At 76.3% G+C, this 41,143-nt stretch carries 40 protein-coding genes; 12 read left to right on the top strand and 28 right to left on the bottom strand.

Annotation, left to right across the window (positions count from 1 at the left end):
* Positions 1–92: 92 nt before the first annotated feature.
* From ACI8AX_RS20600 to ACI8AX_RS20580, 5 genes are all read right to left on the bottom strand, one after another.
* Positions 93–2,075: an NlpC/P60 family protein gene (locus ACI8AX_RS20600; protein ID WP_456551730.1), complete on the bottom strand. Its 1,983-nt coding sequence runs from the start codon at positions 2,073–2,075 to the stop codon at positions 93–95.
* Positions 2,076–2,186: 111 nt separating this feature from the next.
* Complete coding sequence (locus ACI8AX_RS20595) at positions 2,187–2,459, bottom strand: hypothetical protein (RefSeq protein ID WP_456551729.1); 273 nt, start codon at positions 2,457–2,459, stop codon at positions 2,187–2,189.
* A gap of 11 nt (positions 2,460–2,470) precedes the next feature.
* Positions 2,471–3,787 carry a citrate synthase gene (locus tag ACI8AX_RS20590; RefSeq protein WP_456551728.1) on the bottom strand — a complete coding sequence of 439 codons (1,317 nt, stop codon included), beginning with the start codon at positions 3,785–3,787 and terminating at the stop codon, positions 2,471–2,473.
* A 71-nt stretch (positions 3,788–3,858) separates the two neighbouring features.
* Complete coding sequence (locus ACI8AX_RS20585) at positions 3,859–4,368, bottom strand: sugar 3,4-ketoisomerase (RefSeq protein ID WP_456551727.1); 510 nt, start codon at positions 4,366–4,368, stop codon at positions 3,859–3,861.
* A 98-nt stretch (positions 4,369–4,466) separates the two neighbouring features.
* Complete coding sequence (locus tag ACI8AX_RS20580) at positions 4,467–5,555, bottom strand: DegT/DnrJ/EryC1/StrS family aminotransferase (RefSeq protein ID WP_456551726.1); 1,089 nt, start codon at positions 5,553–5,555, stop codon at positions 4,467–4,469.
* 284 nt (positions 5,556–5,839) lie between these two features.
* Here ACI8AX_RS20580 and ACI8AX_RS20575 point away from each other — a divergent pair, with 284 nt between their 5' ends.
* Positions 5,840–7,690: a hypothetical protein gene (locus tag ACI8AX_RS20575; RefSeq protein ID WP_456551725.1), complete on the top strand. Its 1,851-nt coding sequence runs from the start codon at positions 5,840–5,842 to the stop codon at positions 7,688–7,690.
* Between the two features lie 48 nt (positions 7,691–7,738).
* On the opposite strand, the gene ACI8AX_RS20570 is transcribed toward ACI8AX_RS20575, so the two are convergent.
* Genes ACI8AX_RS20570 through ACI8AX_RS20555 form a run of 4 tightly spaced genes read right to left on the bottom strand, consistent with a single transcriptional unit; the run spans position 7,739 to position 10,964 of the window.
* Positions 7,739–8,326, bottom strand: coding sequence for a GNAT family N-acetyltransferase (locus tag ACI8AX_RS20570; RefSeq protein WP_456551724.1), 588 nt, complete (start codon positions 8,324–8,326; stop codon positions 7,739–7,741).
* Entirely contained in the window at positions 8,316–8,558 is a 243-nt protein-coding gene (locus ACI8AX_RS20565) for an acyl carrier protein (protein ID WP_456551723.1), read from the bottom strand. The genes ACI8AX_RS20570 and ACI8AX_RS20565 overlap by 11 nt, the downstream gene beginning before the upstream one ends.
* The gene (locus ACI8AX_RS20560) at positions 8,555–10,264 is read right to left on the bottom strand and encodes an HAD-IIIC family phosphatase (protein ID WP_456551722.1); all 1,710 of its coding nucleotides are present in this window, start codon (positions 10,262–10,264) and stop codon (positions 8,555–8,557) included. Before ACI8AX_RS20560 ends, ACI8AX_RS20565 begins: the two co-directional genes overlap by 4 nt.
* A complete protein-coding gene (locus ACI8AX_RS20555; protein ID WP_456551721.1) occupies positions 10,245–10,964 on the bottom strand; it encodes a class I SAM-dependent methyltransferase in 720 nt (239 codons plus the stop codon). Before ACI8AX_RS20555 ends, ACI8AX_RS20560 begins: the two co-directional genes overlap by 20 nt.
* A 199-nt stretch (positions 10,965–11,163) precedes the next feature.
* Here ACI8AX_RS20555 and ACI8AX_RS20550 point away from each other — a divergent pair, with 199 nt between their 5' ends.
* A complete protein-coding gene (locus ACI8AX_RS20550) occupies positions 11,164–12,288 on the top strand; it encodes a CatB-related O-acetyltransferase (protein WP_456551720.1) in 1,125 nt (374 codons plus the stop codon).
* A 45-nt stretch (positions 12,289–12,333) separates the two neighbouring features.
* Here ACI8AX_RS20550 and ACI8AX_RS20545 read toward each other — a convergent pair whose 3' ends face one another.
* A complete protein-coding gene (locus ACI8AX_RS20545) occupies positions 12,334–13,752 on the bottom strand; it encodes a class II fumarate hydratase (protein ID WP_456551719.1) in 1,419 nt (472 codons plus the stop codon).
* Positions 13,753–13,907: 155 nt separating this feature from the next.
* Here ACI8AX_RS20545 and ACI8AX_RS20540 point away from each other — a divergent pair, with 155 nt between their 5' ends.
* From ACI8AX_RS20540 to ACI8AX_RS20530, 3 genes are all read left to right on the top strand, one after another.
* Positions 13,908–14,507, top strand: coding sequence for a hypothetical protein (locus tag ACI8AX_RS20540; protein ID WP_456551718.1), 600 nt, complete (start codon positions 13,908–13,910; stop codon positions 14,505–14,507).
* Positions 14,508–14,683: 176 nt separating this feature from the next.
* On the top strand, positions 14,684–15,826 hold the full coding sequence (locus ACI8AX_RS20535; protein WP_456551717.1) for a hypothetical protein: 1,143 nt from the start codon (positions 14,684–14,686) through the stop codon (positions 15,824–15,826).
* 70 nt (positions 15,827–15,896) lie between these two features.
* The gene (locus ACI8AX_RS20530) at positions 15,897–16,559 is read left to right on the top strand and encodes a DUF1707 SHOCT-like domain-containing protein (RefSeq protein WP_456551716.1); all 663 of its coding nucleotides are present in this window, start codon (positions 15,897–15,899) and stop codon (positions 16,557–16,559) included.
* 17 nt (positions 16,560–16,576) lie between these two features.
* Here the strand turns inward: ACI8AX_RS20530 and glpX are convergent, their stop codons facing one another.
* Positions 16,577–17,641, bottom strand: coding sequence for a class II fructose-bisphosphatase (glpX, locus tag ACI8AX_RS20525; protein ID WP_456551715.1), 1,065 nt, complete (start codon positions 17,639–17,641; stop codon positions 16,577–16,579).
* Positions 17,642–17,764: 123 nt separating this feature from the next.
* On the opposite strand from glpX, the gene ACI8AX_RS20520 reads away from it, so the two are divergent.
* Complete coding sequence (locus ACI8AX_RS20520) at positions 17,765–18,373, top strand: DUF4245 domain-containing protein (protein WP_456551714.1); 609 nt, start codon at positions 17,765–17,767, stop codon at positions 18,371–18,373.
* A gap of 141 nt (positions 18,374–18,514) precedes the next feature.
* On the top strand, positions 18,515–18,796 hold the full coding sequence (locus ACI8AX_RS20515) for a hypothetical protein (protein WP_456551713.1): 282 nt from the start codon (positions 18,515–18,517) through the stop codon (positions 18,794–18,796).
* On the opposite strand, the gene ACI8AX_RS20510 is transcribed toward ACI8AX_RS20515, so the two are convergent.
* The 3 genes from ACI8AX_RS20510 to ACI8AX_RS20500 all read right to left on the bottom strand — a co-directional run bounded on the left by ACI8AX_RS20510 (position 18,797) and on the right by ACI8AX_RS20500 (position 21,587).
* A complete protein-coding gene (locus ACI8AX_RS20510; protein ID WP_456551712.1) occupies positions 18,797–19,018 on the bottom strand; it encodes an exodeoxyribonuclease VII small subunit in 222 nt (73 codons plus the stop codon).
* Complete coding sequence (xseA, locus tag ACI8AX_RS20505; RefSeq protein ID WP_456551711.1) at positions 19,015–20,235, bottom strand: exodeoxyribonuclease VII large subunit; 1,221 nt, start codon at positions 20,233–20,235, stop codon at positions 19,015–19,017. The genes ACI8AX_RS20510 and xseA overlap by 4 nt, the downstream gene beginning before the upstream one ends.
* Before the next feature lie 116 nt (positions 20,236–20,351).
* Complete coding sequence (locus ACI8AX_RS20500; protein ID WP_456551710.1) at positions 20,352–21,587, bottom strand: hypothetical protein; 1,236 nt, start codon at positions 21,585–21,587, stop codon at positions 20,352–20,354.
* Between the two features lie 164 nt (positions 21,588–21,751).
* Here ACI8AX_RS20500 and ACI8AX_RS20495 point away from each other — a divergent pair, with 164 nt between their 5' ends.
* Complete coding sequence (locus ACI8AX_RS20495) at positions 21,752–22,708, top strand: 4-hydroxy-3-methylbut-2-enyl diphosphate reductase (RefSeq protein WP_456551709.1); 957 nt, start codon at positions 21,752–21,754, stop codon at positions 22,706–22,708.
* 70 nt (positions 22,709–22,778) lie between these two features.
* Here the strand turns inward: ACI8AX_RS20495 and ACI8AX_RS20490 are convergent, their stop codons facing one another.
* From ACI8AX_RS20490 to ACI8AX_RS20470, 5 genes are all read right to left on the bottom strand, one after another.
* The gene (locus ACI8AX_RS20490) at positions 22,779–23,342 is read right to left on the bottom strand and encodes a DUF6542 domain-containing protein (protein WP_456551708.1); all 564 of its coding nucleotides are present in this window, start codon (positions 23,340–23,342) and stop codon (positions 22,779–22,781) included.
* A gap of 523 nt (positions 23,343–23,865) precedes the next feature.
* A complete protein-coding gene (locus tag ACI8AX_RS20485; RefSeq protein ID WP_456551707.1) occupies positions 23,866–24,948 on the bottom strand; it encodes a DNA recombination protein RmuC in 1,083 nt (360 codons plus the stop codon).
* A gap of 15 nt (positions 24,949–24,963) precedes the next feature.
* The gene (locus ACI8AX_RS20480; protein WP_456551706.1) at positions 24,964–25,599 is read right to left on the bottom strand and encodes a methylated-DNA--[protein]-cysteine S-methyltransferase; all 636 of its coding nucleotides are present in this window, start codon (positions 25,597–25,599) and stop codon (positions 24,964–24,966) included.
* Positions 25,596–27,080 carry an AlkA N-terminal domain-containing protein gene (locus ACI8AX_RS20475; RefSeq protein WP_456551705.1) on the bottom strand — a complete coding sequence of 495 codons (1,485 nt, stop codon included), beginning with the start codon at positions 27,078–27,080 and terminating at the stop codon, positions 25,596–25,598. The genes ACI8AX_RS20480 and ACI8AX_RS20475 overlap by 4 nt, the downstream gene beginning before the upstream one ends.
* A 90-nt stretch (positions 27,081–27,170) precedes the next feature.
* Positions 27,171–27,920 (bottom strand): TetR/AcrR family transcriptional regulator, encoded by a 750-nt coding sequence (locus ACI8AX_RS20470; RefSeq protein ID WP_456551704.1) that lies wholly within the window; start codon positions 27,918–27,920, stop codon positions 27,171–27,173.
* A 90-nt stretch (positions 27,921–28,010) separates the two neighbouring features.
* On the opposite strand from ACI8AX_RS20470, the gene ACI8AX_RS20465 reads away from it, so the two are divergent.
* Both ACI8AX_RS20465 and ACI8AX_RS20460 read left to right on the top strand, forming a co-directional pair.
* Entirely contained in the window at positions 28,011–28,976 is a 966-nt protein-coding gene (locus ACI8AX_RS20465) for an ATP-binding cassette domain-containing protein (protein WP_456551703.1), read from the top strand.
* On the top strand, positions 28,973–29,794 hold the full coding sequence (locus ACI8AX_RS20460) for an ABC transporter permease (RefSeq protein WP_456551702.1): 822 nt from the start codon (positions 28,973–28,975) through the stop codon (positions 29,792–29,794). Before ACI8AX_RS20465 ends, ACI8AX_RS20460 begins: the two co-directional genes overlap by 4 nt.
* Positions 29,795–29,831: 37 nt before the next feature.
* On the opposite strand, the gene ACI8AX_RS20455 is transcribed toward ACI8AX_RS20460, so the two are convergent.
* From ACI8AX_RS20455 to ACI8AX_RS20415, 9 genes are all read right to left on the bottom strand, one after another.
* Entirely contained in the window at positions 29,832–30,557 is a 726-nt protein-coding gene (locus ACI8AX_RS20455; protein WP_456551701.1) for a PIG-L deacetylase family protein, read from the bottom strand.
* A gap of 2 nt (positions 30,558–30,559) precedes the next feature.
* Positions 30,560–31,768: a glycosyltransferase family 4 protein gene (locus ACI8AX_RS20450; protein WP_456551700.1), complete on the bottom strand. Its 1,209-nt coding sequence runs from the start codon at positions 31,766–31,768 to the stop codon at positions 30,560–30,562.
* Complete coding sequence (locus ACI8AX_RS20445; protein WP_456551699.1) at positions 31,765–32,604, bottom strand: sugar phosphate isomerase/epimerase family protein; 840 nt, start codon at positions 32,602–32,604, stop codon at positions 31,765–31,767. Before ACI8AX_RS20445 ends, ACI8AX_RS20450 begins: the two co-directional genes overlap by 4 nt.
* Entirely contained in the window at positions 32,601–34,064 is a 1,464-nt protein-coding gene (locus ACI8AX_RS20440; RefSeq protein WP_456551698.1) for a YcaO-like family protein, read from the bottom strand. The genes ACI8AX_RS20445 and ACI8AX_RS20440 overlap by 4 nt, the downstream gene beginning before the upstream one ends.
* Entirely contained in the window at positions 34,061–34,939 is an 879-nt protein-coding gene (locus ACI8AX_RS20435; RefSeq protein ID WP_456551697.1) for an MBL fold metallo-hydrolase, read from the bottom strand. The genes ACI8AX_RS20440 and ACI8AX_RS20435 overlap by 4 nt, the downstream gene beginning before the upstream one ends.
* A complete protein-coding gene (locus ACI8AX_RS20430; RefSeq protein WP_456551731.1) occupies positions 34,936–35,931 on the bottom strand; it encodes a Gfo/Idh/MocA family protein in 996 nt (331 codons plus the stop codon). The genes ACI8AX_RS20435 and ACI8AX_RS20430 overlap by 4 nt, the downstream gene beginning before the upstream one ends.
* Positions 35,932–36,005: 74 nt before the next feature.
* On the bottom strand, positions 36,006–37,016 hold the full coding sequence (locus ACI8AX_RS20425; protein ID WP_456551696.1) for a class I SAM-dependent methyltransferase: 1,011 nt from the start codon (positions 37,014–37,016) through the stop codon (positions 36,006–36,008).
* An 8-nt stretch (positions 37,017–37,024) separates the two neighbouring features.
* Complete coding sequence (locus ACI8AX_RS20420) at positions 37,025–37,924, bottom strand: hypothetical protein (protein WP_456551695.1); 900 nt, start codon at positions 37,922–37,924, stop codon at positions 37,025–37,027.
* A complete protein-coding gene (locus ACI8AX_RS20415) occupies positions 37,921–39,144 on the bottom strand; it encodes an inositol-3-phosphate synthase (protein WP_456551694.1) in 1,224 nt (407 codons plus the stop codon). Before ACI8AX_RS20415 ends, ACI8AX_RS20420 begins: the two co-directional genes overlap by 4 nt.
* Positions 39,145–39,321: 177 nt before the next feature.
* Between ACI8AX_RS20415 and ACI8AX_RS20410 the strand changes: the two genes are divergently transcribed.
* Complete coding sequence (locus ACI8AX_RS20410; protein WP_456551693.1) at positions 39,322–40,251, top strand: ABC transporter ATP-binding protein; 930 nt, start codon at positions 39,322–39,324, stop codon at positions 40,249–40,251.
* Positions 40,248–41,093 carry an ABC transporter permease gene (locus ACI8AX_RS20405; RefSeq protein ID WP_456551692.1) on the top strand — a complete coding sequence of 282 codons (846 nt, stop codon included), beginning with the start codon at positions 40,248–40,250 and terminating at the stop codon, positions 41,091–41,093. The genes ACI8AX_RS20410 and ACI8AX_RS20405 overlap by 4 nt, the downstream gene beginning before the upstream one ends.
* The last annotated feature ends 50 nt before the right edge of the window (positions 41,094–41,143 follow it).

Here is a 41,143-nt window from a genome sequence, read left to right as displayed (position 1 = left end):
CCCCCCCCCCCCCCCCCCCCCCCCCCCCCCCCCCCCCCCCCCCCCGCCCCCCCCCCCCCCCCCCCCCCCCCCCCCCCCCCCCCCCCCTCCGCTCAGGCGATGAGGTCGCCGAACTCCCAGTGCCAGGGCTCGGGCTTCTCGGCACCCTCCTGCGCCCAGTCCGGGTGCACGAAGCCGAACCGCCGGGCGTTGGCCTCCATCCACCGGAACTCGGCGCTGCCGAAGTGGTTGACGCCCCCGCAGAGGTCGACCGCCAGCGCCCACCCGTGGTTCGAGGTGCCCGGCGCCGCGGCCAGCCGCGGCTTGGCCCGGGCGGCCGCGACCTGCGCCGCGAAGGAGCGGTAGGAGTCGGTGATGCACAGCTGCCGGCCGAAGGCGTCGGCGAAGGCCTCGGCCAGCGCGGTGTAGCCGGCGGCGGCGTCGCAGCGCAGCCGGTGACCGCCACCGACGGGGCACAGCAGCTCGGTCGGGATGCGGCCGTTGGCGAAGCCGCCCCAGGCCGGGCTCACCGGTCCGACGGGCACCGGCGGGGCGCCGCAGGGCCCGTTGCCCGAGACGGCGGCGGGCAGCGGCGGGTTCGGCTGCGCCGGCGCCGGCAGCGTGACCCGCACGGTGCCGCTGGCGCCGGTCATGGTGCGGACGCCGACCTGGTACCCGGCGGCGGAGGCCCCGAGCACCTGGCCCTCGCCGAGGTACAGGCCGACGTCGGCGCCGCCGTCGGTGAAGACGAGGTCCCCGACCTGCAGCTGCGAGGCGGGCACCGCCGCACCGCCGGCCCACTGGTCGGCGGCCGACGCCGGGAGGGCGTACCCGGCCTGCACCCACGCCGCCGCGGTCAGGCCGCCGCAGTCGTAGGCGTCGGGTCCGGTGCCGCCGGCCAGGTAGGCGCGGCCCAGCTGGGAGAGCGCGACGCTGACGGCGGCCACGGTCTCCGCGGGCAGGACGGTGACCAGCCGGTTGCCGGCCACGGCGACGGCGACGCCCGGGATCGTCGCGCCCGTGCCGTCGACGGCCGGCGAGAGGCCCGGGGGGAGGGCGCCGGGGTCGGCCAGCGCGGCGGCGGCCGGCGGGTCGACGCCGGCGACGGCGAGGGAGCCGAGGTAGTCCTGCCAGCGCCGCAGGGCAGCGGCGTTCGCCTCCTGCTGGGCGGCGACCGGCGCGACCCCGAGGCCGGACAGCTGTGCGGCGGTGGCCGGGGTCAGCTCGGCCACCTGCTCGCGCACGCGGGCCAGCAGCGTCTGCGACTCGGCGACGGCGGCGTCGACCGCGATCTGCGCGGCCTGGGTCTGCGACTGCGCTGCGGCCAGCGCCTGCTGCGCGCGGGCGGCACGGACGACGTCGCCGGCACGGTCCTCCCCGGCCCGCTCGGACAGCCCCTGCAGCCAGAGGACGTCGGCGGCGGAACCCGGCTGGTGCACGTCGAGGCCGAGCAGCGGCACCCGCTGCTCGGGCGTCATGCGGTACAGGTCGGCGGCGCCGGTCCCGACGGTCGCGGCCGCGGCATCGGCGGCCGCGCGGGCCTGGGCCTCGGCCTCCTCCGCGCGGGCCAGCGCGTCCCGCCGGGTGGCGAGGTCCTGCTGGATGCCGCGGTAGCGGGTGGCGTCGGCGGTGAGGGTCTGCTGGGCGGCCACGGCGAGCCCGGCCGGGTCGGAGGCGGCCCCGGCCGGCGCGGGCCGGGTGGGGGACAGGGTGCCGGCGAGCGCGGGGAGGACGACGCCGAGGACGACGACGACCAGCCGGCGCTTCCAGTGCTGCCGGTCCTGGCCGGCGAGGAACCGCCGCCAGGCCGGCGGCCGGGCGGGACGGCGGCGACGGGCGGGTGCCCGCTTCGCCGAGGTGCGCGCCGCCGGACGGCGGGTCGACGGACGCGCCGTCCCCGTGCCGGTGGTCCGGCCGCCGTCGGCGGCGCCGCGGGCGGCGAGCAGGGCGCGGAGCGCCTGTGCCTCCTGCGGCGTCAGGGGCGTGCGCGCGGTGGTGCCCGGGGACGCGGTGGTGCGCCGCGGTGCAGCGGTCCGCGCGGGGGCCCGGGACGTGGTCCGGGCAGCCCGGGGGGCGGGCGTGCGTGGTGCGGGCACTGCGGGTCCCCCGGGGGTCTCGTCCTACGCGGCCGGCTCGCTGCGGTGCAGCGGGCCTCGCCGTCGTATCGACGTCGACGCGGGGGCCCCGGAGGGGCGGGGGAGCGGGGCTCACCCCTCCGGGTGAGGGTGGTTTCCGCCCGATGTCGCCCGATCGGTGGACCGGTCGGGCGGTGCGGTCCACTGCGGCGGCGCGGGCGCCCACCAGGCGCCGTGCTGCTCGACGAGGGGCAGCCGGTGCTCGGCGCCGTCCTCGGTGCGGACGACGAGGGCCACCTCGGTGATCCGCCGGGAGGCGGCGTCGGAGCCGTCGGGGAGGAGGCGTCCCGTCGCCAGCGGCAGCGGCGGCAGGACGATGACCTCCTCCCCGGACGGCTCGGACACGCGCGGACCCGTCAGCGGTCGCCGAGCTCGACGAACGCGCGCTCGGTGGGGCCGGTGTAGAGCTGCCGGGGGCGGCCGATCTTGGTGGACGGGTCGGCGATCATCTCCCGCCACTGCGCGATCCAGCCGGGGAGCCGGCCGAGGGCGAACAGCACGGTGAACATGCGGGTCGGGAAGCCCATGGCCCGGTAGATGAGGCCGGTGTAGAAGTCGACGTTCGGGTAGAGCTTGCGCTGGACGAAGTAGTCGTCCGACAGCGCGATCTCCTCGAGCTGGCGGGCCAGGTCGAGCAGCTGGTTGTCGCCGCCCAGCTTGTCGAGCACCGTGTCGGCGGTCTTCTTCACGATCGCCGCGCGCGGGTCGTAGTTCTTGTAGACCCGGTGGCCGAAGCCCATGAGCTTGACGCCGGGCTCCTTGTTCTTCACCCGGTCGACGAAGCGGCGGATGTCGCCGCCGTCGCGCTTGATGTCCTCGAGCATCTCGAGCACCGACTGGTTGGCCCCGCCGTGCAGCGGCCCGAACAGGGCGTTGATGCCGGCCGACACCGAGGCGAAGAGGTTGGCGTGCGAGGAGCCGACCAGCCGCACGGTCGACGTCGAGCAGTTCTGCTCGTGGTCGGCGTGCAGCACGAACAGCATGTCCAGCGCCGCGGCGAGCTCCGGGTCGACCTCGTAGGGCTCGGCCGGGAAGCCGAAGGTCATCCGCAGGAAGTTCTCGACCAGGCCCAGGGAGTTGTCCGGGTAGAGGAAGGGCTGGCCGACCGACTTCTTGTAGGCGTAGGCCGCGATGGTCGGCAGCTTGGCCAGCAGGCGCAGCGTGGAGATCTCCACCTGCTTCTCGTCGAACGGGTCGAGCGAGTCCTGGTAGAAGGTCGACAGCGCGCTGACCGCCGAGGAGAGCACCGGCATCGGGTGCGCGTCGAGCGGGAAGCCCTTGAAGAACTGCTTGAGGTCCTCGTGCAGCAGCGTGTGCCGCCGGATGCTCGAGTCGAACGCCGCCAGCTGGTCGGCGGTCGGCAGCTCGCCGTAGATCAGCAGGTAGCTGACCTCGAGGAAGCTGGCCTTCCCGGCGAGCTGGTCGATGGGGTAGCCGCGGTAGCGGAGGATGCCCGCGTCGCCGTCGATGTAGGTGATCTCCGACGTGCACGACGCCGTGTTCACGAAGCCGATGTCGAGGGCCACGCGGCCGGTCGTGGCCAGCAGCTTGCTCGTGTCGAAGCCGTCGGCGCCCTCGGTGGAGCGGATGACGGGCAGGGGCAGTTCTCCACCGGGGTAGCGCAGGGCGACGTCGGGGGTGGCTACGTCACCGGCGCTCGAGGTCTCGGTCATCGGAGGGGACGCTACTCACTCCCCGGCGCGATGCACCACGCGGTCGCGTGCCGACGACCGCGGCCCGGGGGTCAGGCCGGTGGGGGACCGACCAGCCCGCGCGCCCTCAGGTACTCGTCGTAGTCGCGGTAGTAGTCCGCCTCGTCGTACTCCTGCGACGCGAGCACGAGGCTGACGCTGCCGCTCGAGAAGTTCTCGAGGTGCGACCACACCATCCGCGGCAGGTAGAGGCCGTAGTAGGAGCGGTTGAGCGAGAAGCGCTCGGTCTCGGTGCCGTTGTCGACGACCACGTCGAAACTGCCCGACACGGCGATGACGAACTGCTCCAGTTCCCGGTGCGCGTGCCCGCCCCGCGACTCGCCACCCGGCACGTCGTACAGGTAGAAGACCCGCCGCACGTCGAAGGGGACGTGCCGGCTGCCCTCGATGAACGTCAGGTTCCCGCGCGGGTCGGGGATGCGGGGGAGCTCGACGATGCGGCACCCCAGCGCGGCGCCTCCCTCGGGCCACCCCTTGTCGCTCGCGCGGCGTCCCCAGGGGTTCGCCCGCCGTTCCGGGGCCTGCAGCGCGTCGACCGACATGCCGTCCATGGAACAGGACCGGTCCGGGTCGTCCGGGGACGTCGCGGGGCCAGTGGTGCTGGCGGGGGAGCGTGGTCTCGTGAGGTGTCGCCGCCGGATCAGGCCGTGCGGCGGATCGCGTCGCACACCTGCGCCACCTCGGCGTCGGTGAGGTACGCGAAGCACGGCAGGCTCACGACCTCCGCACACGCCCGCTCGACCTGCGCGGCGCCCGTCGGGCCCACGCGGGCGCCCAGGGGCGGCTGGAGGTGGTCGGCGACCGGGTAGTGCACGGCGGTGGGGACGCCGAGCTCCGCGAGCCGGCGGGCGAGTCCGGCGCGGTCGGGGTGCCGGCCGACGGCGAGGTGGCCGACGTCGCCCCGTGCCGGCGGCGTCACCTGGAGGGCGGTCCCGGCCGCCGCCTCGGCGTAGGCGGCGAGGACCTCCCTCCGCCGGGCGTTCCAGGCCGGCAGGTGCGGGAGCTTGACCCGCAGCGCCGCGGCCTGGACCTCGTCGAGCCGGGAGTTGCGGCCGCCGGGGGTGGCGACGGTGTACCGGTCGGCCCAGCCGTACTGGCGCAGCGCCCGCACCCGCGCCGCCGTCTCCGGCGAGCGGCAGGTGACCGCCCCGCCGTCGCCGAGAGCGCCCAGGTTCTTGGTGGGGTAGAAGCTGAAGGTCCCCACGTCCCCGAGGCCGCCCACCCTGCCGCCGGGGGCCTCGGCCCCGATCGCCTGGGCGCAGTCCTCCACGATCGCGACGGCACCGGGCAGCGCCCGGCGCAGCTCCGCCACGTCGGCGGCGCGTCCGTACAGGTGGGTCACGACCACGGCCGACGTGCGGTCGGAGCAGGCGGCCGCCGCGCTGGCGGGGTCGAGGAGGAGGGTGGCCGGGTCGACGTCGGCGACCACGACCTGCGCGCCGATCGCCCGGGCCGCCGCCGCGGTGTACCCGCCGGCGTTGCCCGCCGTCACCACCTCGCTGTCGGGGGTGGTGCCGACCGCCCGCAGCGCGATCTCCAGGGCGTCGGTGCCGTTGCCCACCCCCACCGCGTGCGGGACGCCGACGAACCCGGCGAGCTCCTGCTCCCAACCCGCGACCTCGCTGCCCAGCACGTAGTGCCCGCGGCGCAGCACGCCCAGGACGGCCTCCTCGAGCTCCCGCTGCAGTGCGCGGTACTCGCGTGCGGTCTCGTTGAAGGGGACGGGCATGGGCTCCTGGTCCTCGCAGGGGGCGGGCGCGGCGGGGCGCGACGTCGTCGGCGACGCTACTGCCGCCGCGCGCATGTGGCGGGTGCGGCTCCTGCGGCGGCGGCGTCCCCGTCCCGCGGCGACGTGCCCGGCGCGGCGGGTCCGCTGGGCTAGCGTCCGGCGCGTACCCCACCTCGCCCGGGCCGCCGTCCCGACCGAGGTCGACGGGATCGCCCGCGGCGGCCTCCGGCCCGTGCCGCGGAGCGCGCCGCCCGGCGGTCCCCGCGACGACATGGAGCCCACACATGCAGGCCGCGACCCCTCCCGACCCCCGCCTCGAGGACAACCGCAGGACCTACGAGCAGCTCGTCGACGCCGTCCGGGTGCACGCGCGGCGCGGGGACGTCGAGCGGGTGCTCCGCACGGCCACGGTGGCGGCGAACTTCGCCTACGGCGCGCCGACCGGTGCGCTGGCCGACCCGGAGCTCGAGCGGCTGGTGCGCGACGCCGTCGGCGGGGGCGCCGTCCGCCGGGAGGCGCGGTCCGCGGACGGCGGCCGGGTGCTGCACGTCCTGACCGAGGGCTACCCGGTCGGCGGCCACACCCGGCTGGCCTGGCGCTGGATGGAGCGCGACCCCCGCCCGGCCGACGTGGTGCTCACCATGCAGCACGCTCCCGTGCCCGAGCCGCTCCGCGACGCCGCCGTCCGGTCGGGGGGCCGCCTCTACGACCTGCGGGAGGCGTTCCCCACGCTCACCGCGCGGGCCGAGGCGCTGCGCCGGCTCATGGACGGCGCCGACACCGTCGTCTACCACGTGCACCCCTTCGACGCGGTCGCGCTGGCGGCCGCGAGCCTGCCCGGGCCCCGGCCGCCGATCGCCTTCGAGAACCACGCCGACCACACCTACTGGCTCGGGCTCGGCGCCGCCGACGTCGTGGTGGACAACCGGGCCGTGGGCAGCCGGGTCGCCGCCGAGCTGCGCGGCGTGCCGGAGCACCGGCTCACGCTGCTGCCGCTGCCGGTGGAGCCGGCCGGGGCGGGCTTGTCGCGCGCGAGCGTCCGGGAGCAGCTGCGGCTGCGGCCGCGGCAGGTGGCGGCCATCTCGGTCGCCACCGCCATCAAGATGGCACCGATCTGGGGGCGTGGCTTCGACGAGCTGCTCGGCCGGGTGCTGGCCGAGATCCCGGACCTGGTCGTCGTCCTCGCCGGGCCCACGGCGGACGGTCCCTGGGCCGAGCTGTCGTCGGCCTTCCCCGGGCGGCTCTTCCCGATGGGCGTCATGCCGGGGGTGGAGGGGCTCTACCCGGGCATGGACCTCTACCTGGACTCCTTCCCGTGTGGCAGCGGGACCTCGATCCTGGAGGCCGCGGTCGCCGGTCTGCCGCCCGTGAGCCTGCACCTGCACTCCGGCCACGCCGAGGTCTTCCACGCCAACGCGCCCGGCCTGGCCGGGACGGGGCACGCGCAGACCACCGAGGACGACTACGTGGCGGCGCTGCGCACGCTCGTCCAGGACCGGGAGCTGCGCCGCAAGCGCGGGGACCAGGCCCGCACGGAGGTGCTGGCGACCCACGCCGGGGCGGGCTGGGGACAGGCGCTGGAGGAGGTGTACCGCACGGTGCACGAGGCTCCGGTGGCCGACCTGGGCGAGTTCCGGGGGACGGTCACCGACCGCGGCTTCGGCGGCACGCTGCTGCCCTTCACCCTCGGCGGGCGCCCGGCACCCGGCGCCGACTTCTACGCGACGGCGCTGGGCCCGCAGCTGGACGACCGCATGCTGGCCGACCTCTTCGTGGCCGCTCAGGACGGCAGCCCCCGGCGGCTCTCGGTCCGGGTGGCCGCCGGCTGGGAGGACCGCCCGGCGTGGACGATGGCGCTCGTCCGGCTGGCCGTGGAGCACCCGGAGCTCCGGGTGAGCCTGCCGCTGGCCGCGGGCGACGACGGGTCCGGGGCGCGCAGCGTCGCTGCTCTGGAGCCGGTGCTCACCGCGGTCGGCCGCAGCACCGACGACTGCGGGGACCTCAACCTGGAGCTGGAGGCGCCGCGGACGGCCGGCCCGGCGCTGCCGAACGCGCTGCAGCCGCGGGCCGACTCCCTGCGGGAGGTGGAGCTCGTCCTCACCTCACCGGTGTGGACCGACGGCGGCAGGGCCTAGACCGAGCACCGGGCCGGGGCCGGGCGGCGGTGCCGGCCCCGGTGCCCCTCAGGCGCCGGCGGACCGGCGCAGCAGGACGGCGGCGCGTTCGGCCATGCCGTGCAGCCGCGGACCGGCGCCGGCCCACAGCTCGCGGGTCATGCGGCCCTCCACGGCGTCGTGGTCCTCGCCCGCGATCCGGGCGTGGGACGGCAGGACCCGGTCCATGACCACGCCGTAGCGCGTGTGGAAGGCGATGACCGGCCGGTTCCGGCTGAGCACCCGGAGGACCAGCGACTGGAGGTCGAGGACCGTGAAGGCCGCCTGGTACATCAGCCAGACGCTCTCCGCCGCGGCCAGAGACCCCGGTCGCAGCACCCACCGGCCCCACTCGCCGTGGCCGTCCCGCACGTCGTAGACGCCGAGGAAGCCCTCGGTCGAGCCGTCGGAGAGCCGCTCGACCGCCCAGTACCAGTCACCCGGCCGACCGAAGTAGGCCTCGAGCCAGTCCTGCTGGGCCTCGACCGACGGCGAGGTCTCGTGGATGTACCGGGACAGCGCCGGGTCGCGCCGCAGCTCGACGATCGTCGCGGCGTCCTCGGCCACCACGGGGCGGAGGCGGAACGCGGGCCCGTCGAGGGCGACGTCATGCCGCAAGGTGGCGCTCCACCGCGTCGACGATGGCGGCAGAGCCGTCGAACGCCGCCATCTCCTCCTCGGAGAAGGAGACCTCGAAGGTCTCCTCGACCGCGAACAGGATCTCGACGTGGTTGAGGGAGTCCCAGTCGGGGACCTCCTCGCGGACGAGCGGTGCCGCCGGCGGCTGCGGCAGCTCCAGGACCAGCGCCAGCACCTCGGCCACCCGGGCCTCGACCTCCTCGCGGCTCACCCCGCACCTCCCCAGACCACGGCGACCGGCGCCGCCTCGACGACGGCGCGGCAGTCCGCCGGCCCCCACGACAACGGCACCGTGCCCCCGGTGCCCACGGTGCCGGCGGCGTGCGCGGCCAGCCAGGCTCTGGCCGGCTCGTTGCGCGGCCCGGCCCGGTGGACGACCGCCGCGGAGCCGGCGTCCAGCTCCGTCATGAGCCGGCCGACGGCCGCGGCGAGGAGGACGTCCTCGATCCCGCGGCCGAGCGCGCGGCAGCTGATGCACAGCTCCTCCACCAGGACCCCGTGGTGCTCGTCGCGGCGACCGGCGACCAGGGCCACGACCCCGCTGTCGGACAACCGGTCCCCGAGCGCAGCGGTGACGACGTGCACGTCGTCGTCCTCCAGCCAGGCCGCCAGCTCCGCGGGACCGGTGCGGCGGAGGCCGGCGTTGAACTGGTTGGTCTTGGCGGTGAGCGCGGCCATCCGCTCGAGGTGGTCGGCCCGGTCCAGGGACAGGTCCAGCCGGGCGTGGAGGGAGCGGAGGTAGGCCACCGGGTCGCTGCCCGGCGCAGCAGTGCGTGCCGCGGCCGCGGCCAGGTCGGCGGCGCGGAGCGCGTCCTCCTCCGTCCGGGCGTACCCGTGCAGGCCGGGGAACAGCGACAGCGCCGTGGCCGTCGCGGCGGGATCGGCCGCGTGCACGAGGCCGCCGACGGGTGTCCCCCCGGCCACCTCCGCGAGCTCGCCCGCGTTGTCGTCGACGAAGACCACGGCCTCGGGGGAGATGCGCATCGCCCTGGCGGCTGCCGCCACCCCCTCGCTCTTCGCCCCCCAGCCGATGGCCCGCGCGGTGAAGTCCTCGGCGCGGAGGGGGAAGTCGGTCCGCGCCGCGAAGAGCGCGTCGACGTCCTCCGGCTCGTTGCGGGAGACCAGCGCCAGGAGGACGCCGTCCTCCCTCAGGTCCCGCAAGGCCCGCTGCAGCGCCTCGTGACCCGGTGTCAGCACGACGCCGGTGGGGCCGTCCTCGGCCAGGACGCCGTCGTAGAGCGTCATGTCCAGGTCGACGGCCAGCGCCTTGACGCGTGGCGCGACGAGCGCGGGCAGCCAGCGCAGCCCCATGCGCTGCGCGGTGAGGACGGCGGCGCGAGCGCTCATGCTCGTGCCGGCGATCGCACTCGTGCGCCGGTCGACGAAGGCGTCGCCCACCCGCTCGGCCACGGCGGAGAGGTCCGCGACCGCCAGGCCGGGGACCTCCGGCGCCCGGTCGCGCAGCCGGCGGTTGAAGGCCGCCGCGGTCTCACCGGGCCCCGGCCGGTCGGCGACCAGGAGCGGGGCCAGGGTCCGTGCGCGCAGGGCGTGCAGGCGCTCGACCAGCCAGTCCGCCAGCTCGGCCGGTCCGACGTCCCGGTAGCGGTCGAAGTCGAGCCAGACGAGCTCGACGTCGACGGGGGTGTCGTCGGCCCCGGCGGCGGTCAGCGAGTCATCGTAGTCGCCGTACTCGAACGTCGCCGAGAGGCCGGCGTAGGCGAGGAAGGGCCGCACCAGCGAGGCGACGTACTCGACGGCCGTGTTGCGGTGCACCCTGACCCGCAGCTCCCGCGTCGGCCAGGACGGCGTGAGGGACAGCAGATCCAGGCGGCGGGGGCTCTCCCCGAGGACCGTCGGCTGCCAGGCCACGCGCTGGAGCGACTGCTCCAGCAGGACCTCAGTGCTCGGCGACGACATAGATCTCCGCGGCCACGTCAGGCTGGCGCTCGCCCAGCTCGAGGAAGGCCTCGAGCATGTCCTGGGTCCACTGCTCGGTGATCTGGGCGTTGGAGACCGGCTTGAGCCAGTAGCCGCCGGTCTGCGTGACCCGCCACCCCGCGGCGGCGAAGTCGGCCGTGAGGCGGCCCAGGTCGTAGACGCGGCGGTGTCCGTGGTGCCGGTCGGTGTCGTTGAGGGCGTCCTCGCTGGGCAGGAGGCCCATGAGGACGGCGGCCTGCCGGTGGACGCTGTGCGCGTTCGGCACGGAGGCGAGCACCACGCCGCCCGGCGCCACCCACGGGCGGATCCGCTCGAGCAGCGCCACGGGGTCGATGACGTGCTCCAGCACGTGCCCGAGCACGACCGTGTCGAAGGTGCCGCTCGGCTCGTAGTCCTCGAAGAGACCGTTCACCACCGTCGCCGAGGGGAACCGGGCCGACAGCAGCTCGCAGAACCGGGCGGAGCCGTCCACGAGGGTGAGCTCCGGGAAGTGCCCGGCGAGCCGCTCGGTGACGAGCCCCTCGGCCGGCCCGAGCTCCAGGCAGCGCCGTCCGCGCCAGTGCCGGGCGAAGATCCCGGCCTGGTGGCGCAGGACCGTCGGCATGGGCCCGTCGGTGTACCAGCTGTCCTCCGCGATCGCCTCGAGTCGCTCGAGCTCGGCGTGGTTCGTCACCGTCACGCGCCCGAGTGTGCCAACGCCCCGGCGGGATCCCGTGCTCCTGCGGCCATGCCGCCCACTGCCGCCCCCTGCCGTCCCACCCGTCCCGTGGGCTCCACCGGGCCGCCGGGCCCGGCCCGTCGGAGGGGCCGCGAGGGGAAACGCCGGGGCTCGCGGGCGGGCCGGGACGAGGCCCGCGTCCGGGTTAGCGTCCGTGCCCATGACGCTCACCGCCGTCCTCGTGGCCGACACCCGCGCCGGTGCCGTGGAGGCGTCGGTGCAGAGCCTGGTCCCCGCCGTGGAGCACGCCGAGGCCGCCGCCGGGGCGGCGGTGGAGGTGCTCGTCGTCGACAGCTCCGGGCGGGCGGACGTGGCCGCCTTCCTGCGGGCCGTCGAGGGGGGACGGGTCCTGGAGGCGCCGGGCGCCGACCGGGCGGCCGCGCTGGCGCTGGCGCTCACGGAGGCGACCGGCGACGTGCTGTGGTTCGGCGGCACCGACGCGTGCCCCGTCCCCACGGCCCTCGGCTCGCTGGCCGACGCCGCCCGCCGCTCGGGTGGCCTGGCGGTCGCGGCGTCCGACGACCCCGCGCCGTACGTGGCAGCGCCCGTGGACGTCCTCCGCCGGCTCGCCGGGTCCGACGGCCTGGACGGCGCGGACCCGGTGCCCGAGCTGGTGCGCCGGGCCACGGCCGCGGGCGTACCCGTCACCGCGTGCCCGGACGCGGGCACGGTGCGCGCGCGGGTCCGTCGGCCGGTGGAGAACGCCCAGGCCGTCGTCGGGCCGGCGACGTACGCCGGACGCGACTTCGTGCTCCAGACCTACACGCCGCTGGACCGCATCGACGTGGGCGCCTACTGCTCGATCGCCGACGAGGTGCGGATCGTGCTGCCCGGCGGTCGCGTGTACGACCAGCACGGTGCCGAGCTGGACCTGACGCTGCGCGGACACCACCGGGAGACGACGGCGTCCACCTTCCCGATCAGCATCCTGGTGCCGGACGAGCCCTACGACACCCCGCCGGAGGGCGCGGTCGGCGAGCGGCTGGTCATCGGCGACGACGTCTGGATCGGCTTCGGCGCGACCGTCGTCGGGCAGGTCACCGTGGGCACCGGCTCGATCGTGGGAGCCGGCGCGCTCGTCGTCGGCGACGTCCCGCCCTACTCGGTCGTCGGCGGGGTGCCGGCGCGGGTGCTCCGCAAGCGCTTCGAGGACGACGTTGCCGAGCGCCTGCTGCGGGTGGCCTGGTGGGACTGGCCGAAGCCGACCGTCCAGGGCGCGCACCGCTGGTTCCTGCGGCCGGTGGTCGAGTTCCTCGACCACTTCGACCCGGCCTCCGCGAGCTGAGGCCCGGGCCCGGTGCGGCGGTGGCCGCCGCACCGGGCGGGGACGTCAGGGGTGGGTCATCGAGAGGACGTCGAGGGCCTCGTCGAGCTGCGCCTCGGTGAGCTTGCCCTGGTCGACGTAGCCGCGCTCGAGCACGACCTGGCGGATCGTCTTCTGCTCCTTGAGCGACTGCTTGGCCACGACCGCGGCCTCCTCGTAGCCGATGTACTTGTTCAGCGGCGTGACGATCGACGGGGAGGACTCGGCGTACTCGCGGCAGCGCTCGACGTTGGCGGTGATGCCGTCGACGCAGCGGTCGGCCAGCACCCGGCTGACGTTGGCCAGCAGCCGGATGGACTCCAGGACGTTGCGCGCCATGAGCGGCAGCGTCACGTTGAGCTCGAAGACGCCGGTGGTGCCGGCGAAGGTGACCGCCGCGTCGTTGCCGATGACCTGCGCGGCGACCTGGATCGTCGCCTCCGGGATCACCGGGTTCACCTTCCCCGGCATGATCGAGCTGCCCGGCTGCAGGTCGGGCAGGTTGATCTCGGCCAGGCCGGTGCGCGGGCCGGAGCCCATCCAGCGCAGGTCGTTGGCGATCTTCACCAGGCCGACGGCGATGGTCTTCAGCTGCCCCGACGCCTCGACCAGGCCGTCGCGGGAGCTCTGCGCCTCGAAGTGGTCGCGCGCCTCCGTCAGCGGCAGGCCCAGCTCGCCGGCCAGCTTCTCGATGATCTTCGCGGCGAACCCGGGCGGGGTGTTGATCCCGGTGCCGACGGCGGTGCCGCCCAGGGGCAGCTCGCCGATGCGGGGGAGGGAGGCCTGCAGCCGCTCGATCCCGTAGCGGACGGCCGCCGCGTAGCCACCGAACTCCTGGCCGAGGGTGACCGGGGTGGCGTCCATGAGGTGGGTGCGGCCGCTCTTGACCACGTCGGCGAACTCGGTCGCCTTGCGCTCCAGCGAGGCGGCCAGGTGCTCCAGGGCGGGCACCAGGTCGTTCACGATCGCGCTCGTCGCGGCCACGTGGATGGCCGAGGGGAACACGTCGTTGGACGACTGCGACGCGTTGACGTGGTCGTTCGGGTGGACCGGCTGCCCGAGGGCCTCGGTGGCCAGGGTCGCGATGACCTCGTTGGTGTTCATGTTGCTCGACGTCCCGGAACCGGTCTGGAAGACGTCGATCGGGAAGTGGTCGTCCCAGTCGCCGCGGGCGACGGTGGCCGCCGCCTGGCCGATCGCGTCGGCGACCTCGCGGTCGAGCACCCCGAGGTCGGCGTTCACGCTCGCCGCCGCGCCCTTGATCTCGGCCAGCGCGCCGATCAGGGCGCGCTCGATCGGGGTGCCGGAGATGGGGAAGTTCTCGACGGCGCGCTGGGTCTGCGCCCGCCACTTCGCCCAGGCCGGGACCCGCACCTCCCCCATGGAGTCGTGCTCGACGCGGTACTCCGCGCCGGCGGTCTCGGTGGCCGTCTCGGCAGGGGGCATGGCTGCGCTCCCGGTGGGGTGAGTGGGGTCGGTGCTCCGGGAGCGACCCTAGATGCCGCCTGCTGCCCCCTCCGGAGGAGGCATCCCCGCGCCGCACCCTCCGGGCGCCGGGGCGGCCGTACCGTTCGCGGACCCACCGAGGGCGAGGAGTCCGCATGACCGAGCAGCAGCCACCGGACGGGACGGCTCCCGTGCCCGGTCAGGACCCTGCCGGGGGGTGGCCGCCGCCGTCCTCGCCGGTGCCGCCACCGGCGCCGTCCGTGCCGGTGCCCGTCGCCGGCGCCCCGGACGTCGGGTGGCGCCGGCGGCCCGTGCTGACCGCGCTGGCCGTCGCCGTCGTCGCCGTCCTCGGGACGGCGGCCGCGGCCGCGACCGCCACGACGCTGGTGCTCTGGCGGGCCGACGACGTCGGCGAGCGGATCGGCGCCGGCGCGGGAGAGGCCCTCGGGCGGGCCCAGCTCGAGGCCACCGAGCAGATGTACGAGCTGGAGGAGGAGTACGTCACCGACGGCTCCTACGGGTGGAGCGCCTACGGACCGCCCGACGTGGAGCAGTTCCCGCCGGTCCCGCCCGGTGACCTGGGCGCGGACCCCGAGCTCGACCAGTACGCGCAGGAGTGCTTCGACGGGGACCTCGACTCCTGCGACGACCTCTACTCCGAGTCCCCGCCCCTGTCGGCGTACGAGGAGTACGCCGCCACCTGCGGCGGGCGGGTCAAGAGCTACAGCGCGCCGTTCTGCACCGACCTGGAGTGACGCCGGCGGTCGCACCAGCCGCTCGCAAGTCACGCGCAACCGCCGGGCCACAGGGTGCACGTGGGTCGCATCCGTGACCCTGACGTGCTGGTCGTTGCACCGGGTGCCACATAGCATCCCCACGCCACGGCCCGCCGTGAGCAGCCCCCAGCCATCGCTCGAGAGGTCCGTGCACCATGTCGCAGCCGCCGTACCCCCCTCCGGGTGGCACTGACCCGTCCGGTCAGCAGCCCGGCTCCCAGGGCTGGGGACAGCAACCGGGGCAGGGCGGGCAGCCCGAAGAGCCCACGCAGCAGATCGGCCAGCCGGCGCCGCCGACCTCGCAGTTCCAGCCCGGCCAGTACGGGCAGCCCGGCGGCGAGCGCGACCAGACCGCGCAGTTCGGCCAGCCCGAGTACGGGCAGCAGCCGCAGTACGGCCAGCCGCAGTACGGGCAGCCCGAGTACGGCCAGCAGCCCCAGTACGGGCAGCCGCAGTACGGCCAGCCCCAGTACGGGCAGCCCGAGTACGGCCAGCAGCCGCAGTACGGCCAGCCCCAGTTCGGTGGTCCCGGCGGTCCCGGCGGGCCCGTCCCGCCGGGTGGCTACGGCCCCGGTGGTCCCGGCGGCGGCTCGTCCGGCAGCGGCAAGCTGATCGCCATCATCGTCGCGGTCGTGGTGGTCCTGGCCGGTGCCGGCGTGGGCCTGTTCTTCCTGCTCAAGGACGACGGCGACGACAACACCGCCAGCCCGACCACGACCAGCGCCTCCACCTCCTCGTCGTCGCCGAGCACCGAGACCGACGACCCGACGGACACGCCGACCACGTCGTCCCGGCCGTCGACCTCGTCGAACGGCGGCGGCTCCGGCTCGGGCGAGATCCCCGAGGGCGTGCCGCCGACCAACCTGGGCGAGGACCCGAGCGGGGAGTTCCAGCCGCTGGCCGAGGCCTGCTACGCCGAGGACTGGGAGGCCTGCGACGAGCTCTGGATCTCCACGCCGATCGACTCGGCGTGGGAGGAGTACGCCGGCACCTGCGGCGGGCGCCTCGAGTACGAGTCGGGCACCTGCGTGAGCCGGCTCGGCGACGGCATGGACCCCGGCGAGGAGCCCAGCGTCCCGTCGAACCTCCCGGCCGGCGCGCCGGCGCCCACCGGGGCGCCCGAGCCCGACATCGACGAGGTCGCCGCGGGCTGCGAGCAGGGCATCGTCGCCCTCTGCGACGTCCTGCGGATCCTCGAGGGCCAGCCCGGCTACGAGGCGTTCGTGGAGTACGGCAAGACCTGCGGTGGGCGCAACGCCTCCACCGAGGAGTTCTGCACCGACCTCTACCCCGCCTGACCGAGTCACCCCGACGGCCCCGCCACCCGGTCACCCGGGCGGCGGGGCCGTCGCCGTCTACGGTCGGGGCGTGACCGACGACGCCGACCGGGCCCCCGTCGTCCGCGCGTCCGACGCCGACCGCGAGGCCGTCGTCGCGCGCCTGCAGACCGCGCTGGCCGAGGGGCGCATCGACGTCGACGAGTTCGGCCAGCGCGCCGGCGCGGCGCACTCGGCGGTGACCACCGCCGAGCTCGCCGAGCTCGTGGCCGACCTCCCGGCGCCGCCGGCCGTCGCGCCGGTCGAGCTCGTGGGGACGCGCCCGCAGGAGCGGGTGACGTCCTTCTTCGGCGACGTCGTCCTCGCGGGCACGTCGGCCGTGCCGCAGGCGGTGGCCACCGTCTTCGGCGACATCCGGCTCGACCTGCGCGGGCTGCGCACCACCGCCGACCGCCTCGACCTGCACCTCGGCGCGGTGTTCGGCGACGTCGAGGTCGTCGTGGACGAGGGCGTCGAGGCCGAGCTCAGCGGTTGGACGGTCTTCGGGGACAAGCGCACCCAGCTGGCGCCCGTCCCGCGCGCGGCCGGCACCCCGCGGGTCGTGGTCAGCGCCCGGACGATCTTCGGCGACCTGAGGCTGCGCAGCCTCGCGCCCGGCGAGCCCACCAGCCGCTGGCGCGCCACATGGGAGCGCTGGCACCGGGGTCACCGGCCGCCCCCGCCGCCTCCGCCGCCTCTCCCGCCCGGTCGCTGATCCGGACGAGCGGTCCGTCAGTCCAAGTCGTCGTGCCGGTCGAAGGGGACGGCGGAGTAGGCGCGCAGCTTCTCCAGCGAGTGCAGGCTGTCGATGAGGCGGATCGTCCCCGAGCGCGACCGCATGACCAGCGACTGCGTCGTGCAGCCACCGGCCCGGTACTGGACGCCGCGCAGCAGCTCGCCGTCGGTCACGCCGGTCGCCACGAAGAAGACGTCGCCGGCGACGAGGTCGTCGATGGACAGCACCCGGTCGAGGTCGTGGCCGGCGTCGATCGCCTTCTGCCGCTCCTCGTCGTCCTTGGGCCACAGCCGGCCCTGCAGCGCACCGCCCATGCACTTGAGGGCGCAGGCCGCGATGATCCCCTCCGGCGTGCCGCCGATGCCGACGAGCATGTCGACGCCGGTGCCCTCGCGCGCCGCGGCGATCGCCCCGGCGACGTCGCCGTCGCTGATGAACTTGATGCGGGCCCCGGCCTCGCGGACCTCCCGCACCAGGTCCTCGTGACGCGGCCGGTCGAGGATGCAGACGGTCACGTCGGCCACCGAGCTGTGCTTGGCCTTGGCGACCCGGCGGATGTTCTCCGCGACGGGCGCGGTGATGTCGACGACGTCGGCCGCGGCCGGGCCGACGGCGATCTTCTCCATGTAGAAGACCGCCGACGGGTCGTACATGGCGCCGCGGTCGGCCACGGCCATCACCGAGATCGCGTTGGGCATGCCCTTGGCCATGAGCGTCGTGCCGTCGACGGGGTCGACCGCGACGTCGGTCTCCGGGCCGTACCCGTCGCCGACCTGCTCGCCGTTGTAGAGCATGGGCGCCTCGTCCTTCTCGCCCTCGCCGATGACGACGACGCCGCGCATGCTCACGGTGCCGATGAGCGCGCGCATCGCGTCGACGGCGGCGCCGTCCCCGCCGTTCTTGTCCCCGCGGCCCACCCAGCGCCCGGCCGCCATGGCCCCGGCCTCGGTCACGCGCACCAGCTCCAGCGCCAGGTTCCGGTCGGGAGCGGGGCGGTTGGCGAGGAAGGTGCTCGCGCGGCTGGTCGGGCTCGGCTGGCCGTCGGGGAGCGGAAGGGACACGTGACCTCCTGGTTCGACCGCGGCGCCGACCACCGATCCCGGAGCGCTGCTGCCCGGGCGGACGGCGGAGCCGCCCGGACGACGGGCGGCGGAGCGGGGGAGCTGTGCTGCGATCCTAGGGGTATGACCGTGACCGGCCCCCCGGAGCAGCAGCCGTCCGCGCCGGAGGAGGAGCTGCCCCCTCCGACCTCGGCGGTCGAGCGGGCCAACCGCATGAGCGCGGCCAACATGCTCCGCTCGCTCGCGCCGCTGGTCGTCATCTGCCTCGCGATCGTCGGGTGGCTGGCCTTCCTGCGCGACGACGCCGGCACCGACCCGGTGCGCGAGGTCGACCCGTCGAGCACCGTCCGCACCGCCGCCGAGTACGCCGCCTTCCCGCTCGAGGCGCCGGCCGACCTGCCCGAGGGCTACCGGGCCACCGACACGGACTTCGAGGGCGACGGGCCCGGGGAACGGGTGACGCTGGGCATCGACTACTCGACGCCCTCCGAGGACTACGCGCTCTTCGTCACCAGCGACGACCCGGAGGCCGAGGCGGTCGGAGACGTGCTCGACGGCGCGGAGCCCGACGGCACCGTCGACATCGGCGGGCGGGAGTGGACCCGGTCGACCACCGAGCGCGGGGAGACGGCGCTGTCCCGCCAGGCGGGGGAGGCGACCGTGCTGGTGACGGGAGACGCGAGCGACGAGGAGCTGGAGACGCTGGCGGCGTCCGTCGGCCCGGTGGCCTGACCGCCACCGCATAGCACGGACGTCACGACTTGGTGACGCTCCGGTGCGCCGCGCCGTGTGACGTGTGTGACAGGCGGGACTCTCGTCCCCCTCGGCCCCAGCAGGACCCACAGGGGCCCCCGTCTCAGTGAGGAGACCGGCGTGAACGGATACGGCGTGTGCCGCGGCGGCGACCACCGTGCGCCCCAGTCCGGCGGGTCGTGCCCCTGCGGCATGGTCACGCGCATCCCCGCCCGGCGGCCGGCGCCCGCGCCGCTCGGTGCGGACGTGCTCGACCTGCTCGAGCGCTGCCTGCGCGACGGGCCCGGTGCCCTCGACCCGCAGGCGTCCGGCCTGCTGCGCGACCGCGCCGCCCAGTTGCTCGCCGCGCTCGACGTGGCCGGGCTCGGGGCGGCCGGCGCCCGCGCGGAGGACGCGGCCTAGCTACTGCTGCTCGGTGGGGGTGGCGGCGGCGAGCCGCTCGCGGGCCCGGTCCAGCCAGTGCTGGCACAGCTCGGCGAGCTGCTCGCCCCGCTCCCACAGGGCCAGGGACTCCTCGAGGGTGAGCCCGCCGGCCTCCAGCTTCCGCACCACGTCGGCCAGCTCCTCGCGGGCCTGCTCGTACGTGGTGGTCGGGGCCTCGGGGTCGTCCGCCGGTGTGCTCACGGCTGCCCATCCTGCCTGGCGACCCGGACGGGCAGCCGGCCACCGGCGACCCGCACGGTCAGCCGCTCGTCGTCGCCGACGACGGCCGGGTCGCGGACCAGGGCGCCGTCGGCCCGCTGGACCACGGCGTACCCGCGCTCGAGCGTCGCGGCGGGGGAGAGCGCCGCGACCCGCGCGCGGGCGTGCTCCAGGTCGCGCTCGGCGCTCTCCACCCGGTGGGTGAGCGTGCGCAGGGCCCGGCCGCGCAGCGCGGCGACGTCGTCGGCCCGGCCGTGCAGCATCCGCTCGGGCGCGGCCAGCACCGGCCGGCTGCGCACGCCCTCCAGCCACCGCTCCTGCTGTTCCAGGCGGCCGGTCAGCACGTGGCGGGCACGGGCGCGCAGTGCCTCCACGAGCCGGCGCTGCTCGCCGATCTCGGGCACCACCCGGTGCGCGGCGTCGGTGGGGGTGGCGGCGCGGACGTCGGCGGCGTGGTCGACCAGCGTCGTGTCGGTCTCGTGCCCGACGGCGGTGACCACGGGGGTGCGGCACGCGGCGACCGCGCGGACGAGGCCCTCGTCGGAGAACGGCAGCAGGTCCTCCACCGAGCCCCCGCCCCGGGCGATGACGATGACCTCCACGGCGGGGTCCCGGTCGAGCCGCTGCAGCCCCTCGATCACCGAGGCGGCGGCCATGGGGCCCTGCACCAGGCTGTGCTGCACGGCGAACCGGACGGCGGGCCAGCGCCGGCGGGCGGTGACCAGGACGTCGCGCTCGGCCGCGCTGTCCTTGCCCGTCACCAGCCCGACGACCGCGGGGGCGAAGGGCAGCGGGCGCTTGCGCGCGGCGTCGAACAGCCCCTCGGCGGTCAGCAGCCGGCGGATGCGCTCGATCCGGGCCAGCAGCTCGCCGAGGCCGATGGCGCGGATCTCGGTGGCGCGCAGGGAGAAGGAGCCGCGGGCGATGTAGTAGTCGGGCCGGGCCCGCACGATCACCCGTGCGCCCTCGGTCAGCTCGAGCCCGGGCCGGTCGGCGACGTCGCGGGCGCACGTGACGGGCACGGAGAGGTCGGCGGCCGGGTCGCGCAGGGTCAGGAAGACGGTGGCAGCGCCGCGGCGCGACAGCTGCGCGACCTGCCCCTCGACCCACACCTCACCGAGCCGGCCGATCCACTCGGCGACCTTGCGGGCCACCGTGCGGACCGGCCACGGCGCCTCGGGGGACGACGGGCTGGTCATGCCGAGAAGGCTGCCATGTCCGCCCGACTGCTCCCGGCCCCGGCCCGCGTACCGCCCCGAGCGTGCGAGGGGTGGGGAGGACGGGGTCCGTCTAGCACGCGGCTACGACGCAGCCGTCACATGCCGCGGGGCGCGAGCGGGCTGGCCTCGACGGCCTGCCGCTCCAGCTTCTCCAGCCGGTTGCGCAGCATGCTGACGAACTGCTGCCGGTTGCGCGTGGACTCCTCGTAGGCCAGCAGGTCCGAGACGGTCGACAGCTGGTAGCCGCGGAGCCGGCCGCGCAGCTGGGCGACGGTCCAGCCGTCGTAGCCGGCGACCGGGGCGGCGCCGGCGGCCTGCGAACCGGACAGGTCGCTGCCGCCCTCGGGGTCGTCGGTCGGCGCGGCGTCGGGCTGGTCGGCGGTGGCGCCCACCGCGTCGACGGTGGCGCCCTCGGCGATCGCGGCGCTCTCCTCGGCGGTGTCGGCCTCGCCGACGTCGGTGCGGACGCCGGTGGCCGCGGCGACCGGGCTGCCACCCTCGTCGACGGCGGTCGCGGTCTCCCCGGCGCCGTCCCCGCCGGCGTCCAGGTCGGCGGTGCCCTGGGCGGCACCCTCGGCGTCGGCCTCCGTCACCGGCGCGGCACCGGGGTCGGCCGGGTCGAGGTCGGCGAGGGTCTCCGGGGCGGCGATCGCCTCGTCGGTGATGGTGGCCTCGACGGTCTGCACCTCGCCGTCGGGGCTGAGGACGTCGACCTCGTTCACCTCGACGCCGGTCGTGTCTTCGGCGCCGGTCCCGGCCTCGCCGCCGTCGGTCTCCAGCAGCGCGGACTCGAGCGCGTCCTCGGCGGTGAGCACGGCCTCGGCGTCGGTGGGGGCGAAGTCCTCGCCGGCCGCCGCCACCTGGTCGGTGATGTCCTGCAGCGTCTCGACGACCTCGTCGGGGTCGGGGACGGCGGCCAGCCCGGAGACCTCGTCGTCGACCAGGCCCACGCCGGAGGTGACGGCGTCGGTCTCGTCGAGCGCGGCGGCGGTGTCCTCGACCGCCAGGTCGTCGTGGTCGGGGACCTCGGCCGCCGCCCGGTCGAACGCCGAGGCGCGCGCCGACGGGCCCGCCGGGACGTCGACCTCGACGTCGTCGTCGAAGGTGGCCAGGCCGGGCTCGTCCTCGCCGCGGATCCCGGTGAGCACCTCGTCGCCGCGGGCGACCAGGCCGGCCCACTGCTGCTGCACCTTGAGAGCGGTCTGCATCGCGAGGCCGACCAGCCGCACCGGCAGCCCGGGCAGCGTCTCGGGGATCTTCCGGGCCTCGTCCAGGACCGTGGCGGCGAGCCCGACGTAGGCGCGGATGGGCTGGGGGATCTCACGCGACATGCCGACAAGGGTGCCTGAGCCCGGCGTGTCCGGCAGCCCGGCTCCGGCGGAAGTACCCGGTCGGGGCATGAGTTCCGTCACGTCACCCGCGGCCCACCTGCAGGGGCCCGTCGCGAGCCTGCGAGCGGCGGGGGGCAGGTGGGTCCTTTCACTACCATGAGGTCATGGCTGATCAGCGCGGACGCGTCCTGCTCGCAGACCCCCGGGGCTACTGCGCCGGCGTCGACCGCGCGGTCGTGGCCGTCGAGCGCGCGCTGGAGATCCACGGCGCCCCGGTCTACGTCCGCAAGCAGATCGTCCACAACAAGCACGTCGTCGCCACGCTGGAGCGGCGCGGGGCGGTCTTCGTCGACGAGACCGACGAGGTGCCCGAGGGGTCGGTCGTCGTCTTCAGCGCCCACGGCGTCTCCCCGGCCGTGCACGAGGAGGCGGCCCGCCGCTCGCTGCGCACGATCGACGCCACCTGCCCGCTGGTCAGCAAGGTGCACTCCGAGGCCAAGCGGTTCGCCAAGGACGACTTCGACATCCTGCTGATCGGCCACCGCGGGCACGAGGAGGTCGAGGGCACCTCCGGGGAGGCCCCGGCCCACATCCAGCTGGTCGACGGCGCCGACGACGTCGCGAACGTGCAGGTGCGCGACCCCGAGAAGGTCGTGTGGCTGTCGCAGACGACGCTCTCGGTCGACGAGACCCTGGCGACGGTCGACCGGCTGCGCGAGCGCTTCCCCGGTCTGCAGTCCCCGCCCAGCGACGACATCTGCTACGCCACCCAGAACCGCCAGCAGGCCGTGAAGCAGATGGCGCCCGGCTGCGACCTCGTGATCGTCGTGGGGTCGACGAACTCGTCGAACTCCGTCCGGCTCGTCGAGGTGGCCCTGGAGGCCGGAGCGCGCTCCTCGTACCTCGTCGACTACGCCGCCGAGATCGACCCGGCCTGGCTCGAGGGCGTCACGACCGTCGGCGTCACCAGCGGCGCGTCCGTGCCGGAGGTGCTCGTCGACGAGGTGCTCGAATGGCTGGCCGAGCGGGGCTACGGCGACGTCGAGACGGTCAAGGCCGCCGAGGAGAAGCTGGTCTTCGCGCTCCCGCACGAGCTGCGGGTGCGCCGCGCGGCCGACTGACGGAGGACCCCCTCGCCCCCCACCGCTCGCGAGCTCGCGGCGGGACCCTGCGAGGGGGCCGGCGCCAGTATCAGCGCCGGGCGGCCCAGCGCACGAGCGCGAGGACCAGCGCGGTGCCGGTCGCGGCGGCCATGATCGGGAAGCCGCCGCCGAGCACGAGCTTGGTGGCGACCGCGGTGCCCGCGGCGACGAGGGTGTTCCTGCCCTCGCCCACCTCGAAGCCCGGCGACGTGAGGACGTAGACGGCCGTGGCGGCCAGCAGCACCAGCGGCGGGGCGACCACCATCGTGGTGAGGTCGCGACGGCGGACCAGCAGCGTGGCCAGCGCCGTGCTGGCGACCAGGCCGACCAGCGTGATCATACCCAGGCCGGTCGTGCCGATGGAGTCGACGTAACCGGCGGCCAGCGTCACCAGCAGGACACCGAGGACGGCGACGCTGCCGCGCAGCCTGCTGCCCCGCTCCGGGACGGCGACCTCGGCGGCCCGGGCGGCGGCGCGGCGGTCCTGCTCGACGACCGGCGCGTCGTCGTGCTGCGGACGGGCGCGGCGGCGGTCGGCGTCGGGCGACAGGCTGGCCGAGGGCCGGGGGTAGCCCGGGGTGGCGCGGGCGGGCTCGCCGGAGTGCCGGGGCACGCCGGGGCGCTCGGCCGGCGGCACGGGCGGCCGCTGCGCGGGACGGCCCTGGGCCGCGGGACGCTGCGCCGGCGGGACGGGGCGCTGGGCCGGGGGGACCGGACGCTGGGCGGGGACGGCGGGCCGCTGGCCGGGAGCGCCGGATCGGCCGTGCGAGGGCAGCGGCGGGAGCGGGGGGAGCGGCGGACGGGCGGGCCGCTCACCGGGGGCCGGACGGCCGCCGCGCGGGGCGGCGGGGCCGCCGGCGGACCGGTCGGCGCGTGCTCCGGTCTCCCGCCAGGTGTCGGCGGCATGCACCGAGGCCATGGCGCACCTCCGTCCCGTTCGCGGGGAGCCCGGGGAGGGGCTCCCGTGTCGGTGGGAAACGGTAGCGATCCCGGCTGAGCTTCGGGGGAAGGCGAGGCCCGACGCGCGTGGGCAACATGTGCCCAACTGACCCGCCCGCGCTGACCACTGTCCGTGGACCGCGGGGCTGCTGTGACGGGGAGTGACGAGCGCGCCGGGAGAGGCGTCCCGCCGCCGGTCAGCCGCCGGTGCCGTCGCGGCTCTCGGGCATCGCGGTCACGCCGTCGTCGTGCGGGACGGGCGGGCGCAGCGCGCGCACGGTCGCCTCGATCGGCGGGGGCGCCGGCACCTCCGTCTCGGCGACACCCAGCTCGTCGAAGCGGCGGGCGGCGGTGAGGACCGAGCGCTCGTAGGAGCCGACCGTGTCGTTGTAGCGCGCCATCGCGGTGCCCAGCGCCGACCCCAGCCGGGTCAGGTGGCCGGACAGGGTGGTCAGCCGGGCGTGCAGCCGGCGGCCGACCTCGAGCACCTGGTCGGCGTCGCGGGCCAGCCGCTCCTGCCGCCACGAGTAGGCGACGGTGCGCAGCAGCGCGAGCAGGGTGCTCGGCGTGGCCAGCACGACGTCGCGCCCGAACCCGTACTCCAGCAGGCCCGGCTCGGCCTCCAGGGCGGTGGTGAGGAAGCCGTCGGAGGGCACGAACAGGACGGTGAAGGGCGCGGCCGGCCGGAACGCGGTGGGGTAGCGGCGGGCCGAGAGCTGGTCGACGTGCGTGCGCAGCTGGCGGGCGTGGGCCGCGACCCGCTCGGCGCGGACCGCCTCGTCGGTGGCCTGCACCGCGTCGATGTAGCCGGTGAACGGCACCTTCGCGTCGACCACGACCTGCCGGCCGTCGGCGAGGGTGACCACGAGGTCGGGGCGCACCCCGGCGCCGGCGTCGTTGGTGCCCGACGGCTGCTCGACGAAGTCGCAGTGCTCGAGCAGCCCGGCCACCTCGACCACCCGGCGCAGCTGCACCTCGCCCCAGCGCCCGCGCACGTGCGGGGTGCGCAGCGCGGTCACCAGCGCCGCGGTCTCCTGGCGCAGCAGGGCCGAGGTCTGCCCGACCGTGCCCATCTGCTCGCGCAGCTCGCCGTGCGCGGTGGCGCGGTCCCGCTCGATGCCGGCGAGCAGCCGGTGCAGGTGGTCCAGCGACTCGTGCACCGGCTCGAGCCCGGCGTCGTCCGGCCGGCGGCGGGCGAGCAGCGCGACGACCCCGAGGGTGACCGCGGTGGCCAGCAGCGCGCCGATCAGCAGGCCGAGCAGGAGGGAGGCGGCGTCCACGTCCGGCAGGGTGCATCACCCCACCGACGAAAACGCGGAGGCTCTCTGCGGGTGGCCCCCGTGCAGGGGACCGCGCCGAGCCTGCGAGGTGTGGGGGGCACGGGGGTCCTCCGAGTGCCGCGCCTCGTGGTCGAGCAGCCAGCGCTTGACGTCGGTGCCCCAGCGGAAGCCGCCCATGCCGCCGTCGGACCCGAGCACCCGGTGGCAGGGGACGAACAGGGCGGCGGCGTTGCGGGCGCAGGCGTTCGCGGCGGCCCGGACGGCGGTCGGCCGGCCGCAGCGGACGGCGAAGGCGGCGTAGGTGTCGGGCCGGCCGGCGGGCACCGTGCGCAGCACCTCCCACGCCTCGGTCAGGAACGGCCCGGACCGCTGCTGCACGACCACGCCGTCGATCGCGCCGACCTCCCCGGCGTGGAAGGCCTCGACGACCTCCAGCACGGGCAGCGCCGGGTCGAGGACCACCGACTCCGGGCGCAGCGAGCGGTGCACGACCGGGAGGAGGTCGCCGACGTCGTCGGTCCAGCCGCCGGCCAGGACGACGTCGGCGCCGTCCGGGCCCTCGGTGACGACGACGGTGAACGGCCCCGGCGGCGTCGCGACGGTGGCGTGGCGGGCGGGGGAGGTGGTCCCGGCGGGGTGGGTGGGGGTCACGACGCGCTCCGATCGGCGGGGGCGGGCAGGGGGCGGGTGAACAGGGCGGGCACGGCCAGCGCCCAGAGGTGCAGCACGGCGTAGGAGCGCCAGGGCCGCCAGCGGGTGGCCGCGTCGGCGTCGGAGCTGCCGAGCGCGGCGAGCGAGCGGCGCAGTGCGAGGTCGCCGGGCAGCCACACGTCGGGGTCGGCGAGACCGCGCAGCCCGACCAGCGCCGCCGTCCACGGGCCGACGCCGGGGACGGCGAGCAGCGACCGGGCCGCGTCCTCGCGGTCGGCGCCCGGGTCGAGGACGACGTCCCCGGCGGCCAGGGCCGCGGCGAGGGCGCCGACCGTCCGCCGCCGCGCGCCGGTCAGGCCGACCGCGGACAGGTCGGCGCCGGCCAGCGCCTCCGGGCGGGGGAACGCGTGCGTCAGCGTGCCCACCGGCTCGGGCAGGGGCGTCCCGTGCGGGAGCAGCCGCGCGGTGAGGGTGCGGGCGCCGGCGACCGACACCTGCTGGCCGAGCACCGCGCGGACGGCGAGCTCGGCGGCGTCGGGGGAGGCGGGCACCCGGCGGCCGGGCGCCGCGGCGACGAGCGGGGCCAGCGCCGGGTCCGCGCCGAGCACGTCGTCGACCGCGAGCGGGTCGGCGTCCAGGTCGAGCAGCCGCCGGCAGCGGGCCACGGCGGCGCCCAGGTCGCGCAGCTGCGCCAGCCGCAGCCGCGCGGTGACGGCGGAGTCGCCGGCGGGGGAGAGGTGCACCACGGCGGGTCCGTGCGGCAGGTCGAGCACCCGGGAGAACGTCGTCCCGTCCCACTCCTCGAGGCCGGGTACTGCGTGCGCGCCCAGGAACAGCAGCACCTCGCCGGCGGCGAACGGTGGCCGGGCGGCCAGCCGCACGGTGAGCTCGCCGGGGGCGCCGGACTCGGCTCCGGGACGGCGCCGGCGCAGGTCGGTCGGGGTGAGCGCGAAGACCTCGCGGATCGTGTCGTTGAACTGCCTGATGCTGGCGAAGCCGGCCGCGAAGGCGACGTCGGCGACGGGCAGCGCCGTGGTCTCCAGCAGCACCCGGGCGGTCTGCGCGCGCTGGGCGCGGGCCAGCGCCAGCGCCCCGACCCCCAGCTCGCCGACCAGGTGCCGGTGCAGCTGCCGTTCGGAGTAGCCCAGGCGGGCGGCCAGCCCGGGGACGCCGGAGCGCTCCACCTCGCCGTCGGCGATGAGCCGCATCGCGCGGGCGACGACGTCGGCGCGGGCGTCCCAGTCCGGGGAGCCGGGCACCGCGTCGGGGCGGCAGCGCCGGCAGGCGCGGTACCCGGCGGACTGGGCGCCGGCGGCGGTGGCGAAGAAGGAGACGTTGGCCGGCAGCGGGGTGCGCGCCGGGCACGAGGGGCGGCAGTAGATGCCCGTCGTCCGCACCGCGGTGAAGAACCAGCCGTCGAAGCGGGCGTCGCGGCTGGCCACCGCGCGGTAGCAGCGCTCGTGGTCCAGGGAGGCCGTCACGGCGCCCAGCGTGCCAGCCCCCGACGACGGGGACCGGCGGTTTTCGGACGCGGCCGTGCAGGGACTTTCGCGCGCGAAGTGCTCCCGGGGTCAGCGGCCGACCAGCGCGGCGATGCCGTCGAGCACCCGCTCCAGCCCGAACTCGAAGGCCCGGTCGGCGGGATAGGCGCCGAGCTCCGGGCCGGAGACCGGGCCCACCCGCGCCGCGGTCGGGTACCGCTGTGCGTCGAAGACGCGCTCGATGTGCGGCTCCGTCGCCTGCCACCACTCGAGCTCGGTCAGGCCGCTGTCGCGCTCGGCGGCCGACTTCTCGTGCAGACCGGTCACCGTGCCGCGGACGAAGCCGGTGACCGTCATGACGACCAGCTCCATCTCGACCTCGCTGAGGCCCAGCCCGTCGACCGCGGCGAGCTCCGCGTCGTACTTGGCCATCAGGTTGGGCCCCAGGACGGGCCGGCCGGTGCCCACGTGCGCGGCCCAGGGGTGGCGCACGAACAGGTCCCAGTTGGCGCGCGCCACCGCCGTCAGCCGCTCGCGCCACGAGCCGGTCAGGGGGGAGGCGTACAGCTCGCCGAGCACCGCGTCGTGCATCAGCGCGACCAGCTCGTCCTTGCCCGGCACGTGCGTGTAGAGGCTCATGGCGCCGACCCCGAGCTCGGCGGCGACCCGGCGCATCGACAGCGCGGCCAGCCCGTCGGCGTCGGCGAGCCGGACCGCGGTGGCGATGATCCCGTCGACGTCCAGCCGGGGCTGCGGACCCCGCCGCGGACCGCTCGCCGGCTGCCGCCACAGCAGGGCCATGGTCGCGGCGATGTCCCCGCCGCCGCCTCCGGTCGTCATGCCACCAGCCTCCCGCACGCCCTGGCGGAGCCATCTCCGTACAGCGTATGGTGTCACTCCTCGGAATGACGTACAGCGTACGGAGGTGCGATGTCCGCGGTCCTGGACGTGGTGGATCTGCGCAAGGCCTACGGCGACGCGGTGGTGCTCGACGGGGTCGACCTGCAGGTGGCCCGGGGGTCGGTGTGCGCCCTGCTCGGGCCCAACGGCGCGGGGAAGACGACGACGGTGCGGGTGCTCACCACGCTCACCCGGCCCGACGCCGGCCGGGTGCTGGTGGCCGGGGTGGACGTCGTCTCCCGGCCGCGGGAGGCCCGCCGGCGGATCGGGCTGGTCGGGCAGCAGCCCGCGGTCGACGAGGTGCTCGGGGCGCGGGAGAACCTCGTGCTGTTCGCCCGGCTCCACCACCTCGACCGCCGCGCGGCCGGCCGCCGCGCCGACGAGCTGCTCGAGCTGGTCGGCCTCACCGGCACCGGCGGCAAGCCGGTGCGGCAGTTCTCCGGCGGCATGCGCCGCCGGCTGGACATCGCCGCCGGTCTGGTCCTCGCACCGCAGGTGCTCTTCCTCGACGAACCGACCACCGGCCTGGACCCCGCCGCCCGCCGGGACGTGTGGGAGGCGGTGCGGGCGCTGGTCGCCGGCGGCACCACCGTGCTGCTGACCACCCAGTACCTGGACGAGGCCGACCAGCTCGCCGACGACGTCTGCGTGCTCGACGGCGGCCGGGTGGCCGCCCGCGGCACGCCCCGGGAGCTCACCGCGGCCGTCGGCGGCGACCGGCTGGAGCTGGTCGTCGGCGACCCGGCGCGGGCGGCGGAGGCGGCCGACCTCGCCGCGCGGGTCGCGGCCGGGCCACCGGGGGCGCCGCCGCCGGTCGGGGGCAGCCGGGTGACGGTGCCCGTGGCCCCCCGCCCGGGGGTCGTGGGTGCCGTGGTGCGCGCGCTGGACGACGCCGGCATCGCCGTGGACGACGTCCTGCTGCGCCCGGCCACCCTCGACGAGGCCTACCTGCGGATCACCGGGGGGACCGAGCAGCGGACGGAGGTGCCGGCATGACGACCGCGGTCCTCGACGCGGAGAGCCGGGCGGAGCGGGTGCGGTGGGCGGTGGCCGACGCGGTCGCCGTCGCCGGCCGGGACGTCGCCCACTGGCGGCGGCAGCCCGGCGCGCTGCTGGTCACGCTGCTGTTCCCGGTCCTGATGCTGGTGATGTTCCTGTACCTGCTCGGCGGCGGGATGGCCGTGCCCGGTGGGGGCGAGTACCGCGACTTCCTCGTGCCGGGGGTCCTGGGGCTCGCGGTCGTCTTCGGCCTGGAGGCGACCATGACCGCCGTCGCCACCGACACCGGGCGGGGGATCACCGACCGGTTCCGGTCCATGCCGATGGCGCCGTCGGCGGTCGTGGCCGGGCGGTGCCTGGCCGACCTGGGCTCGTCCGCGGTGGGGCTGGCGGTGCTCGCGCTGGCCGGCGTCGCGGTGGGCTGGCGGCCCGACGCGGCCGGTCCCGCCGTCGCCGCGTTCGGGCTGCTGCTCCTGCTGCGGCTAGCCTTCCTCTGGATCGGCGTGTACCTCGGGCTGCTCGTGCGCGACCCGGCCTCGGTCGCCGCGGTGCAGGTCCTGGTGTGGCCGTTCGCCTTCCTGTCCAACGCGTTCGTGGCGACGTCGACCATGCCGGGCTGGCTCGCCACGGTCGCCGAGTGGAACCCGCTGGCGGCCACGGTCACCGCCGTCCGCGAGCTGTTCGGCGACCCGGTCGGCGCCGGCGGCGGCTGGGCGACCGAGCACGCCGCCGTCCTCGCCGTCGCCTGGCCGGTCCTGCTCACGGCCGTGTTCGCCGCGCTCGCCGTCCGCCGCTGGCAGGCGCTGTCGCGCTGACCCGCCGGGAGTCGGAGGCGCCGGCCGCGGGGACCTGTCAGGCCCTCGCGCCGGCGCCGCCCGGGTGGTCGGCGAGCAGCGCGCGGGCCCGGTCGCCGGCCAGCAGCACCTCGGGCAGCCCGGCCAGCGCGCTGCGCATCCCGGCGACGCCGCCGAACTGGAAGCCGAGCTGGGTGGCGTAGCAGGCGCAGGCGTCGGCCCGCCGGTCGAGGTCCTGCGGCGGCTGGACCTCCGCGAGCCCGCCGGGCAGCTCCGGCCCGGGGACGGCGGCCGGCTCGCGCAGCACGTACGGGCTGTCCCGCCACCACAGCGTCGGCCGGTCGAGCGCGGCCACCGCGCGCAGCACCTGCAGGTGGTCCACGTGCCCGCCGAGGCCCTGCGGCGCCAGCCAGAGGTCGGCGTCCAGGGGCTGCAGCTCGGAGACGACGGCGCGCCAGACGTCGTCGCCGTCGTGGACACCGGCGAACAGGTCCGGCGCGCTGGTGTACCCGCGGTGCGGCGCCTCGGGCAGCGGCAGGTGCACCGGCCGGACGCCGAGCTCGTCCATCGCCGCGGCGTCCTCCGCGCGGCGCAGCGCCATGTAGTCGGCGTCGGCGGGCAGGCCCTTGTCCAGCTGGCAGGCCAGGGCGAAGCCGGCGGGGTCGGGCACGGTGGCGGTGAAGCAGGTGACCACCGTGACGTCGTGTCCGGCCGCGGCCAGCGCCGCGAGGGTGCCGCCGGCCGAGAACGCGGCGTCGTCCAAATGCGGGCTGACCGCCAGCACCCTCACAGCAGGTGGGCCGCCGACCGGAACCGGCAGGAGAGGTCGACGTCACCGGGCATGGACCACCCGGTGTCGGGCGCGGTGCCGGCCACCTCGGTGTAGACCGCGTCGATCGACCGTGCGAGCACCGGCCAGGAGTACAGCCGGCGCACCTCCTCCAGCGCCGTCGTCGCCAGCCGCTCGCGGAGCCCCGCGTCACCGAGCAGCCGGTCGAGCGCCGTCCGCAGGCCGGCCACGTCGCCCGGCTCGTGCAGCAGCCCGTTCTCCTCGTGCCGCAGGCAGTCCACGACGCCGACGCTGCTCGTGCTCACCGTGGGCAGGCCGCTGGCCATCGCCTCGAGGAGGGTGTTGCTGAAGCCCTCGCTGTATGTCGGGCTGACGAATACGTCCGCCGTCCGGTAGACCGCGGGGGCCTCGTCGGGGGGCACGTAGCCCAGGAACGTCGTCCGCCCGTCGGCGCGCGCCCTCGCCTCGTCGAGGTCCGGGCCGATGCCGGAGACGACGAGCCGGACGCCGTCGGGCAGCGCCTCCAGCAGGTCCAGCACGCCCTTGCGGCGGTCGACCCGGCCGTGGAACAGCAGCACTGGCGGGTCCTGCAGCGCACCGAGCGGCCGCTCGGCGGGGGTGAACCGGCGGGTGTCCGTGGCGCCGGGGACGATCCGGAAGCGCGCCGGGTCGCTGCCCAGGTTGCCGACCACCTCGTCGCGGAAGCTGTCGCTGCCGATCAGCACCGCGCCCGACCGGTCGACGACGGTGCGCATCGCCTCGGCGTGGGTGGTGCAGCACGTGCCGACCCAGTGCCCGTCGCCGCCCTGGATGCTCACCACGCTGGGCAGCCCGGTGCGCCGCGAGGCCTCGAGCACCGCCAGGCCCGGCGGGTAGCCGTACTGGGCGTGCAGCACGTCGAACGGCCGCTGCCCGTGCAGGCCGACGACGGTGCGCACGATCTCGGCGATGTCGCCCTCCCAGTCGGCCGGGACGACGGTCTCCCCACGACTGGGCAGCGCCACCACCTCCACGCCGGCGGGCACCCGCTCGGGCGGGGGCGGGCCACCGCCGTAGACCCGGGTGCCGGCCTCGTCGTCCCGGTACTGGCTGACCAGCGTCACCTCGTGGCCCAGCGCGACGAGCTCGCGCAGCAGGTTCTCCGCGTAGACGCTCATCCCGCTCACCGCCGGCCAGTAGCGCCGGCTGACGAAGCAGGCCCTCATGTCGCCTCCTCGGCGGAACGCAGCGTCGCCATCGCCCGCGGCACCATCTCGTGCGCGCGGTGCCCGTCGCGGGAGAGCTCGAGGGTCACCAGCCGGTCGTAGGACGCCTCCCGCAGCGCCCGCAGCACCGCCGGGAGGTCGACGTCCCCCTCGTCCAGCGGCAGGTGGTCGTGCACGCCGCGGCGCATGCCCTCGACAGCGACGGTGCCCAGGTGCGGGGCGAAGGTGGCCACCGCCTCCTGCGGCTCGTACGCGCCGGAGACGACGCAGTGCCCGGTGTCCAGCGCCAGCGTGATGCCGGGGGCCTCGGCGGCGAGCCGGGCCCAGTCGTCGCAGTCCTCGACCAGCATCCCGGGCTCGGGTTCCACGGCCAGGGCGTAGGAGCGGCCGCCATGGCTCTCGACCAGCGCGCGGACGCCGTCCGCCACCCAGCCCCAGGCCGCGCTCCGGTCGACCCCCGGCCTCGGCACCCCGGCCCAGAAGCTGACCGCCTCTGCGCCCAGCACCTCGGCGAGGTCGCAGGCCAGGCGCAGGTAGGCCAGCCGGCGCGCGCGGCCGGCCGGGTCCGCCGTCACGAGGGTGGGCTCGTGCTTGACCCGCGGGTCGAGCAGGTACCGGGCGCCGGTCTCCACGACCACGCCCAGCCCGAGCTCGTCGCAGCGGGCGCGCACCCGCTCGGCCCGGGCGAACGCGTCGTCGGCGAACGGGTCGAGGTGGACGACGTCGAGGGTCAGCGCGACCCCCGCGTAGCCGCAGTCGGCGAGGAACGGCAGGGCGTCGGACAGCCGGTGCGAGGTGAGGCCGTTCGTGTTGTAGGCGTAGCGCAGGGCACTCACCGGGCCAGCACCTCCGCGACCGCGTGCCGGCCGGGCTCCCGGTAGAGCGGGTACAGCGCGCCCACCCGCCGGTCGGCGCCGGCGCGGTCGAACCACGCCGGACCGCCGAGGCGCTCCTCGGCGTCGGCGGTCAGGTGCACCCGCGCCCAGCCGCCCGGGTCGGCGCCGACCGCCACGAGCGGCTCGTCACGGTCGAGCAGCCGGCGCACGCCGCGCTCGCCGATCCGGCCGTAGGACATCGTCTCCACCTCCAGCCCGGGCACCAGCACCTTGGCCGCGACCGCCTCGCCGGCCGAGGGCTGCAGGTCGACCAGCACGTCGAAGCCGGCGTCCTGCACCGCGCCGGTCACGTGCCCGTGCAGGTCGTCACCGCGGTACTCCGGCAGGTCGGCCAGCCGCGCGGTCTGCCGCCGGGCGAGCACGGTGCCGCGGAGCAGGTCGGTCAGCGCGGCGGTGCCCATGCGGGTCCAGGCGAGCATCGCCTCCAGCGCCCGGTCCTCCTCCACCAGCCGCTCCGGCGGGTGCCCGGTGCGCCACGAGTCGAGGTAGCCCGGCGGCGTCGCCGGCAGCACCGCCTCGTACGGGCCGTGCATGAACGCCTTGCGGCTGCGCGCGGAGGCGAACTCGTGGAGCGCCTTGCGGACGGCGGTGTCGCGGTCGGGGTGCGCGGCCTCCCCGCAGGCGGTGGCCATGACCGGCACCGGCTCCGAGCCGTCGCGGGAGCAGCCGACCGCGTACACGTCGACCACCCCGAACGCGGTGCTCGCCAGCTTCACCAGCACCTCGATGCCGGCGGCGTCGAGCCGGTCGAGCAGGTCGAGCGCGTCGGGGTCGCGCAGGCCGGCGAGGTCGAGCACGATGCCGCGGTCCATCGCGCGGAAGGCGGTGGCGTTGCCGTCGCGCTGCAGCACCTCGAGCAGGGCGTGGGTGACGGCCCGCTCTGCGTCGAACGCCGCGCCCTGCCCGTTGGTGATGACGGTGGTGAGCCAGCCGCCGGGCGGGGCGTCGCCGGGGAGGTCCTGCGGCGCGGAGGCGACCAGCTCGGCCGGGACCAGCACCCGCTCGCCGTCGCGCAGCCGGGTCACGGGCAGCCACTGCAGCGGCCGGTCGTCGTCGTAGTCGCTGCCGGCCTCGAGGCACAGCATGCGCGGGTCGGCGACCCGGTCGCGGCCCTCCCGGCGGGCCAGCTCGGCGTAGGAGGCCTGCACCCGTTCCAGTCGCTCGTGGGCCCGCACCGACAGCGCCATCTCCGCCATCTCGCCGAGCGCGCCCGTGCGGGCCTCCTCCCGGGTGGCGCCGTACCCGAGGCCGCTGCCGCCGGGGTGCTGCGGCGAGGTCGGGAGGACGGCGCTGTGCAGCGGCACGTCGAGCACGTCCAGCCCCTCGATCGCGAACTCCTCGACCGGGGTGGGGAAGGAGTCGAGGTAGCGCTGCGACGGCGTCGTCACCGTGGCGGTCACAGCTCCTCCAGCGCGACCGGGGAGGCGTCCGGCGGGGCGGCGAGCAGCCGCTGCACCAGGTGGACGACGTGGTCGGTGGTGACCCCCGGCACCATCTCGAACGGCGTCGCGACCGTGTCGAACTCCAGGGCCCCGATGACGGCGAGGTAGTCGCGCAGCTCCCCGTGGGAGAGCGGGATCTGCGCGTGGAAGGCCTTGTGCGCGCTCAGCGCGACGGGGGTGCCGTCGGCGGCGAGGTCGACCTTGAGCGAGTCGCCGCAGAACAGCACCCGCCGGCGGCGGTCGTGCAGCACCGAGTGGCCGGGGAAGTGCCCGCCGGTGCGGTGCAGTGTCAGGTCCGGGGCGAGCTCGAGGACGTCGTCGGCCGGCCAGGTGACCCGGAAGGCCTTGGTCCACTCCAGGTCCCGGACGCCGACGCACACCACCCGCGGCTCGAGCTCCCGCTGCAGCTGCCACAGCGCGCCGTAGCCGTGCACGTGGCTGGCGGCCAGCACGTCGAGCCCGCCCTTCGCACCGGCCATCCGGCGCAGCTCGGCGAGCATGCCGTCGGTGTAGAAGGGCGCGGCCTCGAAGCCGACCAGCCCGATGTCGGTCTCGATCACCCAGCCGACGCTGTCCAGCCCGAACCGGGGCGAGGTGCCGAACCCGGTGACGCCGTCGACCGGGGCCGGCCGCCAGTGCCCGGTGACGAGCTCGTCGGCCTGCTTCTCGGTGACGAACTCGAAGCCGTGCTGCGGCAGCGCGTTGCGGACGTCGGCGCACACCGGGCAGGTCAGCGGGCCCGGAGCCGGCCAGCGCTGCCAGTGCCCGCAGTTGGTGCAGGCGTAGGCGGGCAGGTCGGGCAGCAGGCCGCGGTAGGGGTTGGTCGCGGTCACGGCGTCCTCTCCGGAGGGGTGGCGGTGGACAGGGCCTCGACGAGCAGGCGGTGCAGCGCCAGGTCGCGGGCGGCCGGGTACGGCCACGCCGCGGTGCCGGCCACCGCGGCGGTGAAGGCGGCGAACTGCGCGGCGAACGGCGCCTGGTCCCCGAACGGGACGTCGACCGGGTCGGGCCGGTGCAGCGTCAGCGTGCCGCCGGCGGTCTGGCCCATGGTGTCGACGGCGACCGCCATGCCGCGTGTGCCGACCACCTCCAGCCGGCGGCGGGGGAGCGCGTCGGGGGTGTTGTAGGCGACGTGCAGGTCGACCAGCACCCCACCGGCGGTGCGACCGGCCAGCAGCGCGCCGTCGTCCACCCCGTAGCCGTGCACCCGGGTCTGCAGGGTGGCGGTCAGCTCCACGACGTCCTCGCCGAGGAGCACGCCGGCCAGGTCGAGGCCGTGCGGGGCCAGGTCGATCGCCGCGCCGCCGCCGGCCCGGGCGGGGTCGACCCGCCAGTTGTCGTGCGGCTGCCCGTCCGGCGTCCAGTCGCCGGGCAGCCAGCAGCAGTAGACGACCCGGACGGCGGTGACCGTGCCCAGCTCGGGCAGCAGCTCGCGCAGCCGCACGTGGGCGGGGTGCCAGCGCTGGTCGAACGCGGTGCCCAGCAGCACGCCGGCCCGGTCGGCCGCGGCGACCAGGGCCTCGGCGTCGGCGGTGCCGGCGGCCAGGGGCTTCTCGCACAGCACCGCCCTGCCCGCCGCGGCGACCGCCTCGACGACCTCCCGGTGCGCGGCGTTGGGCACCGCCACGTAGACGGCGTCGAGGCCGGGCGTGGCGAGGAAGGCGCCGAGGTCCGGGGTGGCCGGGGCCTCGACGGACAGCCGGGCCAGCGCGGCCGGGTCGCGGTCGTGCACGGCGACGACGCGGGCGCCGGGCGTCGTCCGCAGCGCGGGCAGCGCGTGGTCGCGGGCCACCCACCCGCACCCGGCGACGCCCCACCCGACGATCGATCCGTCCCCGAGATCTGCACACTCGGGCCTTTCCGAGGTGGGAAGGCCCCGAGTGTGCAGATCTCGCGGGGTCACCAGGCCTCCGGGAGGTCGACGAGCAGCCGGCGGCGGGCCGCGTCGGCGGGCAGCGGGTCGGGCCAGCGCGGCGGCAGGTACGCCGACCGCGGCCCGTACTCGGCGGCGTACCGCTCGCTGGGCCAGGTCAGGGTCCCGTCGCGGTAGAGCGGGTTGGGCGTGAGCGGGCCGAGCGGCTCGCCGAGGTCGGGGCCGGGCCCGAGCGGATCCCCGCTGACCAGCGCGATCGCCTCGCTGCCGTGCAGCTCCGCGGCCGGGGCCGGCCGGGGCGGGCGGCCGGCCAGCAGGGCGGCGGTGAGCTCCGCGTCGTCGTAGAGCAGGCCGGCGCCGAGCACCTCGGCGTAGCCCTCCGGCGTCAGCGGCTCCCCGTGCGGGTCGGCCACGTGCGCGTGGCCGACGACGACGCTGCCGCCGGGCCCGGCCAGCGCGCGCATCGCCGCGGCCGCGGCCGGCTTGTCGCGCAGGAAGTAGAAGGCGTCGTGGCACATCACGTACGCGGGCGGGGTCACCGCGGGGTCGGGCGCCGCGGTGAGGTCGGCGCAGACGTAGCGCGCCGCCGGGCAGACGAACCGGCGGGCCAGCCAGAGCTTGGCCCAGACGACGTCGACGCCGATCAGGTCGGTCACGCCCCGCCGGGACAGCTCCCGCAGGTGCGCGCCGACGCCGCACGCGACGTCGACCACCGGCCGGTCGCCGGGCCAGTGCGACTGCAGCAGCGCCAGCCCGGCCAGGTGCGTGGGGTCGGACCAGCGGTGGGCGAAGTAGTCGGCCACCCGGCCCATCCCGAGCAGCGTCATCGCCTCCCGCAGCGTGCGGGCGGCCGGCACCCGGGCCAGCTGCTCCGGGGGCGGGGGCGGCTCGGTCCACCAGTCGTCGGCGTCGGCGAGGAGCAGCACCCGGGCCCGGTCGACCTCCCCGTGCGCCAGCAGCCCGGTCACCTCGGCGCGCAGGTCGTCGCGGCCGGCGCGGGCGAACGGGATGCCGTCGACGACGGGCACGTCCAGCACCGCGCGGCTCACAGCCCGGCCGCCGCCAGGACGTCGAGGTGGAACGCCTGCACCGGTCCGGCGTGCACCAGCTCGAGGTCGTCGAGGGCCTGCTCCACGGTGAACGCGGCCGCGCAGGCGTGGTGGTGGACCTGCAGCACCCGGTCGAGGACGTCGGCGGCGTGGAACGCCTGCGACTCCGGCGCGGCGGCGTCGGCACGCAGCGCGAGCACCGACCGCAGCCGCTCGGCCAGCGGCCCGGGCAGGGTGTCGAGCTGCGCGGACTCCAGCGTCTCCAGCACCCGGGGCAGCGCCCCGCCGAGCAGCACCTCGCCGGCGAAGCCCGCGTCGGGGAGGACGACGTTGTGCAGGTGGTGCGCCAGCCCGACGAGGAACGGCACGACCGGGTCGGCGCCGACGACCGGCGCGACCAGCACCCCGTAGACGGCCACGGTGAGGCAGTGGTCGCCGTGGCTCTCCGGGGGCTCGACGACGACGCGGGCCCGGCCGGGCGCGGTGGCCCCGGCGCGGGGCTGGCGGTTGAGCGCGGCGGCCAGCGGTGGGCCCTGCACCTCGGGCAGCGCGGTGGGCAGCGCCTCGCGCAGCCGCTCGCGCAGCACGTCGTCCAGCGGTCCGGACACCTCGTCGAACGACCGGCGCAGCACCGCCCGCACCTCGCGGTCGTCCAGCCCGGCCGCGCGCAGCACCGCCCCGTCGATGCCGGCCAGCCGGGCGCGCGCGACGGCCGCGGCGGTCTCCGACAGCGCCACCACGGCGGCGTCCTCGCCGGCGGTCAGCCGGCCCCACGCGCGGGTGAACGCCTGCTCGGCCAGGGATCCGGGGGCGGCGGCCACCCGCACCCGCTTGGCGTCGCCGATCTCGGCCAGCAGCGGCCGCAGCGCACCGAGCGCGGCCAGCGCGGCCGTCACCGGGGGGTCGCGCCGGCGCCGAGCCAGTCGAGCAGCACCTGCTCCTGCCGGTGCAGGGCGTGCTCCGGGGTACCGCCGCCGGGCGTCATCGGGGCCTTGAAGAACCAGCCGAGCTGCTCCTGCACACCGCCCTCGCCGCGCTGCTGCGCGAGGTCGGTGAGGCGGGCCAGCTCGATGGCCAGCGGGGCGGCGAGGATCGAGTCGCGGCACTGGAAGTCGACCTTGACCTGCATGCGCTGGCCGAGGAACCCGACGAGGTCGATCGCGTCCCAGGCCTCCTTCTGGTCGCCGCGCGGCCGGTAGTAGTCGATCCGCACCACGTGGTCCTCGACCGGGTAGCCGAGGATCGAGTCCAGGACGCTGCCCTTGGTCTGCAGCTTGCTGTTCAGCGAGTCCGGGTCGTCGAGGGCCAGGCCGTCGCGGTTGCCGAGGATGTTGGTCGAGTACCAGCCCTCGACCGTCAGCGCCCGGCTGCGGAAGGCCGGCGCGAGCACCGTCTTCATCATCGTCTGGCCGGTCTTGCCGTCCTTGCCGGCCAGCGGGACGCCGCGCTGCCCGGCCAGCTGCACCAGGGCGGGGACGTCGGCGGCCAGCGACGGCGTGAAGTTCACGTAGCCGACGCCCTCGGTGATCGCCGCGTAGGCGTAGACCATGGCCGGGGTGATCGACCGGTCGTCGGCGTCCAGCCCGGCCTCGAACGCCTCCGCGGTCTGCAGCGCCGGCGCGGCCGGGTCGGGCCAGCGCTCGGTCGAGGCGAGGTTGACCAGCACCAGGCCGTCCAGGGACTGCTCGGCGCGGAACCGGGCGAGGTCGGCGCGGACGGCGTCGGCCTGCGCGCGCCGCGTCTCGGCGAGCAGCACGTTGCCGCCGCTCACGTTGCGGCAGAAGTCGGCGTCCCCGGCCGCCGGCCACGGCGTGATCCGCGACAGGGCGGACTCGACCTGGCCGAGCTGGCGGTGGTCGAGGACGGCGTGCTGCTCCGCGGCTTTGTAGAGGTCCGACCCGTCCAGGTCCCACCCGCCCACGACCAGGTCGCCGTAGTCGGCCATGCCGGTCGCCTCCTCCAGGGGCACCCCCTCGAGGTCGAGCCCGGCCAGCGGGAGCCCGTCCGGGGCCACGGCCCCCTGACGCAGCAGTTCCAGGCCGGCCACGGCCGTCGTCGCGACCGCCCCTCCCAGACCGACGACGGCGATCCCGACGCGACGTGTGCCAGCAGACAACGGAAGACCCCCAGTTGTGCCGTAGAAGGTGGTGCGCGATCGAGCGTTGCACAGGTAGGTGATGCCCGCCCTTCGGCGGGACGGGCCTCGCCGGATGCGCCGTGTCCACCGACCGGTGGACGGCGGTTCGGCAGCTCGGCGGTCCCCGCGGGCGGCGCGGCCGGACAGGCTCGGGCCATGACGACGACGCAGACGGCGCCCCGCCCGACGGGCCCGGCGCACCGCGGAGGAGACCCGGCCGTGCGGGTGCGGGGCCTGGTCAAGCGCTACGGCGGTCGCACGGTGGTCGACGGCCTCGACCTCGACGTCCACCGCGGCGAGTGCTTCGCGCTCCTGGGCCCCAACGGCGCGGGCAAGACGACCACGGTGGAGGTCCTCGAGGGGGTGCGCCGCCGCGACGCCGGTGAGGTGACCGTGCTGGGCGAGGACCCGGCCACCGCCGGCCGCGCCTGGCGGGACCGGGTCGGGGTGGTCGGGCAGACGACCGGCGCCGGCAACGCGCTGACGGTGCGGGAGACCCTCGACCACTTCGCCGGCTACCACGGCGTCCCGCGTGACACCGCCGAGCTGCTCGACGCGGTCGGCCTCACCGAGGCCGCGGGCCGGCGGGTGGACCGGCTCTCCGGCGGCCAGCGCCGCCGGCTGGAGGTGGCCCTCGGGGTGCAGGGCCGGCCCGAGCTGGTGTTCCTCGACGAGCCGACCACCGGGATGGACCCGGTGGCCCGCCGGCAGTTCTGGGCGCTGGTCGAGGGCATGCGCGACGGCGGGACGACGGTGCTGCTCACCACCCACTACCTCGACGAGGCCGCGCACCTGGCCGACCGCGTGGGGGTGCTCGCCGACGGCCGCCTGGTCGAGGTGGCGCCACCGGCCGAGCTCGGCGCCGAGCTGCGCCGGACCGCGACGGTCCGCTGGCGGGAGGACGACGCCCTCCGCGAGGTCGTCACCCCCGAGCCCGCCGCCGTCCTGCGCGACCTGCTGGCCGCGCACCCGGCCGGCGAGGTGCCCGGCCTGACCGTGACCCGGCCCGGGCTCGAGGACGTCTACCTGCAGCTGGTCGGCGCGCCGGCCACCCCCACCGCGACCCCCGAGGGAGCCCTCCGATGACCGCCACGCTCGGCCCGACCGTCAGCGCACCCGCGACCCCCCGGCCCGAACCGCCCTCGGCGCTCGCGATCGGCGCGGCGCGCGTCGCCCTGGAGCTGCGGCTGTTCGTGCGCGACCCCGGGCAGGTCGTGTTCTCGTTCGCCTACCCCGTGATCATGCTGGTGATCTTCGGCTCGGTCTTCGGCGACGAGGACGTCGTGCCCGGCGTCGGCTTCCAGCAGTACTTCCTCGCCGGCATCGCCGCGACGGGCGTGATGCTGACCAGCTTCCAGGCGCTCGGCACCGCGGTCACCGAGGAGCGCGACCGCGGCGACCTCGCGCGACTGCAGACCCTCGGGACGCCGCCGCTGTCCTACGGGATCGGCAAGGCCGGGCAGGTCGTCGTCACGACCGTCGCCCAGCTCGCCGTCCTGCTCACCGTGGCCGCACTGCTCTACGACGTGCCGCTGCCGACCGGGCTCGGCCGGTGGGTCACCTTCGCCTGGGTGGTCGTGCTCGGCATCCTCGCCGGCACGGTCCTCGGCGTCGCCGTCGCCTCGGTGGTCGGCAGCGCGCGGTCGGCGAGCGCGGGCATCCCGGCGTTCGCGGTGGTCCTGCAGTTCGTCTCGGGCGTCTTCTTCCTCGACTCGGACCTGCCCGGGTGGATGGACCAGCTCGCGGCGCTCTTCCCGCTGAAGTGGATGGTCCAGGGCATGCGGTCGGTGTTCCTGCCCGACTCCGCCGCCGTCGCCGAACCCGCGGGCAGCTGGGAGCACGGCACCACTGCCGTGGTGCTGGCCGCATGGGTGATCATCGGCGCCGTGATCTGCGCCCGGACCTTCCGCTGGCGGCGCACCGGATGACCGTGTTGCGCCGGCTCGCCGCCGCCGTCGTCCCGCGCGGGGACGACGGC

The organism is Blastococcus sp. SYSU D00813 (genome assembly GCF_054050735.1).
The sequence above is the reverse complement of the archived record's forward strand: the minus strand, read 5'-3'. Positions and strand labels throughout refer to the sequence as shown.

Bases quoted from the DNA above. Each gene is read 5' to 3' on its own strand.
- ACI8AX_RS20590 (WP_456551728.1), bottom strand. From the start codon at position 3,787: ATGACCGAGACCTCGAGCGCCGGTGACGTAGCCACCCCCGACGTCGCC.
- ACI8AX_RS20585 (WP_456551727.1), bottom strand. From the start codon at position 4,368: ATGTCGGTCGACGCGCTGCAGGCCCCGGAACGGCGGGCGAACCCCTGG.
- ACI8AX_RS20580 (WP_456551726.1), bottom strand. From the start codon at position 5,555: ATGCCCGTCCCCTTCAACGAGACCGCACGCGAGTACCGCGCACTGCAG.
- ACI8AX_RS20575 (WP_456551725.1), top strand. From the start codon at position 5,840: ATGCAGGCCGCGACCCCTCCCGACCCCCGCCTCGAGGACAACCGCAGG.
- ACI8AX_RS20560 (WP_456551722.1), bottom strand. From the start codon at position 10,264: ATGTCGTCGCCGAGCACTGAGGTCCTGCTGGAGCAGTCGCTCCAGCGC.
- ACI8AX_RS20550 (WP_456551720.1), top strand. From the start codon at position 11,164: ATGACGCTCACCGCCGTCCTCGTGGCCGACACCCGCGCCGGTGCCGTG.
- ACI8AX_RS20545 (WP_456551719.1), bottom strand. From the start codon at position 13,752: ATGCCCCCTGCCGAGACGGCCACCGAGACCGCCGGCGCGGAGTACCGC.
- ACI8AX_RS20540 (WP_456551718.1), top strand. From the start codon at position 13,908: ATGACCGAGCAGCAGCCACCGGACGGGACGGCTCCCGTGCCCGGTCAG.
- ACI8AX_RS20535 (WP_456551717.1), top strand. From the start codon at position 14,684: ATGTCGCAGCCGCCGTACCCCCCTCCGGGTGGCACTGACCCGTCCGGT.
- ACI8AX_RS20520 (WP_456551714.1), top strand. From the start codon at position 17,765: ATGACCGTGACCGGCCCCCCGGAGCAGCAGCCGTCCGCGCCGGAGGAG.
- xseA (WP_456551711.1), bottom strand. From the start codon at position 20,235: ATGACCAGCCCGTCGTCCCCCGAGGCGCCGTGGCCGGTCCGCACGGTG.
- ACI8AX_RS20500 (WP_456551710.1), bottom strand. From the start codon at position 21,587: ATGTCGCGTGAGATCCCCCAGCCCATCCGCGCCTACGTCGGGCTCGCC.
- ACI8AX_RS20495 (WP_456551709.1), top strand. From the start codon at position 21,752: ATGGCTGATCAGCGCGGACGCGTCCTGCTCGCAGACCCCCGGGGCTAC.
- ACI8AX_RS20470 (WP_456551704.1), bottom strand. From the start codon at position 27,920: ATGACGACCGGAGGCGGCGGCGGGGACATCGCCGCGACCATGGCCCTG.
- ACI8AX_RS20465 (WP_456551703.1), top strand. From the start codon at position 28,011: ATGTCCGCGGTCCTGGACGTGGTGGATCTGCGCAAGGCCTACGGCGAC.
- ACI8AX_RS20460 (WP_456551702.1), top strand. From the start codon at position 28,973: ATGACGACCGCGGTCCTCGACGCGGAGAGCCGGGCGGAGCGGGTGCGG.
- ACI8AX_RS20450 (WP_456551700.1), bottom strand. From the start codon at position 31,768: ATGAGGGCCTGCTTCGTCAGCCGGCGCTACTGGCCGGCGGTGAGCGGG.
- ACI8AX_RS20410 (WP_456551693.1), top strand. From the start codon at position 39,322: ATGACGACGACGCAGACGGCGCCCCGCCCGACGGGCCCGGCGCACCGC.
- ACI8AX_RS20405 (WP_456551692.1), top strand. From the start codon at position 40,248: ATGACCGCCACGCTCGGCCCGACCGTCAGCGCACCCGCGACCCCCCGG.